The following is a 57,343-nucleotide window of genomic DNA, read 5'->3' as shown; positions in this document are numbered from 1 at the left end:
CGACATCGCCGTGTACGTCGGCGAGGGCACCCTCGACGTCGGCATCTCCGGCCGCGACCTGGTGCTCGACTCGCACGCGGACGCGGACGTGATCATGGGCCTCGGCTTCGGGTCGTCCACGTTCCGGTTCGCCGGCCGTCCCGGCGTCGCGGACTCGATCAAGGACCTCGCCGGCAAGCGGATCGCCACCTCGTACGCCGGGGTCCTCCAGGACCACCTCGCCGAGAACGGCGTCGAGGCGTCGGTCGTACGCCTGGACGGCGCGGTCGAGTCCGCCGTCCAGCTCGGTGTCGCGGACGTGATCGCGGATGTCGTCGAGACCGGTACGACGCTGCGCCAGGCGGGGCTCGAGGTGTTCGGCGAGCCGATCCTCAAGTCCGAGGCCGTACTGATCAAGCGGCACGGCGTCGAGACCGCGCCGAACGGGATGCAGCAGCTGGTCCGGCGGCTCGAAGGCGTCCTGATCGCGCGGAACTACGTGATGATGGACTACGACATCCGCGCCGAGGACGTCGACGCGGCCACCTCGGTCGCGCCGGGGCTGGAGTCGCCGACGATCTCGCCGCTGCACCGGCAGGGCTGGGTCGCCGTCCGGGTGATGGTCCAGCGGGCCGAGGCGCAGCGGCTGATGGACCAGCTCTGGGAGGTCGGCGCCCGCGCCATCCTTACCACCGACATCCACGCCTGCCGGATCTGACCGGGTGCGCTGACATGCCCGCCCGGGACCGCCTGCTGACCTTCCATCCGCGGATCGTTTCCGGGATGTCCGCGGGGATGGGGCTGTGCCTGATCGCCGTGTTCGGGGTGATCTGGTTCCGGCTGTCGCCGTCGGACCGGGCGACGTTCGACTGGTTCCAGCGGATCACGCTGCTGCTGTTCTTCGGCGCGGTGCTGTGGATCCTGTACCGGATGTCGACGCTGCGGGTGACCGCGTACGAGGACCGCTTGCGGGTGCGGAACGTGTTCCGGTCGTACACGCTGAAGTGGTCCGAGGTGACCGCGCTGCGGTTCCGGCCGGGGGACGCCTGGCTGCAGCTGTTCGATGCCGACGACAACCGGCTCGGGATTCTCGCGGTCCAGGCGTCCGAAGGAGTGCGGGCGACGCGCGCGGCCAAGGAACTGGCGGCGGTCGCCCGCGAACACGGCGCCGGGGCTAGACCGATACCTGAAAAGTAGTCGTGTGGGTGTCGCCCGGTTGCAGCACGATCAGGTCGTCGCCGGTGCGGAAGGCGTCCGGTGGGCAGGTCATCGGCTCCACCGCGAGGGCTGAGCGGCCTACTGGTTCCCCGGTGAACAGCTGCACCCACGGTGTGTCGCTCGACAACACGGAGCGGTTGCCCGTCCCCGGGTCCGTGAGTACGACCGACCATTCGCCGTCCAACCCGGTGAAGGCGTTGTCGATGACCGTCGTGCCGATGGTGCGGCCGCCGCTGAAGTCGTACGGCGACCCTGCAATCGGAACCGAACCGGTCGGGGCCATCCGCTCCGACAGTTCTAGGCGATCGGTTGCTTCGAACTGGAGTACGCATTCGTCGAGCCGGCGTCCTACGGTCAGATACGGATGCGCTCCGTAACCGTACGGCGCCGCAGTCCTACCGATGTTGGTAGCAGTTGCAGTTACCTGCAGGTGCCCCGCGGCGGGGGTTGGGGCGGCGGGCGGGTGGCCCGGGGCGGGGGTTGGGGCGGTGGGCAGGGGGGCGGAGGTCGGGGTTGGGGTGGTGGTTAGGCGGTAGTCGACGCGGAGGTCGAGTTGGTGGGGGTAGCCCGGCTCGCCGTGGAGGCGGTGGCCGACGGTGGCGGTGGTTTCGTCGGAGGCGTCATCGAGGCGTTGCCAGTTCGCCCAGCGGGTGAGGCCGTGGATCGCGTTGCGGCGGGCGGGCTCGGTCAGGCCCAGGTGTCGCTCGGTGCCCTCGAACGTGTACTGCCCGTCGGTGATGCGGTTGGGCCACGGGAACAGGTGCTGGCCGATGCCGGCGTGGGCCAGCTCGTCCTCGGCGTAACCGAGCAGCACCGGGCGCCCGTCGTACGTGAGCCCGCGCAGCCCACCGCCCACGCTCACCACCGTCGCCTCGTACCCACCACCGCGCAGGATCCACTGTTCGCCTGAAGGCAAGACACTCATGGCCTCATCCTCACCCATCGGCGTACCGAAGGACGGGTAGTGCCCACCCCTCGGCGCCCCGGCCGGCCGCCGCTCAGGCGTACGACCCAGGCGACAGCCCGACCACGACCCGTTCTTCGGTACGGCATGTCCATCGGCGGCGATCCCGTTCGTGGTGATGCTGTAGACACGGACACAGGAGGTGCGACGTGAAGTACATGCTGCTGATCAACGCCGGCGAGCTGGACCTGGACGACGTTCCGGTTGGGTGTGAGCCCGAGGACTGGATGCGGTTCGACAAGGAGATCCAGGACGCGGGCGTGGTGGTCGCGTCCGAGTCGCTGGCCGACCTGGTCACTTCGACCCGGGTCCAGGTCGCGAACGACGGCAAGCGGACCGTGGTGGACGGCCCGTTCGCGGAGACCCGGGAGGTGCTCGGCGGGTTCTACGTGATCGACGTACCGGATCTCGACGTCGCGCTGGACTGGGCCGCGAAGTGCCCGGGGTCCCGCGGCGGCGGATCGGTCGACGTCCGGCCGGTCGCCAACTTCTCGTGAAGCAGGTCGAGGAGGTCTTCCGGGAGGAGCGCGGCCGGTTGCTGGCCGCGCTCGCCCGGCGGTTCGGCGATCTCGACCTGGCCGAGGAGGTCACGTCGGAGGCGATCGAGGCGGCGCTGACCCGCTGGCCGGTCGACGGCGTACCGCCGAACCCGGGCGGCTGGCTGATGACCACCGCCCGGCGCAAGGCGGTCGACCGCCTGCGGCGGGACCAGGTGTACGCCGCGAAGCTGGCGATCCTCCAGGTCGAGGCGGACCGGTCCGCGCCGCAACCCACCGGCGACGAGCTCCCCGACGAACGCCTGCAGCTGTTCTTCACCTGCGCGCATCCCGCCCTCGCCGCCGAGGACCGCGGCGCGCTGACCCTGCGCTGCCTCGCCGGGCTGACCACGCCGGAGGTCGCGCGGGCGTTCCTGGTCCCGACCGCGACGATGGCGAAGCGGATCGTCCGCGCGAAGAAGAAGATCCGCGAGGCCCGGATCCCGTTCCGGGTCCCCGGCCCGGACGAACTGCCGGAGCGGCTGCCCGGCGTACTGCAGGTGATCTACTCCGTCTTCACCGAGGGGTACGCCGCCAGCGCCGGACCGTACCTGCAACGCCTGGACCTCGCCGAGGAAGCGATCCGCCTGGCCCGGATCCTGCACCGGCTGCTCCCGGACGCCCGCGAGGCGACCGGCCTGCTCGCGCTCATGCTCCTCGTCCACGCCCGCCGCGACGCCCGTACCGATCCGGACGGCAAACCGGTCCTGCTCGAGGACCAGGACCGGGCCCGCTGGGACCACGACCTGATCGCCGAAGGTGGCGCACTCGTCCGCACCGCCCTCACCGATGCCGGCCCGTACGCGGTCCAGGCCGCGATCAACGCCGTCCACGACGAGGCCGCCGACTTCGCGAGCACCGACTGGCCCCAGATCGTCCAGCTGTACGACGTACTCCTCGCGCTCGACCCGTCGCCGGTGATCGCGCTGAACCGGGCTGTCGCGATCGCCTTCCGCGACGGCCCTGCCGCAGGGCTGGCCATCATCGACGGGCTGGAAGGCGACCCGCGCCTGCAAGACTACTACCCGTACGCCCTGGCCCGGGCCGACCTGTTACGCCGCCTAGAGCGCTTGCCCGAGGCAATCACCGCGTACGAGCAGGCGATCGCGCGGGCCGGCTCCGAACCGGAACGCGCCCAGGCCCGTGACCAGCTCGCCGCCGTGGTGCAGACTGCCCGCATGGAGACCGTTTACGAAGCGGCGGGTGGGTCCGACGGCTTGCAGCGGCTCGCGGCCGCGTGGCACGAGCGGGTGATGGCGGACGAGGTCGTCAGCCATGCGTTCCACGGCGGGGCGAAGCCCGATCACGTCGAGCGGCTGGCGACGTACTGGGGTGAGGCGCTGGGCGGGCCGCCGGTGTACACGACGAAGTACGAGACCGAGGCGTTCGTCCAGCGGTTGCATGCCGGCAACGGCGAGCACGACGAGATGAACCGGCTCGCGATCGCGTGCTTCGACCAGGCGATGACCGACGCGGAGCTCACCGACCCGCGGTTGCGGCAGGTCCTGCACGACTACTTCGCCTGGGCCACGTTCAACACGATGTACCGGCATCGAGCCGAGGACGTCGACGACGGTCAGACCGTGACCCGGTGGTCGTGGGACGGACTTCAGGACGCCGCGGAGTCGTGAGGCGGTAGTGCCACCGAGGTGGTGACCAGCTCCAGTGCGGGGTCGTACGGCGTCGAGGGGTCGCCGTCGACGATCACGTGTGCCCGGGACCGGGTCGCCTGCTCGGCGAAGTGGTCGCGCTCCCACCGCATCCACTCGAGCCAGTGGTCGCGGAGCGCCTCGCCGTCGCGTTCGATCCCGCGGTCCAGGCGGACCTGGTTGGACGTCTCGACCCACAGCCGCAGCGACTGCCAGTGCGCCGCGTCCCGGTCGCAGGCGGTGACACCCTCGACGATCAGCAGGTCGACGGTGTTCGGTACGACGTGCAGCTCGGCGTACGCGCGCTGGTACCAGTCGTAGCGGCGGTAGCGACCCTCGCGGCCGTCGGCCAGCCGTTGCAGGACGTGGTCGCGGAGCAGGGCGAAGCCGCGCTCGGCTCCGGTCCAGCCGTCGTACAGGTCGTCCATGTGGATGACGTACGTGTTCAGGTCGCGCAGTTTCGCGCGGGCCTCGAGGCGGGCGGCGACGGTGGTCTTGCCGGAGCCGGCCGGTCCGTCGATGCCGATCAGTCTGGCCCGGCCCAGGCGCGGGGGGCCGGCCTGAACGTTGTCCAGCAGCGAGTCGATGGTCAGGGGGGAACCGTGGTCAGCGGTTTTCTCAGTTGATTCCATGGCGCTTCAGGATGTCCTCGATCTCGTCGAACTCCGACGATTCCTGCTGCTTCGCCTTCCCCTTTGACGGCCCCTTTGAGCGCGCAGCAGCTTTGGTGGTAGTGGCTGACGCCGGGGCGGGACCCGTGGCGGTCAGCTCACCCGCGGGCGAGGCGGGCTTCTTCTTCTCCGATGCCTTCGGGGTGCGCCCGCGAGCGACCCCCGAAACGACGTACAGCACGACGGAGACGCCGAACAGCGCGACCCCGGCCCAGACGGTCGGCGAGAAGATCAGGTGGGCGGCCCAGCTCACGACCGACCGTACGACCTCCCACAGCACCTTGAGCAGGCCGGTCATGTACAGCGACACCGGCAGCAGCGACCAGGCCACTCCGCGCGTCCCCGCCGCGAGCCCGCGGCGCCGCCAGGCGAACCACGAGCCGATCAGTCCGAGCAGCGTCAGGCCTGCGCAGAGCGGCAGTAGCGTCGAAGCGTCGTAAGTAGGCACATGTCCAGGCTCGCACAGATGGCCCGCGAACCAAGAGGGGAACAGCCCTGACGTACCCCTGAAAGCCCTGAAAGCACTGTCGGGGAGAATTGGCCCGTGCAACCAGAGCGGCGTTTGGCATTCACCGGGTTCGACAACGACGACGGGGCGGCCGATCCCGCGCTCGCGGCGGCGCTGGCCGCGGGGGACGATGGTGCGGTACTCGCGGCGCTGACGCGGGCGCGGCTGCTGGTCCCGGTGGTGGCGATGCTCGGCGAGGTCGAGTACGACGAGAACGGGCTCGCGCACGACAAGACGTCCGACATGGCCGTCGTACTGCTCCAGGGCCAGGACGGGCGGAACGCGCTGCTCGCGTTCACCGGCAGCGAGAGCCTGGCCCGGTGGGATCCGGCGGCGCGGCCGATGCCGCAGCACACGCAACTGGTCGCCACCGCGGCGGTCCAGGAGGGCGCGGCCGCGATCGTGCTGGACATCGCCGGCCCGGCCACGGGCGTGATCGAGACCGACGACGTACGGCGCCTGGCCGCCGGCCTCCAAGTGGTACGCCTGGAAGACGGCGGCTACGCCTGGGTCGAACCCGCGGGCTGATCGGGCCGGTTTCCGGAAAGAATTCGTCGCCTGGTGCGGAATTCTTTCCGCAAAGGTCAGCCGACCGGGGAGCTGAGGGCGTCCATCGGGTTGGCGCGCATCGCGATCCGGCCGGTGATCGCGGTCGTCGGCAGGACCAGGAGCAGTACGACGGCCACCCAGGCGAGCAGGATCCACGCCGGGCCCGACGGGATCGGCCAGCCGCGCGTGGCGAGCGCGATCGGGAACACGGTGAAGGCCGCCGTGGCCAGGCCCGCGACCAGTCCGAGCGCCGCGATCAGCAGCCCCTCCAGGCCGAGCATCCGCGACACCTCACGCCGCGTGGCCCCGGTCAGCCGCTGCAGCCCGAACTCGCGCCGCCGGTCGAGTACGGCGACCGCGATCGTGTTGATCGAGGCGATCGCCGTGTACGCGACCGCGATCGCCGCGAGCAGGTAGCCGATCCACGCGTCTACGCCGAGCCCGGTGTCCAATCCGTCGGCGAGCACACTCCGGCCGCCGATCGACGTACCGGGCCACTTGGACAGGTCGGCCTTGAGAGTGGCCTTCTTGTCGTCGGTCTTCAGCAGCAGCTGACTCGGGAGGCCGGTCGTGGTGTGGGCGGCGAGCAGCTTTCCGGGCAGCAGGAGGGATTCGTAGCCGGACGGTCCCTCGGCCAGCGCGACCACCTTGAGCGTGACCAGTGCGCCGTCGCCCAGCCGTACGCCGAGCTCCGAGCCGACGTCGACCTTCAGCTTCTTGGCCGTACCGGGCGGGATCGCGATCGTGTTGCCCGTCAGGTCGTCCAGCGAGCCCTTCTTCACCTTGCCCTTGTAGACCGGGCCGCTCAGGCCGAGGAGCGGCCACGCGTCGCTGGTGTGCGATTTGTCGTACGGCTCCTCGATCCAGCCCTTGCTGCGGACCAGCTCGGAGACCTTGGTGACACCGGGCATGGTCTGGGCTGCGGCGGTCAGGGATACCGGAATGCCGCCGGTGGTGGAGCTGATCACGACGTCGCCGGTCAGGTTCTTCGTGAACGCGTCGACGGCTGCCTGCTGCTGCGTGGTCTGCGAGTAGATGTTGCCGACGGCAATCGCTGTGGCGATCGTGATCGGTACCAGGATCGCTCCGAACTGTACGGCGCGGACGCGGAGGTTGATCACCGCGAGCGTGCCGCTGGTGCCGCGCTTCTCCACCAGGCGGGTGATCCGGGGGAGGAGTGCGCGCTGGATGACGAGCGGGGCGAGTACGGCGACCGCGATCGAACCGGTCAGACCGGCTGGACCGCCGATCGCCGCGGCGTTGGCCGGTCCCATGAACGGGGTGGAGAGTGCGATCGCCACTGTCGCGCCGGCGAACACCAGGCCGATGACGATCCGGACCCGGCCGAGGGCGACGTTCGGTACGGCGGCCTCGGCGAGCGCCTGGATCGGGCGGATCCGGGCGGCGCGGGCGGCGGCGAAACCTACGGTGACGCGGAGTACGGCGAAGGTCAGTACGGCGGCGCCGGCGAACGGGAGCGGGCCCTGGTCGAAGCGTAGTTGTGGCGGGACGATGCCGCCGTCGGCCAGTAGTCCGAAGATCCAGGTGCCGGTGATCCGCCCGCAGAGCAGACCGAGGCCGAGGCCGAGTACGCCGACCACCATGGTCTCGGCGATCACCATCTTGCCGACCTGACGCGGGGTGGCGCCGCTCGCGCGGAGCAGGGCGAGCTCGCGGCGTCGCTGGCGGACCGAGAGCCCGATGGTGGCCGATACGACGAGCGCCATCACCACCGCGACCATGCCGCCGAACACGCCCGACATGATGATCAGCGGGAGACTGGTCGCAATCCCGGAGAACTCCGCGACGCCACGCTCGTCCCCGGTGTACGCCTTCACCCCGGCCGGCAGCTCCAGCCGCTTCACGAGCTCGCGCACCGACGTACCGTCCGCCGGAAACACCCCGATCGCATCCACACCACCTGGCACGTCCACGTCCGCGAAGAACACCGCCGGCACGTCAACCCGCTGCCGAGCAACCGCAACCCCCGCGAGCACGTACGTCCGCGGCTCACCCCCAACAACAACCGTCACCCGCTCACCGGGCTTGCTCGCCCCGGCCAACCGCTCGTCCAGCACCACCTGCCCACTCCGTGGCGCATGCCCAGCGGTCAGCCGATACGGCGTCAGCTCCGCCGCCCCCCACGCATGCCCGGCAAGCACGCCCGCGCTGCCCGCGCTGCCCGCGCTGCTCGGGTCGGGCGCGCTGCCCGTCCCTCCCCTCCCGCCCGTACCGCCCGCGGGGAGCGGGAGGACTGCTGGGAAGGAGCTGTCGGAGACTGCTTTCTGCACACCGGGGGTGTTCGTGAGTTTGGTGGTGAGGGAGGGGTCTACGCGGTGGCGTTCTGGGAAGGCGGCTGAGCCGCTGCCGTCCGGTGGGTGGTAGGCCGGGTCGCCGGTGATGACGATCGGGGCGGCGGCGAGGCGTTGGGGTGGGGCGTTCAGGCGGAGGCCGGTCTCGAGCAGACCGCCGGCGGCGCTGAGCAGCGCCCCGCCGAGCAGGACCGCGACGAAGATCGCGAGGAACGCGGCAGTCCGGTACCGCAGCGTAGTAACGGCGAGGCGGAACATGAGCAGATCTCCCTCGGAGGAATGTCAGTGGGTGCGGGTGGTGCTGAGGTGGGTCAGTTCGGTGGCGATGGTTTCTGGCGTGGGGGTAGTGGATTCGGAGACGATGCGGCCGTCGACGAGGAAGAGGACGCGGTCGGCGTACGAGGCGGCGACCGGGTCGTGGGTGACCATGACGATCGTCTGACCGAGCTGGCGGGACTGGTCGCGGAGCAGCGTCAGGACCTCGAGCGCGGTACTGGTGTCGAGCGCCCCGGTCGGCTCGTCGGCGAACGTGATCGCGGTCCGGCCGGCCAGCGCCCGGGCGATCGCCACCCGTTGCTGCTGCCCGCCGGACAGCTCGCTCGGCCGGTGCCGGACCCGGTCGCCGAGGCCGACGCGCCGGATCACCTCGCTGACCCACGCGTCGTCCGGCTGCTTCCCGGCCAACGTCATCGGCAGTACGACGTTCTGCCGTACGGTCAACGCCGGCATCAGGTTGAACGACTGGAACACGAATGCGACCTGCTCCCGCCGCAACTCCGTCAACGCGGTCTCGTCCAGCCCGTCCAACGACCGCCCGGCCAGCTCAACGGACCCGGCGGAAGGCGCATCGAGCCCGGCCGCGCAGTGCAGCAACGTACTCTTCCCGGACCCCGACGGCCCCATCACCGCGGTGAACGTACCGGCGGCGAACCCGTACGTCACCCCGGCCAGCGCATCAACCGCGCCAGGCCCGGTCCCGTACGTCTTCCGAACGTCGGTCAGCTGCACCGGCGCGTTCACGCGGCGACCAGTACGTCGCTCTTGCGGTGGTACGACTCGTTGGTCCACCACAGGATCGCGACGATCGCCCCGAGGCCGAGGTCCGACCACAACCACCACGGCCCGTCGAAGTGACCGAAGACCGCCAGCGCGACCCAGACCACGAACTGGACCACGCAGGCGACCAGCCAGACACCCGTGAACGCCTGCAGCGCAATAGTCAGCCCACGCGGCGGGGCGGCGTTCGCGACACCGGACAGGATGTTCCGGAGTTCGCCGCGGGTCCGGGCGGTCAGTACGCGATCCTGCCGGTCGGCGGCCTGCGACGGGGTGAGAGCGGCCTGCCGTACGGCGCTGTCCAGCCGGGCGATCGCGGCGCTCCGGTCGGTGTCGGTGAGCGCGACCTGGTCGGGGGTCAACAGGGCTTCGAGCAAGTTGTTCATGGGACTGGTCCTTTCCAGCGGGTTCCGATGTGAAAAAGCGTAGGGGTTGAACAGTTTCATCCGCGCGGTGCTCAGGACCCGTTTCGAGGTGGTGCTAACACCCCTGTTCGGCGGCGCACGGCGTACGACAGGATGGGAACCATGACCGAGGAACCCGACGAGCTGCCGCCGGGACTCGCCCTGTCCTGGGGCGTGCAACCGGTCCAGCGGCGCGGGCCGAAGCCGGCCTTGACGGTCGAGCAGATCGTGGCCACCGGCATCGAGTTCGGCGACCGGTACGGGTTCGAGGCGATCTCGCTGCAGCGGATCGCGAGCAAGCTCGGCGTCACCACCAACGCGATGTACCGCTACGTCCGGTCCAAGGAAGAGCTGATCGTGCTCGTCCACGACAAGGCCGTCGGCCCGCCGCCCGAGCTGCCCGACGGCTGGCGGGCGGCTGCGATCGCGTGGGTCGATGCCCAGGTCAAGCAGTACGCCGAACGCCCGTGGCTGCTGGACGTACCGATCCGCGGCGCGCCGGTCACGCCGAACGTGCTGCGCTGGGTCGAGGTGATGCTTGCGGCGCTCGACCAGACCGGGCTGAGCCAGCACGACAACCTCGGTTGCCTGATGCTGCTGGACGGCTGGGCGCGCAACTACGCGGGCCTCGCCCGGCAGCTCACCAATCGCGACGATGCGCCGGTGCAGGCCGAGCACGTCGGCCGGTTCCTGGTACCGCGGCTGATGGCCGGCGACTACCCGACGGTGGCTTCGCTGTACCTCAACGCGGAGTACGAGGACGAGCTCGACGACGACCTGGAGTTCGGGCTGGCCCGCATCCTCGACGGCATCGAGGTGCTGATCGGCAAGCGGTAACGCCAGGGAAACAGCCGGCCGGATTGGATCTCAGTGGTCATCGATCACGTGAGGAGCACTCCCTTGGCACAGCAGAGCAGCAGGCGTACGTTTCTCCGCCGGTCCGGTCTGGCCGTCGTGCCGGCGGTGGTCGCGGGCGGCGCCTGGACCTATCCCAGCGCGGCTCAGCAGCCGAGAACGGTTGACGAGCTCGAGAAGTACCTCGACAAGCTCGCGGCTGACGACTCGTTCTCCGGCACGGTGTTGGTACTCAAGAACAATCGTCCCGTGCTGTCCCGCTCGATGGGGTACGCCGACCGGGAGCGGCGAATCCGCAACCGGGACGACACGATCTTCTGCCTGGCGTCGGTGACGAAGATGTTCACGGGCATTGCGATCGGGCAGCTTGTGCAGCGGCGGGCGCTCGACCTGGTCGATCCGATCGAGAAGTACCTGAGCGGGTTCAAGGCAGGGATCACGATCCACAATCTGCTCACGCACACGTCGGGCCTCGGCGACTACATGCAGCTCGACGGGTATTGGCAGGAGTCCGCGACCTGGACGACGCCGCGGCAGACCATGGACGGAATCCTGCGTTACATCCGCACCGAGTCGCTCGCGTTCGCCCCCGGCACCGCGGCGAAGTACAGCAACTCCGGTTTCCACGTCCTCGGCTGCATCGTCGAGAAGGTCGCCGGCGTCTCGTACTACGACTACATCCGCAAGAACATCTTCCGACCGGCCGGGATGGCGTCGTCCGACTTCACGCTGATCAACCAGTGGCGGACCGACCGGCGTTTCGCGCATCCGTACCCCACCGACAAGTCCGGCAAGCGGTACGACGCCCTGACCACGGACGCGTTCGGCCTGATCGGAACCCCGGCAGGCAACGCGTTCGCGAGCGCACCCGACCTGGCGAGGTTCGTCCGGGCGCTGACCGACGGCACGCTGCTGAGTCCGACGTACCGGGACGTCTTCGTGACGCCGAAGTTCGGCCTCGGCACGTTGCCGGCCAAGCCCGGGTTGCCGGAGATCGTCAACTTCTTCGGGTACGGCGTGGACAGCTCGATCCTCAACGGCGGACTCGTCACCGGCCACACCGGCGGCGCACCGGGCGTCAGTACGAGCGCCGAGTGGTACCCGGAACTCGGGTACACCGCCGTACACCTCGGCAACTACGACCCGGGACCCGGGACGAACGTCAACCAGGAACTGCGTCAGGTCCTCACGAGCTGATCCGTACCGGTCCGTCCGCGCGGGCCGCGACCCACCGCCGGTGGAATTCGCTGCCGGGGGCAACTTCCGCGCGCCGGTCGAGTTCGGTCCGCAGGTCGATCGGCGCGGCCAGCGTGGTCACCGGCGGCTGCCGCGGTACGCCGTTCAGCCGGACGTCGGCGATCAGCTCGGACAGCGCCTGCGCGGCCGGCTTGCGCTGGTGGTCGACGGTGAACAGACCGAGGTCGTACTCGCGGTCCGGGAAGTCGAGCAGCCGCCGGTCGATGTCGTGCGACGACCACCAGGTCACGCCGTACAACGCCGGATTGGTGAGCACGTTCGAGACCGTACGACGGGTGAACTCGGCCTGCAGGTCGACCGGAATGTCCGGCCCCGGTACGCCGACCTCCTGCAACCAGACGGGCCGCTCCGGCGCCAGCGACCGCGCAAGCTCGACCAGGTAGTCGGCATGCGTGAGTGTCGCCGGGCCGAGCGGACCGTCTACTCGTGAGACCCCGTTGAACACCCACGAGTGGACGGTGGTCAGATCGCCCAGGTCCACCGCATCGGCCGGGTGGAACGGGTGGTCCGGCTTGTACCAGGCGTCGTCGAAGATCGAGTGCAGCGCGAGTACGCCGGGAGCGGCCTTCTTCACCGTGGTCAGCAGCTCGTGCGCCCACGCCGTCGACGCCTCCACGGTCGTGGAGCTGTCCGGCCAGAGGTTGTTGACCTCGTTCCCGAGCGTGATCGCGAAGACGTTCGGCTTGGTCGCGACGGCGCGCGCGACGGTGTCGACGTACGCCGTGAGCCCTTCGCGGACCGTCGGGTCCTCGAACAGGCTGCTCCGGTGCCAGGTCAGCACCCACGACGGCAGGAAGTCGAAGCTCGACAGGTGCCCCTGGATCAGGTCGACCGCGACGGTCAGGCCGTGCTCCGCGGCCGCGTCGATCGTGTCCAGCAGGTCGGCGATCGCGCGCTCGCGGATGATCGCCCGGTTCGGCTGGATCCACGGCCAGACCGGGAACACCCGGACGTGGTCGAGGCCCATCCCGGCCAGGTCGGCGAAGTCCCGCCGGACCGCGTCGCGGTCGTAGTCGAGCCAGCTGTAGAACCACCCCGCCGAGGGAACGTAGTTCGCACCGAATCGCGGCGTGGTGGTCTGCGGAGCCATGGCGAGGATGCTAAATCGGTTTAGGCCGGTAGCGCAAACATTACGCCGGTGGCGCGGTGGACTCGCGGACCGTGAGGACCGGGTCGGCGGTGCGGCGGTTGATCACCGTGCCCGGGTCGGCGATCGTGTCGAGCAGCACCTCGGCGGCCTGGCGGCCGAAGTCGAAGGTGTCGCGGGACAGCGCGGTCAGCGCCGGGTGCATCAGCTGGGTCAGGATCGAGTCGTCGAACGCGACGATCGACAGCTCGCCCGGCACCGAGACGCCCATCTCCATCGCGACGCCGAGGCCGGCCACCGCCATCACGTCGCTGTCGTAGACGATCGCGGTCGGGCGGTTCGGCTGGGAGAGCAGCTTGCGGGTGATCGCGGCGCCCTCGGCGTCGCTGAAGTCCGTCGTCAGCGACGGCGCGTCGACCAGGCCGAGCCGCGGCGCCGCGTCCCGGACCGCGCGGATCCGGCGCTGGGTGTGCTGGAAGTTCGGCGTACCGGCGACGTGCGCGATCCGGCGGTGCCCGAGCGCGGCCAGGTACTCCACGATCGCGAGCATGGCGTCCCGGTCGTCGGCCCAGACCGAGGCGAGCGCGCCCTTGCCGCCGCGGCCGCCGATCACCACGGCCGGCAGCTCGAGCGCCTTGAGCTCCTCCACCCGCGGGTCCTTCACCGTCAGGTCGACCAGGATCACGCCGTCGACCCGGTGCTCCGACGCCCACCGCCGGTACACCTCGATCTCGGCGGCGGTGTCCTCGACGATCAGCAGCTGCAGCGAGATCGACTCCGCGGACAGCCCGGACTGGACGCCGGACAGCAGGTGCGCGAAGAACGGTTCGACTCCGAGCGTCCGGGCCGGCCGGGCGATCACCATCCCGACCGAGTCCACCCGGGACGCACCGAGCGCCCGCGCCGCGCTGTGCGGCCGCCAGCTCATCTGCTCGGCGATCTTCAGGATCCGCTCCCGGGTCGCGTCGCTGACCCCGGGCCGCCCGTTCAGCGCGAACGACACCGCGCCCTTGGACACCCCGGCCCTGGTCGCGATGTCCGCGATCGTGGGTCTCGCCATCGTGATACCTCCTGCCCTTGACAGCGGATTCTACGATGTGGATAGTTCGGGAGCTATACCGGTTTATCAAATCCAGGAGATCCCATGCGTAGACGCCGTCCGGCGCTGCTGGCAAGTCTTGTCGCCGCCGCCCTCACCCTCGCCGGCTGCGGCCTCGGTTCGGAGGACTCCGGCAGCAGCAGCGGGGCCAAGCCGACCGTGGACGCGAACGCCCAGGTGACCGGTGAGGTCAGCTTCCAGACCTGGGCGCTGAAGCCCAAGTTCACGTCGTACGTCGAAGGCGTGATCAAGGCGTTCGAGGCCAAGTACCCGGGGACCCACGTCACCTGGCTGGACCAGCCCGGCGACGGCTACGACAAGAAGGTGCTGAGCCAGGCGTCGGCCGGCCAGCTCCCGGACGTGACCAACCTGCCGCCGGACTTCGCGCTCAGCCTGGCCAAGCAGAACATGCTGCTCGACGTCGCCGCCGCGGACCCGAAGCTGAACGACGAGTACGTCGCGGGCGGCGTGCAGGCGTACCAGTACCAGGGGATGAGCGGCACGTACGGCTACCCGTGGTACCTGAACACCGACATCGACTACTGGAACGCGACCAAGTTCGCCGCGGCCGGCCTGGACGTGAAGAACCCGCCGAAGACCTTCGACGAGCTGCTCGCGGCCGCCAAGGTGATGCACGACAAGACCGGCGGCAAGGAATACCTGATGAGCCGGCTGCCCGGGATCGGTGACTTCACCAACGCCGGGGTCAAGATCATCTCCGACGACGGCAAGAAGTTTGTCTTCAACACCCCTGAGGCCGCCGCGCTGCTGGACAAGTACCGCGACGCCTACAAGGCCGGGTACATGCCGCGCGACATCCTGACCAACGAGTACCTGGGCAACTCGAAGCTGTTCACCCAGGGCAAGGTCGCCTGGACCACGGGCGGTGGCAACGCGATCCAGGACTTCCAGAAGGACAACCCGTCGCTGAAGGGCAAGGTCGTCCCGTCGCCGGCCCTCGACACCCCGCCGCTGTACGTGCAGGGGCTGTCGGTGTCGGCGAAGACCAAGAACCAGGCCGCCGCGATCGCGCTCGCCCGGTTCGTCACCAACGCCGAGAACCAGGCCGCGTTCGCGAAGATCGTGAACATCTTCCCGTCCACCAAGGCCTCGGCCGACGACCCGTACTTCTCCAAGTCCGACGGTACGCCGGAGAGCGACGCCAAGGTGCTCGCCTTCCAGTCGCTGGCCAAGGCGAAGAACCTGCAGCCGCCGGTGATCAGTGGCGCGACCAACGACTTCATCGGGCAGCAGATCTCGCTGGCGATCTCCGGCAAGATCTCGTCGCAGGCCGCCCTCGACGCCGCGGTGGCGAAGGCCAACCAGCTGCTGACCTCCTGATGCGATCCAACCGGTGGTTCACCCCGTGGGTGCTGGTGATCCCAGCACTCACGTGGTTGCTGGTGTTCAACCTGTGGCCGTCGATCAACACCGTCATCCTGTCGTTCACGAACGCCAGGCCGATCGGCGGCGGCCACTTCGTCGGACTGAAGAACTTCGAGACCCTGCTGCACGATGAGCAGTTGCGCTGGGCCCTGCTGAACAGCGTCATCTACATGGTGGTCTGTCTGCCGTTCCTCACGGTCCTTCCGCTGCTGCTCGCCGTACTGGTCGAGAAGAAGCTGCCCGGGATCACGTTCTTCCGGACCGCGTTCTACACCCCGGTGGTGGCGTCCGCGGTCGTGGTGGCGCTGATCTGGCAGTGGATCCTCGACGACCGCGGCCTGGTCAACGGGCTGGCGGAGAAGCTCGGGGTGATCTCCGGGCCGCTGCCGTTCCTGTCCGACCAGTGGCTGTTGTTGCTCAGCGCAATCAGCCTGACGATCTGGAAGGGCCTCGGGTACTACATGATCATCTACCTGGCCGCCCTCGGGAACGTCGGGCGTGAACTGCACGAGGCGGCCGCGGTCGACGGGGCCTCGCCGCTGCGCCGGTTCATCCACGTGACGATCCCGGGCGTACGGGGCACGATGATCCTGATCTCGATCCTGATCTCGGTGTCGGCGCTGCGGGTGTTCTCGGAGCTGTTCATCCTGAGCGGCGGCAAGGGCGGTCCGGGCGGCCGGGACAACTCGGTCGTGATGCTGATCCAGCAGTACAGCCAGGGCTTCGAGGGCAACCTCGGGTACGCGTCCGCGCTGTCGATCGTGCTGTTCTTCGTCACCGTCGTACCGATGCTGGTACTTGCTCGTCTCAACCGTCGAGGAGCCGAGGCATGACGACTGTCACCGACCGACCTGTTGATGCGCCTCCGGCCGCTGCACCTGGTCGGCGGAGCCGGGCGTTCGGGTTCAACTCGGTGTCGCCGCGGGAGAAGGTCGCGCGGTACGTCCTGCTGGTGTTCGTACTGCTGATCACGATCGGGCCGTTCCTCTGGCAGCTGTCGACGTCGCTGAAGGGCTCCGGCGAGGACATCTACACCCGGATCCCGCGGCTGCTGCCGGCGCAGCCGACGTTCAGTCACTACAAGGAGGTCACCGACACGATCCCGGTGCTCGACTACGCGCGGAACTCGCTCGTGGTCGCCGTACTGGTTGTCGGCGGCAACGTCATCGGCGCGTCGCTGGCCGGGTTCGCGATCTCGCGGCTGCAGTTCCAGGGCCGCAAGCTCGTCCTCGGGCTGTTCCTCGCGACGCTCGTACTGCCTGGCGAGGTCACGATCATCTCGCAGTACGTCACGGTCCGCGAGTTCGGGCTGGCGAACACGCTGCTCGGGGTCGCGCTGCCCGGCATGATCGGCGCTCTGAACGTACTGCTGATGTACAACGCCTTCCGGGCTTTACCGCTGGAGGTCGATCAGGCCGCGATCGTCGACGGCGCGAACGCCTGGCAGCGGTTCCTGTACATCGGCCTGCCGTCGGTGCGCGGGACGATCAGCGTGATCGCGATCTTCGCGTTCATCGGCGCATGGGACGACTTCCTCTGGCCGCTGATCGTGCTGACCGACCCGAACAAGTACACGCTGACCGTCGGCCTGCAGTACCTGTCCGGGACGTTCAGCAACAACCCGCGGCTGATCGCGGCCGGCACGATGATCGCGTTCATCCCGATCGTGATCGTGTTCGCCACCCTGCAACGCTTCTTCTTCAAGGGTGTCGAGGAAGGCGCGGTCAAGGGCTGAGGCGACCGGCTCCGGCCCTTGCGGCCGGAGCCGGTTCCCGGCTAGCGCACGAGCACGATCGAGTTGATCGGCGTGTAGTCGTGCGGCAGGTACTCGCCGGTATCGCGGTAGACCGGGCCGCAACCGGTGCCGTTGTAGCCCGTGCAGATCTGGAAGCCCGCGCCGCCGGTCTGGCTGTTGATCGTCGTCTTGTAGCCGGTGACGTTCTGCAGGTTGTGCGGCCCGTAGCTGTACCAGATGTTCTTGCTCAGGATGCTGCCGTCCGGCTCCCGCAGGCAGACGGCGCCCGACGGGCACGACGTCGCGGTGGTTGCCGCGTTCGCGGCCGGTGCCAGTGCGACACCGGAACCGATCACGGCGGCTGCGATCCCGGCGGCGGTGATTGCGATCTTGCGCATGTTCTCGTCCCTCCCGAGTGGTGATCTCTCACCTCGAAAATAGCGGCGGCAATGCTCGGCCGACAGGGTGATCGGAGGTGTTTCGGCCTGCACCGAAAAGGATTGATCAATCCATCCGGCGGGCGGCAAAATCGAGCCAGCGCGTGGTGTCGGCCGGGGTGTGGTGACGGATCGACCAGTCGACCATGCGCAGCGCCATGTGTGCCCAGTACAGCCTCAGTACGGCGGGTTCGACAACGTGGTCGAGCAGCTCGTCGAACCAGGCCAGGTCGATGGTCCGTACGTGGGCGTCGAAGCGCAAGGTGACCAGGCCGAAGTGCCGGTCGCCGCGGCCGATGCCGTCCCAGTCGACGATGCCGGTGACGGTCCCGGTGTCGTCGACGAGGACGTTCCCGGTGTGGAAGTCGAGATGTACGAGGTCGTCGCCGCTCATCCCGCCCGGCTCGCCGCGGCCGACCTCGTGGACCCAACCGAGCAGCCGGCGGGTCCGGTCGTCGCACCGTTCCAGTGATTCGTGCAGGCAGAAACCCGGGCCGCTCTCGAGCAGGTACAACGACGGCACCGGCAGCTCCGGAGCGATCCCGGCGAACCGTTCGGCCAGCGCAACCATTGCCTCCAGCAACTTCCGGTCGACGTGCACCGGCGGCTTGCCAGGCAGCCGCTCCTGCACCACACCGACGCCACCCGGCAGCTCGGCCAACAGTTCGTACCGCGGCACCGGCAGCCCACGCCCACGCGCCACGTCGAGCGCCTCCGCCGTACGCCGCAACTCACCCAGCCCACCGGCCCCGCGCGTCAACACTGCGTCGCGCCCGTCCGGCCACCGCACGAACGCGGCCCCCACCTCACCACCGACCGCCTGACTCACGTACTGCAGCCCAGCCCCAGTCGCGCGGTTGACCTCGTCGAGCAACTGCCGGACATCAAGCTTCGGAACTGGCGGCGGCAGATCGGTCACAGCGCCCGACGCTACCGGCGGCCCTGGCTGCTCGGTCAACCAAGTTTGCATGGTAGATACTGGGTATGCATACTCGGTATCCATGGTGAAGGTCATCAACGACTGGGTGGTCGCGTTGCGCCTGGCGCGGCGGGCGGCGCGGCGGACGCTGGGGCGGACTCTGCTGATCGCGGCGCTCGTCGGGTTGCCGGTGTTGGCCGGGTGTTGGTTCAGCGTCGTGCATCGCGGTACGAATCCGACCGGCGAGGTGCTCGCGCGGACCGAGCTCGGGTCGGCCGACGCGAAGCTCACGGTGCCTTCGGGGCGGACGGACGTACGGCAGGTGCTGCCTCGCGGATCGGTGTACGCGCGGGCGACCACGCTGAACGGAGACCTCGAGCTGCGGGGGAGCGGGGCCGATCTCACCGTCGGGCTGGTGACGGGGGACTTCACCGCACTGGCGACCGGTACGTATCGGCTCGATCAGGGGCGGATGCCGGCCAGGCGCGACGAGGTCGCCCTGTCGCCCGCACTGGCGGAGCACCTCGAGCTACGGCCCGGCGGGGTGCTGACCGGCGCCGACGGGACCAGGTACCGGATCGTCGGGATCGCGCGGACGCTCGACGCGCCGGGGTCGCGGCGGGTCTTCGCACTGCCGGCCGCGGACGACTTCGAGGCGCAGTACCTGGTCGACCTGCCTGCGGGGACCGACGTCGACGGGCTTGCGGACAAGCTCAGCAAGCAGCACATCACGCTGGTCTCCCGGGCTGCCGTCATCGATCCACCGCCGACTCCACGTGGTCCGGTCGGAGGCGAGGCTGCGCGGGTGCTCATCGTCGGCTTCGCCGTGCTGGAGCTGGTCCTGCTCGCCGGTACCGCCTTCGCGGTTGTCGCTCGACGGCAGACGCGAGAGCTGGGGCTGGTGACAGCTGTCGGCGGTACGACGGCCGACGTACGACGGGTGGTTCTCGCGCAGGGGTTGTACGCCGGTCTGCTCGGGGCCGGGGGTGGACTCGTGATCGGTGTGGCGACCGCGCTGCTCGGGAAGTCCTGGTGGGAGAGCGCGGCGTCGCGGCTGATCGTCGAATGGCAGATTCCGTGGCTACAGCTGCTCGGGGCTGTCGCGATCGGACTGGTCGCAGGCCTCGCGTCGGCCCTCGTACCGGCGATCGGCGCCGCGCGGCGGCCTCCGCTCGCGGCGCTCGCCGGACGCTTCGCCGGGGTCGCAGCGAAGACCAGGCTGCGCGTGGTCGCACTGGTTCTGGTCGCGGTCGGCCTGGTTCTGTCGGTGATCGGCAACGTCCAACTGGCGGCAGCGCTCGACACCGCGCGGGCGGAGCGGGCTGCAGCGGACCCGGCGCAGATCTCCCGCGTCGCCTCGGCATCCCCGACGCTTCCGGTCGCATTGGTCGTCGTCGGCATCACTCTGGTCGTAGCAGGCCTCGTCTGGACGCTCCCTGCACTGGTCGGCGTACTTGCCGGCGGTGTGCGCAACCTGCCGCTGAGCATGCGGTTGGCGCTACGGGACGCCTCCCGCCACCGCCACCGCACGGGCCCGGTCACGGCGGTCATCATGATCGCGGTCGCCGGTACGACGGCCCTGGCGTTCGCCGTGGTGAACCAGTCGGCCGCGAAGGCGCAGAACTACGAACCTGCAGGGCGGATCGGCGACGCGGTGCTGCAGTTCGACGGCGACATCCCGTACTCACCACAGCTCGTGGACCGCGTACAGAACCTGCTGCCGGTCGAGCACCGCTACGAGATCGGCACCGTAGTACTGAACGGCACCAAGGAGACCGACGGCTACTTCGTGAATGGCAGCGTCCTCGGCACGGGCTACCCGTTGACGGCGGTCGACCCCGCGTACATCGCTCGCTTCCTCGACTGGGGGCGTCGAGCCGCGGCCGCACTGCGCCAGGGCGACGTCGTCGTACCGCTGGCGAACATGGCGCACGACGGCAAGGTCAAGCTGGCCCGCGGTGACGACCTGGAAGGCCGGAGCGCCTTCGCGTATCCAGCCGCCGTCGTGGCCTCGCCACCTCGCGCAGGCGTACTGCCGAGGTCGGCTCTGATCAGTACTGATGCAGCGCGAAGGCTAGGAACTGCCGAGGTGGATTCGGTCCACTTCAGCCTGCGCGAGCAGCCCAGTGACGCCCAGCTGGCTGCGGTAGCGAAGCTGCTGGGTCACGAGGACGCCTTGAAGGTCGAGCACGGCTACCAGAGCCCAGTACGTAAAGCCTCGATCGGGCTGTTGCTCGCCGGTCTGACAGCAACGCTGCTCGGTGTCGCGATGTCAGTGGCCCTCTCGATGTCGGAGGGCCGTGCGGACTTCGCAACCCTCGCAGCGGTGGGCGCACCGCCACGCCTGCGCCGCGGACTCGCCGCGGCGCAAGGCTGGTTCCTCGGGCAGCTCGGCTGTGTGCTCGGGGTGGCTGTCGGCGCGTTGTACGGGTTCACCGCGCACACCGTGGTCGGTTCGCCGACGGTCGTGGTGCCGTGGGCCGTGATCGCCGGTGTCGCCGTACTCGTACCGCTCTTCGCCGGTGCCGTTCCTTATCTGCTCACGCGTTCCCGGCTGGAGCTGGTACGCCGCGCCGACTGATCAGCTGCTACTTGGTGGCTGCGGGGTAGACGGCGCCGGTGTACTTCTCGCCGGGGCCTTGGCCGGGGTCGTCCTGGATCGAGCTGGCCTCGCGGAATGCGAGTTGCAGCGAGCGCAGGCCGTCCCGGAGCGGGGCGGCGTGGTGGTGGCCGAGCGACGGGGCGGCGGCGTCCAGCAGGCCCGCCAGCGAGTCGATCAGCGAGCGGGCCTCGTCGAGGTCCTTGTGCTCGGGCAGGTCGGCGGCCAGGCCGAGGTTGACCGCGGCCGCGCTCATCAGGTGGAGTGCGGCGGTGGAAATGATCTCCACGGCAGGGACCTCGGCGATGTCGCGGGAGGCGGTCGCCAGGGGGTCGGGCTGCGCTGTGTCATTTAGGTGCGGAGTGGCATCTGCGTCGCTCATGCTGCTACTCTTACACGGCGACCGACCTGGTCCGATGGTGACCCCTGAGTGGAATACGAAGGGTGAGCCAGCGGTTCAAGTCTAAGCGGAGGGCCACCTCCCACCCAGTCGATGAACAGTCGGCGGGTCCCGGTCAACGTACGACGTACCTCCCGCTGCAGGGTTGGGACGTCGTACAGCTGGGAATTGGGCCTTCGTGTGATCGCACGAGGGCCTTCGTGTTTTTCAGGAGGCGCTCCGATCACGAGGTGGCATCCAGTACGAGTTCAACCCAGGAGGACCCATCACCACTGATTTGCGCGTCAACGAGCGCATCCGCGTTCCCGAGGTGCGGCTGGTCGGACCGAACGGTGAGCAGGTAGGCATCGTCCGGATCGAGGACGCACTGCGGCTGGCCCAGGAGGCCGATCTCGACCTGGTCGAGGTCGCGGCGACCGCCCGGCCTCCGGTCTGCAAGTTGATGGATTTCGGCAAGTACAAGTACGAGACCGCGCAGAAGGCGCGCGAGTCCCGCCGGAACCAGACCAACACGATCATCAAAGAGATGAAGCTGCGGCCGAAGATCGACCCGCACGACTACGAGACCAAGAAGGGTCACGTGGTGCGGTTCCTGAAGGCCGGGGACAAGGTCAAGATCACCATCATGTTCCGCGGACGTGAGCAGTCCCGGCCCGAGCTCGGGTTCCGGTTGCTGCAGCGGCTGGCCGAGGACGTCAGCGAGCTCGGCTTCGTCGAGTCCTCGCCGCGCCAGGACGGCCGGAACATGATCATGGTGCTCGGACCGCACAAGAAGAAGTCCGAAGCGCGCGTGGACGTGGAAGCCGAGAAGGCGCAGCGGAAGGCCGAACGGGAGGCCGAGGAGCAGGCGGAGCGCAAGGAACGCGCCGAGCAGGCTCAGGCCCACGAGGCAGAGCGCGCCGCCGGCGTCACCAAGAAGCCGAAGGGTCCGGCCGACAACCTCGACCCGGAGTGACGAAACGCTCCGGCCGCCAGGTCAGTCACAGCAGCCGGAGCCGTCACACCGAAGATCGAGTCAACGAAGATAATCAGGAGCAGAACAGCCATGCCGAAGATGAAGACCCACTCGGGGATGAAGAAGCGGGTCCGGGTCACCGGGTCGGGCAAGATCCGTCGTGAGCAGACCGGTGTCCGGCATCTCGCCGAGGCGAAGTCGTCGAAGCGCAAGCGCCGCCTGTCCGGCACCGTCGAGGTCGCCCCGGCGTACGTGAAGAAGGCCAAGAAGCTGCTCGGCATCTGAGCACCCCCACCCCCCAGCACATCCCCCGCCGAGTGGGCTCCGTCCCGGCTCCGGCGCAGAAATTCAAGGAGTAACACCTCATGGCACGCGTGAAGCGGGCAGTCAACGCCCACAAGAAGCGTCGTACCGTACTTGAGCAGGCCAGCGGTTACCGCGGCCAGCGCTCGCGGCTGTACCGCAAGGCCAAGGAGCAGGTCACCCACTCGCTGGTCTACGCCTACCGTGACCGCAAGGCGCGCAAGGGCGACTTCCGCAAGCTGTGGATCCAGCGCATCAACGCCGCGGTCCGCGCCGAGGACCTGACCTACAACCGCTTCATCCAGGGCCTGCGCCTGGCCGAGGTCGAGGTGGACCGCAAGATCCTCGCCGACCTCGCCGTCAACGACCCGGCGGCGTTCTCCGCGCTCGTGCAGGTGGCCAAGGCCGCCCTGCCGGCGGACGTGAACGCGCCGAAGTCCGACGCCGCGGCCTGAGCAACACCCGCAACCGAACAAGTGGCGAGCCCTGGTCTGTTGACCGCGCAGTCCGCGCGGATCAAACAGGCCCGCAGGCTCGCCACTCGTGCGTTCCGGCGCAAGGCCGGCCGGTTCCTGGTCGAGGGCCCACAGGCCGTCCGCGAGGCCCTCGAGCATCGCGAACTGGTCGTCGAGGTGTACGCCGAACCCGCCGTCGCCACCCGGCACCGTGATCTGTACGACCTGGCCGCGGCGGCCGGGGTCGCGTGGTTCGAGGTCGACCGGGCCGCGATCGACGCGCTGAGCGAGACCGTCACCTCGCAGGGCGTGGTCGCGGTCTGCACGCTCGTGAACGTTCCGCTCCGGACCGATTCGCTCCAGCTCGTCGCGGCCGGGGTCCAGGTCCGTGATCCGGGCAACGTCGGCACCTTGATCCGTACGGCGGACGCCGCCGGCGCGGATGCCGTCGTACTGTCGGCCGAGTCCGTCGACCCGCACAACCCGAAGGCAGTCCGGGCCAGCGTCGGCAGTATCTTCCACGTCCCGGTGACCACCGACGTCGACATCGTCTCCGCCGTGGGCGCGTGGCGTGCCCAGGGCCTGCAGGTGCTCGCCGCCGACGGGTACGGCGCGACCGACCTGGACACCTGCATCGACGACGGGACGCTCGCGAAGCCGACCGTCTGGCTGTTCGGGAACGAGGCGCACGGCCTGCCCGACGGCATCAACGCGCTCGTCGACCACTCGGTGAAGGTCCCGATCTACGGCCGCGCCGAATCCCTCAACCTGGCCACCGCGGCCGCCGTCTGCCTGTACGCGTCGGCCCGGGAGCAGCGCCGGTGATCTTCGACCTGCCGGGCCGGTTCTGGCGCGGGAACCTGCACACCCACTCGAACCTGTCCGACGGCGCGTTGACCCCGGCCGAGACTGCTGAGGTGTACCGCAACGCCGGGTACGACTTCGTCGCGATCACCGACCACTTCCGCCCCGAGTACGGCTACCCGGTCACCGACACGCGGGACCTGCGCACGGACACCTTCACCACGCTCGTCGGCGCCGAACTCCACGCCCCACGCACCGAAGCCGGCCAGTCCTGGCACATCGTGGCAGCCGGCCTCCCCCTGGACTTCGAGCCCCCAACTGCTTCTGAAACCGGTCCTGGGTTGGCGCGGCGGGCCCGTGCCGCCGGAGCATTCGTCGGCATGGCCCACCCGTCAGCCTCACTGCTGACGGCCACCGACGCGGAGAGCCTCGACGCCGCCCACTCGATAGAGGTCTACAACGCCCTGGCCGACCGCGAAAACCGCGCCGACAGCTGGCACCTCACCGACGTCCTCCTCAACCGCGGCCACCGCTTCACCACCTACGCCGCCGACGACGCCCACCTCCAACCCCAGGACCCACCCCCTTGCCAAGCCTGGGTCCAGGTCCGCGCCGAAGGGTTGGACCCCGATGCCCTACTGGCAGCGTTGAAGTCCGGCCACTTCTACTCCAGCACCGGCCCCGAGCTCCACGACGTACGGATCGAAGCCGACGAGATCCACGTCCACTGCTCACCCGCCACCAAACTCCTCCTCACCGGCGGCCACCCCGGCGCAGAAGTTGCCCAAGGCACCAACCTCACCCACCACAAGTTCCCCCTGACCCTCTTCACCGGCACCCACTGCCGCATCACCGTAGAAGATGCATCAGGCGCCCAAGCCTGGACCAACCCGATCCACCTCGGTTGACGACAGCCGCGCGGGCGTGTCAGCGTTGGGGTAGCGCGTGTCAGGGCGCCTCCTCTTCGCGGCAAGCACTGAGTGCACCTGGACTGTTGGATCTTGGGTCACGGCCGATTCACCCTTCGGGACGGCCTGGTCAGCGGAGCGGGCTGTCTGGAAGGACTGTCGGATGTCGGCTACACCGCTGCCTGCGAAGGCGAGTCTCAGTCAGTTGCGCGCCCGGGCGAAGGAACTGCGGAAGGCGGTCGCGAAAGAGCGGCCCGATGCGATCGAGCAGGTCCGCCGGCACCATCCGTCGTACGACGGGAACGCCGCCGGCTTCACGCTGCGGGACGCCCAGCTGACCATCGCCCGTGAGTACGGGCTGGCCAGCTGGCCGGAGCTGATGCAGAAGGTCGCCACCGAGCTCGTCGAAGGACGCGAGCTGCACCGGTACTTCGGGGTCGAGCTCAACAACGAGACCTGGGACCTGCTCGAGCAGATCGACGAGTCGAGCCCGCTGGTGGACCAGGAACGGATGCTGTACGGCGCGTACGCCGCCTGCTTGCACTGGCTCGAGGCGGGCAACGAGGCGAACCACGCCCGCGGCGAGCACCTGATCGCCCGGACCGCGCTGCGGATCGGCCGCGTCGAACTCGGCCTGCACCACGCACGCCGATGCCTCGAACTCGTCCTGGCCTACCCGGAGCAGATGTCGGACTGGGACGAGCCGTTCGCCCGCGAGGCGCTCGCCCGGGCGCTGGCGGCGACCGGAGACCCCGTCGGAGCACGGCGCGAGCTGGACCGCGTGGAGCAGCTGACGGTGGCGGTCTCCGACGAGCGGGACGCCGAGGTGCTGCGGGCGGAGCTCGCGAAGGAGCCGTGGTTCGGGCTTACTTCGTGACGCGCGTCTGGAGGCCGTCGAGCAGTGCGTCGAGGCCGTAGACGAAGCTCTCGGTGAGGGCGGCGTCGAGGCCCGTTCCGGTCCGGCGGCGCACGGACGCCTGCATGTCCGGGTAGTCGCCGGCCGCGGACTGGGCCTGTTCGAGCAGGTTCGCGACCCACTGCTCCTCGGTCTGCCCGGACTTGCGATGCATCTCGCGGGTGGCGACCTCGGCGCTGGCCGTACCGAGCACGTACGACATCACGCTGCCCATGGCCAGGTCGACCTCGGGGTCGGAGAACCCGGCCGCGCGGAACAGCACCATGCCGCGGGCGCCGAGGCCCATCGCCTTCGGCCCGATGCTCGGCCGGCTGTACATCACCTCGGGCAGCCAGGGATGGCGCAGTACGGCGGACCGCAGGCTGTGCCCGAACAGGAGTGCCCCGGCCCGCCAGCCGGCCAGCTCGGGTTCCGGTACGTCGATCTCGCCCCAGACCTCGTCGATCAGCAGATCGATCAGGTCGTCCTTGGTCGGGACGTGCCAGTACACGCTGGTGGCGCCGGCGCCGAGCTTCGCGGCCAGCTTCCGCATGCTCAGCCCGGTCAGCCCCTCGGCGTCGAGGAGTTCCATCGCGGTGGCCACGATCTGCTCCCGGCTGAGCGTCTCGCGAGCGGGGGACGCCTTGCGTTCCCGGGTCCAGATCGTGTCCTTCATGACGCCATCCTACAAAGGACTCGCACGCCGTACGAGTTTGTCGTACAGTGTGCGAGTGACTAGTACACCGTTCGAGTCTTCTGAAACCGCGACCGGACACCCCCGGCGCTGGTGGATCCTGCTGATCCTGTGCCTGAGCCTGATGGTTCTGGTCGTCGACAACACCGTCCTGAACCTGGCGATCCCGTCGCTGATGCGTGACCTGGACGCGACCCCGGCCGACATCCAGTGGGTGATCGACGCCTACATCCTGGCGTTCGCCGGGCTGTTGCTGACCGCAGGAAGCCTGTCCGACCGGTACGGGCGGCGGAAGATGCTGCTGTTCGGCCTGGTGATCTTCGGCGCCGCCTCGCTGCTCGCGACGCTCGCCGAGAACCCGTGGCAGCTGATCGCGTGCCGTGGGCTGATGGGAGTCGGCGGCTCGTTGCTGATGCCGAGCACGCTGTCGCTGCTGTTCACGGTGTTCCCGCCGGAGGAGCAGCGCAAGGCGATGGCCGGCTGGTCGATGGTCGCGATGGTCGGCGTGGTGGCCGGTCCGACGGTCGGCGGCGTCCTGCTGAACCACTTCTGGTGGGGCTCGATCTTCCTGCTGAACGTCCCGATCGCGGTGCTCGCGATCATCGGCACGCTGGCGCTGATCCCCGAGTCGAAGGGCCCGGCCCGGGATGTCGACCCGGTGGGCGCGGTGCTGACGATGGTCGGGATGGCGTCGGTCGTCTGGGCGATCGTCTCGATCCCGCTGCACGGCTGGGGTTCCGCCCGGATGCTCGGCGGGCTGGCCGTCGGGGTGGTCGCGCTGACCGCGTTCGCGCTGTGGGAAAAGCGGAGCGCGCATCCGATGGTGCCGCTCGCGTTGTTCAAGGACCGGCGGTTCAGCGGTACGAGCTTCTCGATCGTGCTGCTCTCGTTCACCGCGGGTGGTCTGCTGCTGGCGCTGACGCAGTACCTTCAGTTCGCGCTCGGGTACTCGCCGTTGAAGGCCGGGCTCGCGCTCATCCCGTACGCGCTGTCTGCCGCGCTGTTCAACGGTCTGGGCGCGACCCTCGGGAAGAAGATCGCGGACCGGACGCTGATCGCGGTCGGGCTGCTGATCATCGCGGGCAGTTTCGCGATCCTGACCCAGGTGTCGGACACCAGCGGGTACGGCCTGCTGATCCTCGGCCTGCTGGTGATGGGCGTCGGCGGCGGTCTGGCCGGTCCGGCGGCGTACACGCTGCTGATGCAGGCCGTGCCGCCGGAGCACCGGGGCGTCGGCTCCGCGATGAACGACACCGTCCAGCAGACCGGCGCCGCGCTGTCGGTTGCCGTACTGGGCAGTGTGCTCGCCGCGGCGTATTCGTCGGCGCTCCCGGACTCGGTCCCGGAGGCGGCGCGCAAGTCGATCGCCGACACGCTCGCGCTCGGCCCGGACTTCTTCGCCGCCGCCAAGCACGCCTTCGTCGACGCGATGTCGATCGCGATGACCGTCGGCGCGGCCGGCGCGGTCGCGGGTGCGCTGGTCGCCCTCGCGGTCCTCCCGAAGGGCGAGGCGAAGGTGCAGGACCCGTCAAGCGTGGACGACCCGGTGCACTGACAGCATGCGGAGTCGTGCCTGACTCCCAGCAGCTCGCGAACCTGGCATTGATGTCGATGCTGATCCTGCTCCCGCTCGCGCTCGGCACCATGCTGTACGGCCGCTCCCGCGGCACCCGCCGCGTACTCACCTGGGCCCGTGCCCTCGCCCTGGCGACGCTCGTACTGACCATCGCGTACGACGTCGCCGGGGCAGTGGTACTCCTCCTCATCGAGCCCACGCCAGGTCACCCACCGTGGACCAACCCCGCGCTCGCCACGAAGTACCCGTACTTCTACCTCCCGATAGGCGTAGGCGCCTTCCTGGCCGCCCTGGGAGTCCTCGTCGGCGTGATCCGAGCCCGCCACAAGCTGGGCTGATCCGCGCGCGGTTGTGGACAGCCGATTCACGGTCTTGGGGGTGGGGTTTCTAGACTGCAAGTCGCAGACGTACCAACCCGAGAGCGAGCCATGTCCGGTCCCAACACTGATTACGACCCGGTCGAAGTGACGCCGCTGCATGCCGAAGAGGTGGAGCGGACCCGCGACGAGGCGCTGAAGGCGTTTACCGGGGCGGCCGATCTGGCTGCCCTGCAGGACGCGAAGTCGGCCCATCTGGGCGACAAGTCGCCGATCGTGCTGGCCAACCGGGAGATCGGCGCGCTGCCGCCGCAGGCCCGCAAGGAGGCCGGGCAGCGGATCGGCGCCGCCCGGAAGGCGATCAACGAGGCGTTCGCGGCCCGGCTCGCGGTGCTCGAGGCGGAGCACGAGGAGCGGATGCTCGCCACCGAGCGCGTCGACGTGACGCTGCCGTGGCACACACCCGAGCTCGGCGCGCGGCATCCGCTGTCGCTCATCTCCGAGCAGGTCGCGGACGTGTTCACCGCGCTCGGCTGGGACGTGGCCGAGGGGCCCGAGGTCGAGGCCGAATGGCTGAACTTCGACGCGCTGAACTTCCAGCCCGACCACCCGGCGCGGCAGATGCAGGACACCTTCTTCGTGGAGCCCGCCGGTTCCGGCAAGGTGCTGCGGACGCACACGTCGCCGGTGCAGTCGCGCTCGATGCTGAGCCGCAAGCCCCCGATCTACGTGATCTGCCCGGGCCGGGTGTTCCGGACCGACGAGCTGGACGCGACGCACACGCCGGTCTTCTACCAGGTCGAGGGCCTGGTCGTGGACGAGGGCATCACGCTCGCGCACCTCAAGGGCACGCTCGACCACTTCGTCGTGTCGATGTTCGGCGAGGGCCTGGAAGCGCGGCTCCGCCCGAACTTCTTCCCGTTCACCGAGCCGTCGGCCGAGGTGGACCTGAAGTGCTTCGTCTGCCGCGGCGCCTCCGTCGGCAACCCGGACCGCCCGTGCCGGACCTGTGGCAGCGAGGGCTGGATCGAGTGGGGCGGCTGCGGCGTGGTGAACCCGCGGGTCCTGCAGGCCAACGGCATCGACACCGAGCGGTACTCGGGCTTCGCCTTCGGTATGGGCCTGGAGCGGACGCTGATGTTCCGCAACGGGGTCGAGGACATGCGGGACATGGTCGAGGGTGACGTGCGGTTCAGCCGCCAGTTCGGGATGGAGATCTGATGCGGGTCCCACTGTCATGGCTTCGTGAGTACGTCGACCTCCCGGCTGACGTGACCGGCCGGCAGGTCGCGGAGCAGCTGATCCGGGCCGGCCTCGAGGTGGAGACCGTCGAGGAGTCCGACCTGACCGGTCCGCTCGTCGTCGGCAAGGTGCTCACGTACGAGAACGAGCCGCAGAAGAACGGCAAGACGATCCGCTGGTGTTCGCTGGACATCGGCAAGGACGAGCCGCAGTGGGTCGTCTGCGGTGCGCACAACTTCGAGGTCGGCGACCTTGTGGTGGTCGTGCTGCCGGGTGCGGTGCTGCCCGGTGGGTTTGCGATCGCGGCGCGGAAGACGTACGGGCACGTGTCCAACGGGATGATCTGCTCGAGTACGGAGCTCGGTCTGGGCGACGACGGTACGCACGGCATCGTCGTACTGGAGCCCGGCGAGGCGCAGCCGGGTGACGACGCGATCGAGCTGTTGTCGCTGCGGGACGACGTGCTGGACATCGCGGTCACTCCTGACCGTGGGTACTGCCTGTCGATCCGCGGCGTCGCGCGCGAGGCGGCGACGGCGTACGGCGTACCGCTGAAGGACCCGGCCTCGTTGACGTTGAACGGGTCGGGTTCGGGTGGTTACCCGGTGCGCGTGGACGATGCCGCGGCGTGCAGCGTGTTCGTGACGCGGACGGTGACCGGGATCGACCCGAAGGCGTTGTCGCCGCGCTGGATGCAGAAGCGGTTGCTCGCGTCCGGGATGCGGCCGATCTCGATCGGGGTCGACGTCACGAACTACGTGATGCTCGAGCTCGGGCAGCCGATCCACGGGTACGACAAGGCGCGGCTGGCCGGTGAGATCGTGGTCCGGCGGGCGAACGCGGGCGAGAAGTTGATGACGCTCGACGACCAGACGCGGGAGCTCGACGCCGAGGACCTGCTGATCACCGACGACTCCGGGCCGATCGGTGTCGCCGGTGTGATGGGTGGTGCGTCGACGGAGATCTCGGACGCGACCACCGACGTCGTGATCGAGGCGGCGCACTTCGACCCGATCGTCATTGCACGCGCGTCGCGGCGGCACAAGCTGTCGTCCGAGGCGTCGCGTCGCTTCGAGCGCGAGGTCGACCCGGCGCTCCCGCGGTACGCCGCCCAGCGCGTCGCCGACCTGCTGGCCGAGTACGCCGGTGGCACGATCCTCCCCGACGAAACGGTCGTCGACACCCACCCGGCCCCCGCCCCGGTAAACCTCCGAGCCGACCACGCCGTTCGCGTCGCGGGCGCACCGATCACCCTCGAGGAAACCCTGCAGCACCTCCACTCGGTCGGCTGCACGATCGAGCGAGCCGCTGCCGGAGCAACCCCCGCCCCACTTGCGGTCGGCGTCCACGCTCCGGCTCTGGTCGTCGACGCGGCGCCGCGCGCCGCGGGTGCGGCAACCGGCGGTGTCGCGAGCGGGTCGGTCGGTGCGCCGGCGACCGGTGCGGCCCGGCCGGGGCAGCCTGCGCCCCTCGGTGCCGAGGAGCGCGGCGGCGCCGACGCGGCCGTGAGCGCGGCCTCGGCCGACGCCACCCGAGCGGGCTCGGGCTTGGCTGCTGACCTGGTTGGTGATGACTTGCTGACCGTCACGCCGCCGTCGTGGCGGCCGGATTTGCGGGATCCCAACGACTTTGCCGAGGAAGTTATTCGGCTGTTCGGGTACGACAACGTGCCTTCGGTGCTGCCTGCCGCGCCGGGTGGGCAGGGGCTGACCGTTTCGCAGAAGCGGCGGCGGAAGGTGGCGACTGCGCTGGTGGGCGCGGGGCTGACCGAGGTGGTGTCGTACCCGTTCACAGGTGCGGCCGACTTCGACGCGATGGGCATTCCGGCCGACGACTCCCGCCGTACGACGGTCAAGCTCGTCAACCCGCTCTCCGACGAAGAGCCGTCGATGCAGACGACCCTGCTCGCGACTCTGCTCCGGACCGCCGAGCGCAACGTCGGCCGGGGCGCGACGGACCTGGCGATCTTCCAGACCGGCCTGGTCTTCCTGCCCAAGGCCGAGACGAAGCCCGCGCCGCTGCCGTCGGTCGCGCAGCGGCCGAGCGACGACGAGATCCAGGCGCTGTACGACGCGCTGCCGGACCAGCCGCTGCACGTCGCCGCGGTGCTGACCGGCGCGCGGACGCCGACCGGCTGGTGGGGCAAGGGCCGTCCGGCGGGCTGGGCCGACGCGGTGCAGATCGCGCGGCTGATCGCGTCCGCGGTCGGCGTCGAGCCGGTCGTACGCAACGTCGAGCTCGCGCCGTGGCACCCAGGCCGGTGTGCCGAGTTCGTGGTCGGCGGTACGGTCATCGGCCACGCGGGCGAGCTGCATCCGAAGGTGTGTCAGGCGTTCGGGCTGCCGGCCCGGTCGAGTGCGCTCGAGCTGGACCTGGACGCGCTGATCGCGGCGGGTCCGGAGTCGATCACCGCACACCCGTTCTCGTCGTACCCGGTCGCGAAGGAGGACGTCGCGCTGATCGTGGCGGCGGACGTCCCGGCAGCCGACGTACAGGTGGCGCTGGCCGAGGGCGCGGGCGAACTGCTGGAGTCGGTGCGGCTGTTCGACGTGTACACGGGTGAGCAGATCGGCGAGGGGAAGAAGTCGCTCGCGTTCGCGCTCCGCTTCCGCGCGCCGGACCGCACGCTGAAGGAGAACGAGGTCGCCGACGCCCGTCAGGCGGCGGTCCAGGTGACGGTCGACCGCTTCAACGCCGTCCAACGGGTCGGCTGACCACCATGACCACCGGCGCCACGCGCCTACCCACCCCGCACGCAGCCGCGCGGGGTGGGGCCACGCCAGGGCGGGTCGGACGCGCCGGGGCGCTCCCGGTGGTCCGTCCGAGCGGCGGCGAACGCCGGGTGGTTCACCCGAGCGGCGGCGCGCGATGACTGCGGGGCATCCGCGGGTTGCGGTTGCTGCGCCTAACGCGGCGGCGGCGGATGCTGGGGTGCGGGTGGCGGCTGAGGGTGGGAATGCCGTGGATGCGGCGATTGCCGCCACGCTCGTCACGATGGTGAACGAGATCGGGGTGGTGTCGCCCGCGTCCGGTGGGTTCGTCACGTTGCAGGTCGCGGGCGGTGATCCGGTCACGATCGACGGCTGGGTGGAGATGCCGGGCCGCGGTCTGTCGACGGACAGTTTCGGGCGCGGCGTGTGGGACGTCACGACCGACTACGGCGGCGGTACGACCACCACCGTCGGCCACGGTTCGGTCGCCACGCCGGGCGGGATGAAGGCGCTCGACCTGGCCCATCGCCGTTCGGGCAAGGCGCCGTGGCGCGAGGTGGTCCAGCCCGCGATCGACGTCGCCCGCAACGGTTTCGCGCTGAGCCGCACCTCGGGGTACTACCTCGGCTTCACCCACGAGATCATCTTCGGCTGGCATCAACCCAGCCACGGTGTCGTGCACGACGTCGACGGCGAGGTGATCAAGGCCGGCAGTACGGTCGTGATCCCGGAGCTGGCCGAAGCCCTCGAGCTGATCGCCCGCGACGGCGCCGAGACCATGTACACGGGCCAGCTGGCCCAGCTGCTGATCCAGGACATGGCCGCGAACGAAGGCATCCTCACCGCCGAGGACCTCGCCGCGTACGAGGCCGTCGTACGTCCGGCGCTGATCGTCAAGCAGAACGGCTGGCGCCTCGCGACGAACCCGCCGCCCGCCGTCGGCGGAGTCGCGGCGGCCGCGATGCTCGCGCTGCTGGACGGCGTACCGGCCGACGGGAGCTGGCGGCAGTCCGAGCTGGAGCGCCTCGTCGACGTGCAGTACGCGGTCCTCGGTCGTCGCCTCGCCGAGCTCGACGCGGAGGACGTACGGAAGCTCGAAGGGCAGAAGCTGCTGGACCTGGCCGCGGCCGGTGACCTGCGCGCGCTGACCTCGCCGAGTACGGCGACGGTGTCGGTCGTCGACGACGAGGGCGACGCGTGTGCGATCACGGTCTCGTCGGGCTACGGCTCCGGCGTACTCACGCCGGGTACGGGCATCTGGCTGAACAACGCGCTCGGTGAGCAGGAGCTCCTGCACGGCGGCCCGCACAGCCTCGCCCCGGGCACCCGGCTGACGTCGAACATGGCGCCGAGCGTCGCGCGCCGAGACAGCGACGGCGCCGTACTCGCGATCAGCTCACCCGGTTCGGACCGGATCCCGACCGCGCTCGCCCAGGTCTACGCGCTGTACACGCACGGCGGCCTCTCGCTCCGCGAGGCTGTCGAGCATCCGCGGCTGCATGTCCGCGTCCGCGAGGACGTGGTCGTCGACTACGAGGACGACCTGCCGGTGTCGGGTTCGACCGCGCTGCCGACCCGCCCGATGCCGCCGCACTCGATGTACTTCGGCGGGGTCGCGGCCGCGTTCTGGGATCCGGCCGACGGCCTGCTCGCGGTCGGCGACCCGCGCCGTACCGGTGCGGTGGCGATCTCGCCGACGTAGCACACGCTAAGGTCAACGTCTGATCCCACCCGAAAGGCAGCCGATGCGGGAAAAACCCGAGCTCTCCGTCGTCGTACCGATGTACGACGAGGAAGAGGTGCTGCCGATCTTCTTCCAGCGGATGCACCCGCTGCTCGACGGGCTCGGGATCACGTACGAACTGCTCGTCGTCGACGACGGCAGCCGGGACAAGACCGCCGCGCTGCTGCTCGACGCCGCGAAGGACTGGCCGCAGCTGCGGGTCGTCCGGCTGCTCCGTAACAGCGGTCACCAGGCGGCACAGTCGGCAGGCTTCCGGCGGGCCCGCGGCCGGTACGTGGTCACGATCGACGCCGACCTGCAGGATCCGCCCGAGGTGATCGCCGAGTTCCTGCGCGCCGTCGAGGAGGAGGACGTCGACGTCGTGTACGGCGTCCGCTCGGACCGTTCGAGCGACTCGTGGGCGAAACGGACGACCGCCCGGCTGTACTACCGGTTGATGTGCCGCCTGGTCGGCAAGGAGATCCCGTTCGACGCGGCCGACTTCCGGCTGGTGACGCGCCGGGTGGTCGATGCGGTGAACGCGCTGCCGGACGACGGCCGGGTGTTCCGGCTGGTGATCCCGTGGCTCGGCTTCCCGAGCACCGAGGTTCGATATGTCCGCGCCGAACGGGCTGCGGGCACGACGAAGTACAACTTCTCCAAAATGCTGCGGCTCGCGTTCGACAGCGTGACCGCGTTCTCGGCGGCGCCGCTGCGGCTGGCGACCTGGCTCGGGCTGCTCGGTGGCGCGATGTCCGGGGTGTTCGTGATCGGTGCGCTGGTGATCAAGCTGACCGGCCGCAGCATCCCGGGCTGGACGTCGACGGTGCTCGCGGTCAGTGTGATCGGCGCGATCCAGCTGCTCTGCCTCGGTCTGCTCGGTGAGTACGTCGCCCGGCTGTTCCAGTCGAGCCAGCGCCGCCCGCAGTTCCTGGTCGGCTACGACAGCCTCGAGGACCACGGGCACCAAGAGCCCGTCCACGAAACGCACAGATGAAGCGTCTTCTCCCGTGGCTGCTACCGATCTTGGTAGCGGTCGGCGGGTTTGTTTCGCTGGGGGATGTCGGTGCGGGCCCGCTGCTGAAGTACGCCGGGTACTTCGCCGGGGCGATCGCGCTGCCCGGCACGTTGATCCTGCGGGCGGTCTGGCGCAGTACCGGTAACTGGGCCGAGGATCTCGGGCTGGGGTCGATCGTCGGCGCGACCTGGCAGTTGATCGGCTGGGCGATCTTCACCGCGCTCGGGTGGCAGCGATGGCTGATCGTCTGGCCGGCGCTCCTGCTGATCGGCTTCGCGGTCGCGGGACGCCGGCACTTCCGGATCGCGGAGCCGAAGCCGTTGCCGTTCGCGTGGACCGTCGGACTGGCGGTGTCGGCGGCGGTGATGGTCGGTGCGACCACGTTCGGCGTGATGGCGTACCACGCGATGCCCCCGGACGGTAAGGCGTACTACCCGGACCTGCTGTACCACCTGTCGATGGTGCACGAGCTGACTCGCTCCGTACCGCCCGAGCTCCCACAGGTTGTAGGGGAGCGCCTTGACTACCACTGGTTCGCCAACGCCGACATGGCCGCAGCCGTGGACACCACACGGCTGACACCGCTCGTCGTACTGTTCCGCCTCTGGGTCCTCCCGTGGCTGGTCGTGTCACTACTCGTCTGCGCAACCCTGGCCAGAACCGTGAGCCGCACATGGTGGACCGGCGTACTCGCCGCACTCGCCCTGGCCGCACCGCAGCTGTTCCTGTTGCTGGACACGAGTGTGAACCTCGCACCACCCGTCAGCTTGCTGAGCCCGTCGCAGACGTTCGGCATGGTCGCGGCTGTTGCCGTAGCTGTGTTCTTGATCGACCTGCTGTTCAGAAACGGCACCCGCCGACTCTGGCTGCTCATCGTGCCCGTAGCGCTAGTAGGCGGTGGCTCTAAACCCACAGTGCTCCCGCTGCTAGTGGGCGCAGTCGGTGTAGCGGCGCTCTACGTACTAGTGACCACCCGACGCCTCCCGTGGCGTCTTATCGGTACGACTGCAGTACTGCTCGTCGCCGGCGCCATCACTTTCCTGAGCGTCGCCGGCAGCACCAGTGGTTCCCGCTTGCAGTTCTTGGCCGTACTGAAGTCGCTACCCGTCTACACCGCAGCCACTGGTGACAAGACGCAGCCAGGGGACGGTGGACTGATCCTCCCGGCGCTGATGCACGGTGAGGTACTAGGAACACTCAGTCTGCTGCTAGGACTGCTCCTCACTCTCCAGGCGATGTCCTGGGCCGGCTTCGGCGTCGTCGGCCGGAAGGATCCGATCGCGTGGTTCCTGCTCGGCGCGATGATCGCGGGCTGGGCCGGCTATCTGCTCGTCGACCACCCGTCCGTCAGCGAGTCGTACTTCGTCTACACGGCCGCACCGTTCAGCCTCGCCGGCGCGGGCTGGTTCGCGGCGACCAGTGCGCGCGCATCGGGAAGGCCGATCCCGATCGCGGTCGCCGCCTTCGTCCTGTCGATCGGGTACGCCGGTCTGCTCGTCTGGGCTCGTGGTGTGCCGGCGGCCTCGACCGGTCGCCAGCTGTGGCTCAGTACGCGGATGCTACTCGTCGTTCTCGGCATCACGCTCTTCTTGCTGCTCGTGTGGCGCCTGACGTTGCGGCAGGCCGGTGGCGGCATGTTCGTCGTACTGGTGTTGCTGTCGACCGCGCCGATCAGCTCGTTCGCGCAGAGCGCCGTACGTGGTGACACCGAGATGGCGCCGACGTACCGGGCCGCGCGTTGGTGGGTGTACCCGGACGAAGCTGAGGCGGCGTTGTGGCTCGGGCAGAACTCGGCGACGACCGACGTGGTGGCGACCAACACGTGGTGCCGACCGGCGGGGTCGATCGCGCCCGGCTGCGATGCTCGCGGGTACCTGGTCAGCGGAATCGCCGGCCGCCGTACTCTCCTCGAAGGCTGGGCGTACACGAACCAGGCGATGGCCAACCAGGGTCGCGGGGGCCATCGGTACACAGAGCAGCCGTCGCCCTGGCCGGATCGCTTCGCCCTGACCGAGCAGGCTCTTACCGCACCGACCCCAGCGGTGTTGCGGGAGCTTCGCAACGAGTACGGCGTCCGCTGGCTGTACGCGGACGAGCGCAACGGGCCCGTGGCGCCCGCGCTCGACCAGCTCGCCGTCCGGCGACACAGCATCGGCAAGGTCTTGATCTACGACCTCGGACAGTGATTGTCCCGTAACATGACGTGGCAAGGTTCGCCCGCCCGCGGCCGCAGCAGTTTCTTGTGATTGCTCGGGAGGGCTGGACACATGCGGGCAACCCGACCGGGGGCCATTCTTCTTGTCACCGGCCTGCTGAGCCTCGGCACTCTTGCAGCCAACGCCTACGAGGTCCCGACCGCGCCCTTCACCGCAGCGGCGACCACGGTGATGCCGGGGAGCGGACTGCGGCAGACGATCACCGTGAGTGGGTCGACCGAGCTCGGCGATCCGACCACGGCCGGCTTTCGCGGGAGCGGGCCGACCACGTACCAGCCCGCGATCGGGACGAACACGCCCGCGCAGGACGTCGTGGTGGACACCGGCGACTGCGCGTCCACCGGAGGCTGCGGTGACCGCGGCACGCTGACGATCGCGTTCTCGCAGCCCGTACGCAACCCTGTCCTGCACGTCGGCGGGCTCGGCGGCTCGGTGACCCGGACGGTCAGCGGGCGTACGGTCGCGCAGTCCGAACTGCATTCGATCCTGAAGCTCACCACCGCGGGCGTCAGCCTGACCAAGCTCGGCCAGGGCAACAACCTCGCCGTCACCAGCGACACGATCACGGCCGCGAATCACGACACCGGCCCGAACTGCGTCAACACCAAGTCTCCTTCCGGACTGGACACCTCCGCGACGGCCGCGTGCGGTTCGGTCCGGGTGAACGGCGTCGTCACGAAGGTCAGCTTCGGCCTCTCCGCGATGTTCACGAAGCACCCGAAGTTGCCCGCGCTGAACAACGGTTCGTCCGGCGACGCGTTCTCGATCGTCGCGACGGCGCCGGAGGATTTCGGCGATGCGCCCTCGTCGTACGGCGCCGCGTGGTCGGTGCTGAGCGACGTACAACTCGGCAGGACCGTCACCGAGGACAACGCGGCCGTTGCGAACGGGACGACTGGCCCGGTGGTCCCGGATCAGGGCGATGACGGAGTCGTCTTCAAGCCGCTGCACACCGGTAAGACCTCGTACTCGGCCGATCTGCAGCACGCGGGTACGTCGAAGGCCGGACGTGCTTGTGGATGGATCGACTTCAACGTCAACGGTTCGTTCGATCCGGGCGAGCGGGCGTGTGCCTCGTTCGCGGCCGGGCAGACGATGGTGACGTTGCGGTGGGCCGAGATCGCGCCGAAGGCAGGGGCGTCGTACGCGCGGGTGCGGGTCGGGTACAACACCGCGCAGGTCGAGAAGCCGGCCGGTGCGGCCGATGCCGGCGAGGTCGAGGACTACCCGTTCGCGATCACGCCGCCGCCCCCGCCGGTGCTGACCGACGACGTCGCGACGACGGCCTTCAACACTCCGGTCGTGGTCAAGGTGCTCGCGAACGACAAGCCCGGCGATCCGGCCGCGCAGCTCGTTCCCAGCACGTTGTGCATCGTCGATGATCAGACGTGCGTACAGATGGTCAACGTCGTCGGCCAGGCGAAATACGTTGCCGGCACCGACGGCACGATCCGGGTCGAGCCGGTCCCGGGGTTCGTCGGCCCGGCGAAACCTGTCACCTACCGCGTTGCCGACAGCAACGGTGCGGCGGCGACTGCGAAGCTGACCGTAACCGTGTCGCTCCCGGATCACCCGGTCGCCGTGCCCGACACCGTGTCGATGCCGCAGAACACCAGCGTGAGCGTGAAGCCGCTCGCCAACGACCACGCGGCCGCGGGCGTGCAACTCGTCCCGGGCTCCGTCGTACTGCGTGATCCGGCGGACGCGGCGTTCAAGAAGAAGGTCGTGATCGCCGGCGAGGGCGAGTACGTCGTGAAGCCCGACGGCGGCGTGGACTTCGTACCGGTACCGCGGTTCACCGGTGTCGGTACGTCGATCGGCTACCGCGTCACCGACACCACGCACCAGACCGCGGAGTCCACGCTCACGGTCACGGTCACCCCGGTGACCCCGACGGCCAACGGTGACTCGGTCTCGACAGCGTTCGACACCGACGTGGTCGTCCCGGTGCTCGACAACGATCTGCCAGGTTCGCCGGACGCCCCGCTCGTACCGTCGACGCTGCGGCTGATCGACCCTGTCACCAAGCAGCCTGTCGACAAGCTGACGATCCCGCACCAGGGCACGTACGTCGCCGCCGCCGGCAAGGTCATCTTCGACCCCCTGCACGGCTTCACCGGTGTGGGTACGCCGATCACGTACCAAGTGCTCGACAAGAACGGCACCGCGGCGCGCGCCGAGCTCACGGTCTCCGTCGCAGCGCCCGGCCCGCCGGTCGCGAACCCGGACTCGATCACCACCCTGCAGGGACGCAGTGTGGTGGTCGCCGTCCTCGACAACGACAAGCCGGGACCAACAGGAGCTCCGTTGAAGCCCGGCAGCGTACGCCTGCTGTCCGCGACCCAGCCCGTGCTCTCGCTCGTGATCGCCGGCCAAGGCAAGTATGTGGTCAAGGACGACGGCAAGGTGCTGTTCGACCCACTGCCGACGTTCAGCGGTACGGCGACCCCGGTCGGCTACCAGGTTGCCGACGGCAACGGTGCGGTCGGTAGGTCGACCCTGACGGTTCGTGTGACGAAGGTTCAGCCGGACGCGGCCGACGACACCGCGGGCACGGCGTACGACACCGACGTCACGGTGCCCGTGCTCGCCAACGACGACGCCGGCGACCCGTCCGTCCCGTTGGTGCCGAGCACCGTACGGCTGATCGACCCGGCGACGAAACTGCCGACGGCAACGCTCGTCGTCCCCGGGCAGGCGAAGTACACGACGACCGCGGACGGCACGATCCAGGTCGCCCCGGCGCCGAAGTTCGCCGGCACCGCGGCCCCGGTCACGTACCGGGTCGCGGATGTGAACGGTACGACGACCTCCGCGAGGCTGACTGTCACCGTCGCGAAGCCCGCGCCGCCGACCGCCGAACCCGACACGGTCACCGGCAAGCAGAACCTCCCGGTCCGGCTGAGCCCGCTGGCGAATGACCTCCCCGGCGTCGGCACGGTGCTCGACCCGCGCAGCCTCACGTTGGTCGATCCGGCCGACGGAGCGCTGAAGAAGCTGGTGAAGATCCCGGGGCAGGCCGTCTACCAGGTCAACCCCGACGGCACGATCACGGTCGACCCCCTGCCGACGTTCACGGGTTCGGCGACCAAGGTCACGTACCGGATCTCCGACGAGTTCGGGCAGACCGCGCGCTCGACGATCACCGTGACGATCGCGCCGATCACTCCGGTCGCGGCCGACGACACCGCGCGGACGCCGTACGACAAGACAGTCACGGTGAGCGTGCTCGGCAACGACAAGCCGGGCGACCCGACGGCCCCGCTCGTACCGGGCAGCCTGCAGCTGATCGATCCGGCGGACGGGCTGGCGAAGGAAGCAGTACGGATCCTGAACGAGGGCACGTACGGCGTGGACGGCGGAGCGATCCGGTTCGATCCCGCCGCGACGTTCCGCGGTCCGGGCACGCCGTTGACGTACCAGGTGGCCGACACGAACGGGACCAAGACGACCGCCCGGTTGACCGTCACCGTCGGGCAGCCGCCGATCGCGGTCGCGGACACCGGCTCCACGCTGCAGAACGTGACCGTGACGATCAACGTGCTCTCCAACGACCGCCCGGGAACCGATGCGACGCTGGAGCCCGGATCGGTCGTCCTGAACGGATCCGCGAAGCAGGTGACCGTTCCGCGCGAGGGCACCTACGCGGTCCAGCCGAGCGGAGCGATCGAGTTCGACCCGCTGCCGGCCTTCCGAGGCAAGGCGCAGCCGATCACGTATCGCGTCGCCGACTCGGACGGCAACCACGCCGCGGCGACGTTGACCATGACCGTCGTGCCGGTGAACCCGGTGGCCGTCGACGACTCGGCGGTCACGCCGTACGGGCATGCGATCACCGTCAACGTGCTGGCGAACGACAAGCCCGGCGACCCGTCGGCGCCGCTCGCGCCGGGCAGTGTCGTGGTGAAGGACGCGAACGGGAAGTACGGCAAGACGCTGACGCGCGTCGGTGAGGGGACGTACGCGGTCGACGCGTACGGCGGGGTGAAGTTCACGCCGGCCAAGGGGTTCCAGGGCGTAACGACGCCGACGACGTATCGGATCGCCGATGCCAACGGCACGACCGCGGAAGGCCTGCTGCTGGTGACGGTCGGCACTGGACCGAAGGCTGTCGGGGACTCGGTCGACACCAAGCAGAACGTCACGGTGACCGTCGATCCGCTCACGAACGACCAGCCCGGGACCGGCGCGCAGCTCGACCCGGCGTCGCTGCAGGTGTACGGCGCGACGTGGGGGCCGACGGCAACCGTTCCGGGGCAGGGCACGTTCACCGTGAAGGCCGGGAAGATCACGTTCGACCCAGAACCGGCGTACCGCGGTGTCGTGTCGGTCGCGTACCGGGTGCGGGACTCGACCGGGAACCTCGCCGGCGCGTCCGTCACGGTGACAGTCGCGCCGGTCGGCCCGGTGATCAAGGACGACGTCGCGAGTACGCCGTACGAGACCGCTCTGGTAGTCGATGTACTGGCGAACGACAGCCCGGGTGATCCGAGTGCTCCGTTGACAAACGTCCAGCTGATCGACCCGGTGAACGGTGGCCCGCTGTCCGCGCTCGTCGTGCCGGGGGAGGGGACGTTCACCGTGCAGCCGGCCGGCACGATCCGGTTCGCGCCGATCGACGGGTACGCGGGCGTCGCGGTCCCGGTCGGGTACCAGGTTGCCGACCGCAACGGCACGCTCGGTTCCGGCATGCTGACCGTGACGGTGCAGGCGCGGCCGGTCGCGGTGCCGGACTCCGAGCGGACCAAGCAGCACGTCGCTGTGACGATCGATCCGCTCGCGAACGACAAGCCGGGCCCGGGCGCCAAGCTCGACCCCGACTCGCTGCTGCTCGTCGGGGCGGACGACTCGCTGATCAATCAGGTCAGCACGCCGGCCGAGGGTACGTACGTGGTTGCCAACGGCAAGGTCACTTTCACGCCGGAGCCGGCCTTCTCCGGGACGGCACGACCGGTGGCGTACGAGGTGAAGGACTCGAACCAGAACGCGGCCCGCTCGACGATCACCGTCACGGTCGACCCGGTCCGCCCGGTGATCGCCGACGACAGCGCCGAGACCCCGTTCGGAACTCCGATTACCGTCGACGTGCTGAAGAACGACAAGCCAGGCGACCCGTCGGCGCCGCTCCGCACCGATTCCGTCGTACTGCGCGATCCGGCCGACGGTCAGGAGAAGAAGTCGGTCACCGTCCCGCGCGAAGGCAGCTTCGTCGTCGGCGACGGCACCGTCACGTACACGCCGGTGAAGGGCTTCGTCGGTACGACCCGGGCGCTCGTGTACCGGGTCACCGACGGGAACGGTACGTCGGACACCGCCCTGCTCGACGTCACCGTCGCCGGTCCGCTGCTCGCGAAGGCGGCACCGGACAGCGCTACCGGCACGCCGGGCAACCCCGTCACGGTCAACCCGTTGCTGAACGACAGCGGCACGATCAAGCCGAGCTCGGTCTGCCTCCGTACGACGGACTCGTGCACGAAGCACGTCACGACCAGCGCGGGCACCTGGTCGGTCGGCACCGACGGCACGGTCACGCTCAAACCGGTCGCCGCGTTCACCGGCACCGCGACGATGACCTACGAATCCGCCGGAGCGACCGCCGCCCCCGTCAAGTTCACCGTCGGCGCCCAACCCGTCGAGCAACCCCAGACCTACAACCGCGCCGACCTACCCCCAACCGGCGGCCCACCACCGGTCGTCCTCACCCTCGGCGTCCTGCTGGCCGCGCTCGGCGCCACCCTGGTAATACTTGCTCGAACTCGACGGTGAACTACAAGTCCTTCACCAGCATGAGCTCGTCGCGGTAGTCGTTCGGGGCGACGCGGATCGCGCGCGGATGCGTGCCGACGACGCGGTAGCCGAGCGGCCCGTAGAAGTGCTCCAGGCCGAGGCCACCGCGGATCGTCAGCTGCAACTGCTCGAGGCCGAGGTCGACCGCGGACCCCCGCAGTCCCTCCATCAGCAACCGCCCGGAACCGTTGCCCTGGTACTCCGGATGAACCATCACCCGCAGCACCGTCCGCCAGTGCGCCTGCAGCGCGCTTCCACGCGACACCAGCATGCCCATCCCGACGTACCGCTCGCCGTTGTGCAGCACCCCGAGCAGATCCAGCCCGGCCGCGACCCGGCCGAGCGCGCCGTCGAGGTTCTCCGCGACCAGGTCCACCGGCGCGGGCGGCGTGTACCCGACCGCACCGCCCGCGTTGGTCGCGGCCACCCAGGTGTCCAGCAGGTCCGCCCGCAACCCCGGATCGAGTGCCTCGTCCGGGTCCGCCACCAGATACTTCACCGCGCCTCCATCTGCGACTGAGTTGCAGATAGTCTACGGCTCGACCACCGGCACGCGGCCCAGCTTGTCCGGGTTCCGGATCAGGTACAGCTCGCTGATCGCGCCGTCGCTGGTCTCCAGGAAGGCGACCGTGTCCGGCACGTCGCCGTCGTACGCGATGAACGCGACCTCGCCGTTCAGCCTGCCCATCCGGATCTCGAACGTCGGGTTGTCCGCGAGCACCGCGAACAGCCACCGGGCGATCTTCTCCGCGCCGTGGATCGGTCGCAGCGCCGCACGCTTCTTGCCGCCGCCGTCGCTGATCAGTACGGCGTCCGGCGCGAGCAACGCGACCACCTGGTCGAAGTCGCCGGTCCCGGCGGCCTGCATGAACCGCATCGTCAACTCGTCGTGCCGCGCCTTGTCCACGCGGTGCCGCGGCTGCCGCGCGTGCACGTGCTCGCGGGCGCGGTGCGCGAGCTGCCGTACGGCGGACTCGGACCGCCCGAGCGTCTCCGCGATCTCGTCGTACGGCAGCTCGAAGACCTCCCGCAGTACGAACGTGGCCCGCTCGAGCGGGGACAGCGTCTCGAGTACGACGAGCATCGCCATGCTGACGGAGTCCGCGAGTTCGACCGCCGCGGCCGGGTCGTCGTCATCGACGGCGAGCGGTTCGGGCAGCCACGGGCCGACGTACGACTCCCGCCGCGCCTTCTGTTCGCGGAGCTTGTTGAGGGCCAGCCGGGTGGTGATCCGGATCAGGTATGCGCGTACGTCACGCACCTCGTCGTGGTCGACCCCGGTCCACCGCAGCCACGCCTCCTGGACCACGTCCTCCGCGTCGCTCACGCTCCCGACCACGCGGTACGCGGCGCCGACGAGTACCTGGCGGTGCTCGGCGAACTCCGCGGCGAGCTGTTCCTCGGTCACTGCACCGGCCTCAGTTCGCAGGACTCCTTGAAGCCCTGACTGGTCAGCCCGAGCGCCGCGTTCGTCCGGGAGCGGTAGTTCTCCAGCGAAACGAGCGCAGTGAGTTCGACCAGCTGCTCGTCGGAGAGGTCCGCCCGCAAGCGCTCGACCTGCTCGTCGGTGACCTCCGGCGGGGTCGCCGTCATCGCTTCGGCGTAGTCCATCACCGCGCGCTCCAGATCCGAGTAGACGTCACTGTCCCGCCACCCTGGCACATCCCGCAGCTTGGCCTGGTCGACACCCTGGTGATGGAACTCCCAGTACCCGAAGTCGATGCACCAGCTGCACCCGATCCGGGCCGACGTCACCATCACCGCGAGCGCCTTCAGGTCCGGGGCCAGCTTGTTCCAGCGCCCGGCCGACCCCTCCATCAGCAACATCGTGGTCAGCACCCGCCGGTTGTGCAGCGCCGCCTTCCCGGGCTCCAGCGCCTGGCCGTACTTACGCCGGCTGCCCCACTCCGCCAGCCGTACGAACCAGGTCCGCCTGTGCTCCAACTCGATCCGCGCCATCCGTCCTCCAAGGTCGTCGTCCACCCCAGGACACGCGCGGCCTACTGTTTGTGACATGCGCAGTGGATGAGCAGCTGTTGGATATTCATCCGGATCATGGCATACTCATTCACATGAGCGTGAAGGTGGCGGTGGCCGGTGCCAGCGGATATGCGGGGGGCGAGCTGCTCCGGTTGCTGAGCAGCCACCCCGGGGTCGAGATCGGCGCCCTGACCGCCGGCGGGAACGCCGGTACGGCGCTCGGTGTGCACCACCCGCACCTCGTGCCGCTGGCCGGGCGCATCCTGGTCGAGACCTCGGCGGAGGCTCTCGCCGGTCACGACGTGGTGTTCCTGGCCCTGCCGCACGGACAGTCCGCCGGAATCGCCGAGCAGCTCGGCGAGGACGTCACCGTGATCGACTGCGGCGCGGACTTCCGGCTGACCGAGGCCGAGGCGTGGGTCGAGTTCTACGGCGGCCAGCATGCAGGCTCCTGGCCGTACGGGCTCCCGGAGCTGCCCGGTCAACGGGACAAGCTCCGTGGTTCGAGCCGGGTCGCCGTACCGGGTTGTTATCCGACGGTCTCCACGCTGGCGTTGCTGCCTGCCGTACAGCACGGGCTCGTCGACCCCGGCCAGCTCGTGGTCGTCGCGGTCAGCGGTACGTCGGGCGCGGGCAAGGCCCCGAAGGCGCATCTGCTCGGTGCGGAGGTGATGGGTTCGGCCTCGGCGTACGGCGTCGGCGGCGTCCACCGGCACACCCCGGAGATCGAGCAGAACCTCACGCCGTACGCCGCGCAGCCCGTGAGCGTGTCGTTCACGCCCGTACTCGCGCCGATGGCCCGCGGCATTCTGGCGACCTGCAGCGCACCGGTTGCTGACGGCGCCGACTACGCGGCGTTGCGGCAGGCGTATGAGGACGCGTACGGCGACGAGCCGTTCATCCACCTCCTGCCCGAGGGACAGTGGCCGCAGACGCAGGCCACCCTCGGGGCGAACACCGTGCAACTCCAGGTCGCCCTCGACCAGCGGACCGGCCGCGCCGTCATCGTGGCCGCGATGGACAACCTCACCAAGGGCACCGCCGGCGCCGCCGTGCAGTGCATGAACCTGGCCATCGGTCTCGACGAGACCCTGGCCCTGCCCCTCGTAGGAGTAGCCCCGTGACGACAGTTGTCACCCCGGACACTCAAGTCGATCGGAGCGCCGGGGTCACCGCGCCGGCGGGTTTCCGCGCGGCCGGAGTGATCGCCGGGATCAAACCAGCCGGCACACCGGACCTCACCGTGGTCGTGAACGACGGCCCGCACGACGTCGCCGCAGGCGTATTCACCACGAACAAGGTGAAGGCCGCACCGGTGCTGTGGTCGCAGCAGGTCCTCACCGCGGGTGCCTTGAAGGCTGTGGTGCTCAACTCCGGTGGTGCTAATGCCTGCACTGGGCCGGAAGGATTTCAGGACACTCACCAGACTGCCGAGAAACTAGCTGCGGTACTGGGCGTCGGCGCTGCGCAGATCGGCGTATGTTCCACCGGGTTGATCGGTGAGCGACTTCCTATGGATGTTCTGATTCCTGGGATCGATCAGGCTGTTGCCGCTCTGGGGGATAGTGCTGAGGCGGGGCTGGCGGCGGCGACTGCGGTGATGACGACCGACAACGTGCCGAAGCAGGCCGCGGTGAAGCACCCGGACGGGTGGAGCATCGGCGGCTTCGCGAAGGGCGCGGGCATGTGCGCGCCGAACATGGCGACGATGCTGAGCGTCCTCACCACCGACGCCGTACTGGACCAGCCGCACCTCGACCACGCGCTCCGGAACGCGGTCGGCAAGACGTTCAACCGGCTCGACGTCGACGGCGGTACGTCGACCAACGACACCGTACTGCTGCTCAGCTCCGGCGCCTCCGGGGTGAGCGTCACGCCCGAGGCGTTCGAGGCCGCGCTGACCGCACTGGCTGCTGACCTGGTGAAGCAGTTGCAGGCGGACGCGGAGGGCGTCACCAAGCATGTGAGCATCACCGTGCAGGGCGCGGCGTCCGAGGCGGAGGCACTGGCCGCCGCCAAGATCGTTGCCGAGGACAACCTGTGCAAGACCGCGTTCTTCGCCTCCGACCCGAACTGGGGCCGGATCGCGATGGCGGTCGGCAACGCTCCGACGGCGTTCGACCCCGCGCTGCTCGACATCACCCTGAACGGCGCGGCCATCTGTGTCGCCGGCGGCAAGGGCGTCGACCGCTCCGAGGCCGACCTGAGCGGACTCGAGATCGACGTGGTCATCGACCTGCACGCCGGTCCCGCGTCCGCGACGGTTCTCACCACGGACCTCTCGCACGCGTACGTCGAAGAGAACTCGGCGTACTCCTCATGATGGATGCCGTCGAGAAGGCCGCGGTCCTCACCGAGGCCCTGCCCTGGTTGAAGCAGTTCCACGGCAAGACCGTCGTGGTGAAGTACGGCGGCAACGCCATGATCGACGAGAAGCTCAAGCGTGCGTTCGCGGAGGACATCGTGTTCCTCCGGTACGCCGGGGTCCGGGTCGTCGTGGTGCACGGCGGCGGACCGCAGATCAGCGACATGCTCGGCCGGCTCGGGATCGACAGCGAGTTCCGCGGCGGGCTCCGGGTCACCACGCCCGAGGCGATGGACGTCGTCGGCATGGTCCTGGTCGGCAAGGTCGGCCGGGAACTGGTCGGCCTGCTGAACGCGCACGGCCCGTTCGCGGTCGGCATGTCCGGCGAGGACGCGGGGCTGTTCACCGCCGAGCGCCGGACCGCGCTCGTGGACGGCGAGCAGGTCGACATCGGGCTGGTCGGCGACGTGGTCGAGGTCCGGCCGGAGGCGGTGGTCGACCTGATCGACGCGGGCCGGATCCCGGTGGTGTCGACGATCGCGCCGGACGAGGACGGCCAGGCGCACAACGTGAACGCCGACACCGCGGCTGCCGCGCTGGCGTCGGCGCTCGGGGCCGAGAAGCTCGTCGTACTCACCGACGTCGCCGGGCTGTACCGGAACTGGCCGGACAGCGACGAGATCATCACCCAGATCGACACCGACGAACTCGCCGAACTGCTGCCGACGCTCGCGTCCGGCATGGTGCCGAAGATGGAGGCCTGCCTGCGCGCGGTCGAGTCGGGCGTGTCCCGGGCCACCGTGATCGACGGCCGGGTGCCGCATTCGTTGCTGCTGGAGATCTTCACCGACGCAGGAAGTGGAACCCAGGTGATCCCCTCATGACCGAACTGCTCACCGTCGACGGCACCCAAGCCGCGCTCACTTCTCGTTACTCGAACGCGCTGATGAATACGTTCGGGGAGCCGAAGCGTGTCCTCGTCCGCGGCGAGGGTGCGTACCTGTGGGATGCCGACGGCAACAAGTACCTCGACCTTCTCGGCGGGCTCGCGGTCAACTGCCTCGGCCACGCACATCCGTTCGTGGTGTCTGCGGTCACCTCGCAGCTCGCCACCCTCGGCCACGTCTCGAACTTCTTCGCGTCCGCGCCACAGATCGCGCTGGCCGAGAAGCTGCTCGGTCTGTTCGAGGTCCCGGGCAAGGTGTTCTTCACGAACTCCGGCACCGAGGCGAACGAGGCCGCGTTCAAGATCACCCGGCGCACCGGCCGTCGCAAGATCGTCTCGACGATCGGGGCGTTCCACGGACGGTCGATGGGCGCGCTCGCGATCACCTGGAAACCGGCATACCGGGAGGCGTTCGCGCCACTACCCGGCGACGTCGAGTTCGTGCCGTACGGCGACGCCGAGGCGCTGGCCGCCGCCGTCGACGATCAGACCGCGGCGGTGGTCCTCGAACCGATCCAGGGCGAGAACGGTGTCGTCGTACCACCGGCCGGATACCTGCAGGCCGCGCGGCGGATCACGTCCGAGCACGGCGCGCTGCTGTGGATCGACGAGATCCAGACCGGGATCGGGCGGACCGGGACCTGGTTCGCTTTCGAGCAGGACGGGATCACCCCGGACCTGGTGACCGTCGCGAAGGGACTCGGCGCGGGCATCCCGGTCGGTGCGTGCATCGGGCTCGGTACGGCCGCGGACCTGCTGCAGCCGGGGAACCACGGGACCACGTTCGGCGGCAACCCGGTCGCGGCGATCGCCGGGCTCGCCGTACTGACCGTGATCGAACGCGACGGCCTGCTCGACCAGGTGAATGCCGTCGGCAACCACCTCGCGTCGTCGGTGATCGGGCTCGACCACCAGTTGATCGCGGGCGTCCGCGGGCGCGGGCTGCTGCTTGCGATCCAGCTGACCAAGCCGGTGTCGGACCAGGTCGCGGCGCTCGCGCTGGAGGCCGGGTTCGTGGTGAACAACCCGATCCCGGACGCGTTGCGGCTGGCGCCGCCGTACATCCTCAGCAAGGCTGATGCGGACAGTTTCGTCGCGGCCCTCCCCGGGCTGCTCGACAAGGTGGAGATCTGATGGTGCGGCACTTCCTGCGGGACGACGACCTGTTGCCGGTCGAACAGGACGAGGTACTCACGCTGGCCGCGCAGCTGGCCGGGGACCGTCTTGCCCACCAGCCTCTGGCCGGGCCGAAGACCGTGGCCGTGATCTTCGACAAGACGTCGACCCGGACGCGGATCTCGTTCGCGGTCGGGATCGCGGAGCTCGGCGGTTCGCCGCTGATCATCGACGCGCAGACGTCGCAAATGGGCCGCGGCGAGCCGATCGCGGACACCGCGCGGGTGCTCGACCGGCAGGTCGCGGCGATCGTCTGGCGGACGTCCGGGCAGAACCGGATCGAGGAGATGGCCGGCGCGTCGTCGGTACCGGTGATCAACGCGCTGACCGACGAGTTCCACCCGTGCCAGATCCTCGCGGACCTGCAGACCGTACGGCAGCACAAGGGCGCGACGGCCGGGCTGAAGCTCGTGTACCTCGGCGACGGCGCGAACAACATGGCGCACTCGTACCTGCTCGGCGGCGCGACCGCGGGCATGCATGTCGTGATCGGATCGCCGGCCGAGTACCAGCCTGATCCGGCGGTGCTGGCGCGGGCCGCGGAGATCGCTTCCTCGACGGGTGGATCGGCGGTGTGGACCGCGGACGCGGCCGCCGCCGTGGACGGTGCCGATGTCGTTGCCACCGACACCTGGGTGTCGATGGGGCAGGAGGCCGAGGCGGCTTCGCGGGAGGCGCCGTTCGTGCCGTACGCCGTCACCGAGCAACTCCTCGGCAAGGCGAAGCCGGATGCGATCGTGTTGCACTGCCTGCCCGCCTATCGTGGCAAGGAGATCGAGGCGGCCGTGATCGACGGCCCGCAGTCGGTCGTCTGGGACGAGGCCGAGAACCGGCTGCACGCGCAGAAGGCGCTGCTGTCATGGCTGCTGGCAAGGAGTTTTGACGCATGAACGAGCGCAGCGAGTTCATCATCAAGCACAGCGTTCTTCGTGCCTCATCCGCGCCCGGAGCGAAGCGAGGACGTGGATGAGTATCGCCGTACCGACTACCAAGACCGCTCGGCAGCAGCGGATCGTAGACCTGCTCGGGCGGCAGCCCGTGCGGTCGCAGACCGAGCTGGCCGATCTGCTGGCCGCGTCCGGTCTGGTGGTCGGGCAGGCGACGCTCTCGCGGGACCTGGTCGAGATCGGTGCGGTGAAGGTCCGCGACTCGTCCGGCCAGCTCGTGTACGCCGTACCGGGTGAAGGCGGCGACCGTACGCCGCGCGCCGGCGAGGCGGCCGCCTTCGAGGCGCGGCTGGCCCGGGTCGCGTCCGAGCTCCTGGTGTCCGCGGAGGGCAGCGCCAACCTGGTGATCCTGCGAACCCCGCCGGGAGCGGCCCAGTACTTCGCGTCGGCGATCGACCACGTGGGACTGGACGACGTTCTCGGCACCATCGCCGGCGACGACACCGTCATGGTCGTCTCCCGCAACCCCACCGGCGGGCAGGCCCTGGCCGCCCGCTTCCTGTCCCTCGCCGCCCGCTCCGAACCGAAGTAGAGGAAGTTGTTGTGAGTAGTGCACAGAACGCCGCCCGGGACTCAGCTCTCTGGGGCGCCCGCTTCTCCGGTGGCCCAGCCGACGCGCTGGCGGCGCTGAGCAAGTCCACGGACTTCGACTGGCGGCTGGCGCCGTACGACATCGCCGGATCGAAGGCGCACGCGAAGGTACTGCACCGCGCCGGTCTGCTGACCGACGAGGACCTGGCCGCGATGCTGGCGGGTCTTGACGGGCTGCTGGCCGACGTACTCTCCGGGGAGTTCCTTCCGGCGCCGGAGGACGAGGACGTACACACGGCGCTCGAGCACGGCCTGTTGATGCGGCTCGGTGCCGAGCTCGGCGGCCGGCTGCGCGCCGGCCGGTCCCGCAACGACCAGGTCGCGACGCTCTACAAGGCATATCTGCGCGAGCACGCGCGGATCATCGGGCGGCTCGTGCTCGACCAGATCAACGTGCTGGCGGACCAGGCCGCACAGCACCTCGGCGTGGCCATGCCAGGTCGCACGCACCTGCAGCACGCGCAGCCCGTACTGCTCTCCCACCACCTGCTCGCGCACGCGTGGCCGTTGATCCGCGACCTCGACCGGCTCGCCGACTGGGACGCCCGCGTCGCGGCGGATTCGCCGTACGGCTCGGGTGCGCTGGCCGGCAGCTCGCTGGGGCTGGATCCGGTCTTTGTGGCTCGGGAACTCGGCTTCACGAACTCGTCGGCGAACTCGATCGACGGGACGTCGTCGCGGGACTTCGTCGCGGAGTTCGCGTTCGTGCTGGCGCAGATCGGCGTCGACCTGTCCCGGCAGGCCGAGGAGGTGATCATCTGGGCGACGAAGGAGTTCGGTTTCGTCGAGCTGGACGACGCGTTCTCGACCGGGTCGAGCATCATGCCGCAGAAGAAGAACCCGGACATCGCCGAACTCGCCCGCGGCAAGGCCGGCCGGCTGATCGGCAACCTCAGCGGCCTGCTCGCGACGCTGAAGGCGCAGCCGCTCGCGTACAACCGGGACCTGCAGGAGGACAAGGAGCCGGTCTTCGACTCCATCGACACCCTCGAGGTGCTGCTGCCCGCGTTCACCGGGATGATCCGGACGCTGCGCTTCAACTCCGCCCGCTTGGCGGAGCTGGCTCCGCAGGGCTTCTCGCTCGCCACCGACATCGCCGAGTGGCTGGTGCGTCAGAAGGTCCCGTTCCGCGTCGCCCACGAACTGGCCGGCGCCTGCGTCCAGGCCTGCGAGAAGCGCGGCATCGAACTCTGGGACCTCTCCGACGAAGACCTGGCCGCAATCTCCCCTGAACTGACCCCCGAGGTCCGCTCGGTCCTCACCGTCCAAGGTTCCCTGGCCTCCCGCAACACCCGCGGCGGCACAGCCCAACCCCAGGTCGAGTCCCAGCTGACCGAACTCCGCACCCGTGCAGAGGAACACGCCACCCGTCTCGCTTAGGGTGCTGCGCATGCGGCGTTCAGTTCTGGCTGGTCCTGTGCTCGAGGTGGCGCCGAAGCTTCTCGGGACGGTGTTGCGCAGCACCACCGACGAGGGAACTGTCGCCGTACGGCTGACCGAGGTCGAGGCGTACGACGGGCCGAACGATCCGGGGTCGCACGCCTACCGCGGGGAGACTCCGCGGAACGCGGTGATGTTCGGCCCGCCCGGGTTCCTGTACGTGTACTTCACGTACGGCATGCACTTCTGCATGAACGTTGTCGTCGGCCCCGACAGCAAACCCTCCGCCGTACTGCTCCGAGCCGGCGAGGTCATCGAAGGCCTCGAACTGGCCCGCATCCGCCGCGGCCAGCCTGCGCCCCAGAAGTCCGTCTTCAACCAGGTGCGCCCGGGTCCCACGACCAAACGCCCCGCCGCGAACCCGGACCGCGACCTCGCCCGCGGCCCGGCCCGCCTGTGTGTTGCGCTGGGCATCGGACGTGACGGCAACGGCATCGACCTGCTGTCCAAGGACTCGCCCATCCAGCTCCTGAACGGCTCCGGGTACGACGGCGTACCGGCCACCGGCCCGCGCGTCGGCCTCCGCGAAGCCGCCGACCGCCCGTGGCGCTTCTGGATCCCGAACGACCCCACGGTCTCCCCGTACCGCCCCCACGTCCCGAAGAAGCGCGCTTAGCGGTTGGTGAGCTCGAGCACGTAGTCCAGCTGCGGCAGCCCGTGCTCCACCTCCGGATCCGGGAACAACCCGACATGATCCACCCCGGCCGCCTCCAGCCCGTCGAGGTGCACGGCCGCGTCCTCGAGCGTCCCGATCGCGCCGATCGCGGTCCACCAGTCGCGCGGCATCCCGACCAGCGCGGCCTCGCCACCCGCGTCGTACAGCGCCTTCAGATCGTCGAAGAACGGCAACGCGGTCAGCTGCGGCGCCCGGTCGGCGATCCGCCAACCGAGCCACGGCGCGGTCCACTCGTACGCCGCCTTCCGGTCGTCCCGTACGCACATCGCCGTGAACGTCGCCACCACGAACCCGTCGGGCGATCCGGCGTACTCCACCGACTGCCGTACGTACAGCGCGGTGGCCGGCTCCGCGAGCACGACACCGTTCGCGACCCGGCCCGCGAGCGCCATCGACTTCGGCCCCTGCACGCCGAGCAGGATCGGCGGGACCTCGGCCGGCGGCGCGTCGAGCTTCACCTTGTCGAGGTACACCGCTTTGCCCTCGAAGCTCACCTCTTCACCTCGCAGCAACCTGGTGACGGTCGTGGTGACCTCCTCGAGCGTCGTCAGCGGCGACTTCGGCCGGACGCCCATCTGTCCCATCCAGGACTGCACCCCATGACCGATCCCGGGCAGGAACCGCCCCGGCCCGAGCGCCGCCAGCGTCGCGAACTCCATCGCGGTCACGGCAGCCGTACGCACCACCGCCGGCACGATCCCGAGCCCGACGGTCAGCCGCTCGGTCGACGTCAGCGCGGCCGACACCAGCGACGGACCGGCGGTGTAGAAGCAGTCCTCGATGATCCAGAGCCCGTCCGCGCCACCGCGGTCGAGGCGCCGCGCGACATCGGTGACGAGCGCGGCCGGATAGGTCCGTGGGAAGCACATTCCGAGAGCGGTCATGGGTAGACGGTAGGTGGTGGTTCGGACAGTTTGTGAACGCTGGGTCAAAGGTGTCCACGCACCGCGGGGGAGGACGACTAGCGGCCCGTGCTCCGGGTAGGTTTCTGGTATGGCCCGTCCGCACTACGCATCCCGTCTCGAGGACTGGTTCAACGTCGGGGTGCAGGCCGTGTTGCGGCGGCGTGGCTGGCAGGAGCGGATCATCCCGCAGGTCGGTTACGGCAACACCGAGTTCGTCCGGGTCCTCGCGCGGGTCGTGCTCGGCCGGGACCCACGCAACCAGCCGCGGTACGACGAGGACCAGGTGGTGCGTGGCTGGCGCGCGTTCGTCACGGCGCCGGCGGTGAAGGTGCCGGTGACGGTCACCGTGAGCGGGCAGACGTTCGAGGCGCTCACCGATCGCGGTGGGTTCATCGACCTCACCGTGCCGGTGGTGCTGCCGCCGGGGTGGCACGAGATTCTCCTGGGCGTACACGGCGATCGGCAGGCACGGGCCCGGATCTTCGTGCCGGACCCCGACGCGACGTTCGGTCTGGTCAGCGACATCGACGACACCGTGATCCTGACGATGCTGCCGCGGCCGATGATCGCCGCCTGGAACACGTTCGTCCGGGACGAGCAGGCGCGCCGCGTCGTACCAGGAATGGCCGGGCTGTACGAAGAGCTCCTGGCGGACCACCCTGGTGCTCCGATGTTCTACCTGTCCACCGGCGCGTGGAACACCGCTCCGACGTTGACACGCTTCTTCGCGCGGCACGGGTACCCGCCGGGACCGTTGCTGATGACGGACTGGGGGCCTACGAACACCGGGTGGTTCCGTAGCGGGCAGGAGCACAAGCGGACCGCCCTGCGCCGGCTGGCCCGCGAGTTCCCGAACGTACGGTGGGTGCTGATCGGCGACGACGGCCAGCACGACCCGCAGTTGTACGGCGACTTCGCACAGAGCCACCCGGACCATGTGCTCGCCATTGGCATCCGCCAGCTGACCCCGGCCGAGCAGGTGCTCTCGCACGGTCTACCCGTGCCGAACGCGGACCCTGGCGCCCACGACCCACACCGGCCCACCGCTGTCACAGTGCAGGGCCCTGACGGGCATGCGCTCCGTCCACAACTGCGTTCGGTGCTAGCGCGTCCTGAGACCACCTGATCGGCCAGTTCTCGCCGTACAGGACACTAGTAGTGACCGACGTACTCGAGGAGAGAACTAGTGACCGAACGCCGCACTCAGGTGCTTGACGACCTGGAGAGCCGTGGCCTGATCGCCCACTCGACCGATCCGGACGCACTCCGGGCCTCGATGGCGGCCGGGCCGATCACCTCCTATGTCGGTTTCGACCCCACCGCGCCCAGCCTGCACATGGGGAACCTGCTGCAGCTGCTGACGCTGCGGCGGCTCCAGCTGGCCGGCCACAACCCGATCGGGCTCGTCGGCGGCGCCACCGGGTTGATCGGCGATCCCAAGGAGACGTCGGAGCGGGTGCTGAACCCGAAGGACGTCGTCCACGAGTGGGTGGAGCGCGTGCGCTCCCAGGTGGAGAAGTTCGTCGACTTCGACCCGTCGCTGCCGAACCCGGCCCGGATCGTCAACAACTACGACTGGACCAAGGACCTCAACACGCTCGACTTCCTGCGGGACATCGGGAAGCACTTCCCGGTGAACCGCATGCTCGGCCGTGAGGTGGTGAAGGCGCGGCTGGAACAGGGGATCAGCTACACGGAGTTCAGCTACGTACTACTGCAGTCGCTGGACTTCCTCGAGCTGTACAGGCGGCACAACTGCACGCTGCAGACAGGCGGTAGCGACCAATGGGGCAACCTGACCGCCGGCGTGGAGCTCATCCGCCGTACTGATCAGGGCAAGGCGCACGCACTGGCGACCCCACTGGTCACCAAGGCGGACGGGACCAAGTTCGGGAAGACCGAGTCCGGCACGGTGTGGCTGGACCGCGAGCTGACGACGCCGTACGCGTTCTACCAGTTCTGGTTCAACACCGACGACCGCGACGTGATGCAGCTGGTGCGGTTCTACACGTTCCGGACCGCGGAGGAGATCGCCGCGCTGGAGCAGGCGACTGCAGAACGCCCCCAGGCGCGAGAGGCGCAACGGGTGCTCGCGGAGGACGTCACGACACTGGTGCATGGAGCCGAGGAGACCCGGCGAGTGCAGGAAGCGTCGAGGGCGTTGTTCGGTCAGGGGGAGTTGGGGTCGCTGGACGGCTCCACGCTCGTCGCCGCATTGCGCGAGGCACCGCACGTGGAGCTGGGGGCAGGTGAACAGATGCCGACGTACGGCGACCTCTTGGTGAAGTCCGGTCTGGTCGCGAGCAAGTCGGCGGCCCGGCGGACGGTGGCCGAGGGCGGCGCGTACCTGAACAACGAGAAGGTGAAGGACGCGGAGTACGTACCGGCGGCGGACGACCTGCTGCCCGGTGGCGTCCTCGTACTGAGGCGCGGGAAGCGTTCATTTGCGGGGGTTCTGGCCTCGCCGGCGCAGGGCTGACGGATCGCCGCAGCTCGCGGGTGGGAGTGGCCTCCACTCCCACATCCGGGTTGCCGAAGGCAAATTACAAGCCTGTGATTCAGCCCACCGGGAGCCGATTTGACCGGCCACCTGGGAGCCACGTAATGTTCTTCTTGTTGGAAGCGAGCGCGGGACGCGAAAGCGGCCGGACCTTCCAAAACCCCCAAAGGCTAGCTCAGCCGGAACGCGTCTTCGGACTCGGGTCGGCCAGCAAGACGCGGGTGCGGATCGAGAAAAACTGGGACTTGACCCGGTGGATCTGATCCGGTAGAGTAACGCAGGTTGCCCCGGGAGCCTGGCTGCAAGGCCAAGCTGCGGTGTGCGTCCGATTCTTGAGAACTCAACAGCGTGCCGAAAGTCAATGCCGAAAGATGCATTAACCCTGTCCACAGGCATTAGATGACGATCCTAGCCCCCCGGGTTTTCTGGGTTGGGTGTGGGATGGTTGTTGTCTGTGGGTGGATTCCTTTGAAATATTTACGGATGACAAGCCAGTGATGGTTTTGTTTCTGATGTTCAAAGGATCTACTCAAAGTAGTCTGTTATCCACAGCTCTGTTGTGGTTGACATATAGATTTCAACGGAGAGTTTGATCCTGGCTCAGGACGAACGCTGGCGGCGTGCTTAACACATGCAAGTCGAGCGGTAAGGCC

51 protein-coding genes and 1 rRNA gene (1 of these 52 cut by a window edge) are annotated in these 57,343 nt (G+C 69.2%); 36 read left to right on the top strand and 16 right to left on the bottom strand.

From position 1 onward, the window contains the following. Both hisG and ACFYRU_RS00255 read left to right on the top strand, forming a co-directional pair. A protein-coding gene (gene hisG, locus ACFYRU_RS00260) for an ATP phosphoribosyltransferase (RefSeq protein ID WP_387651169.1) crosses the window boundary here: on the top strand, positions 1-697 show its 3' portion. 152 nt of this gene lie to the left of the window's left edge; the window shows 697 of its 849 coding nt (coding positions 153-849); its start codon lies off the left edge, out of view; its stop codon occupies positions 695-697. Positions 698-711: 14 nt separating this feature from the next. Next, on the top strand, positions 712-1,176 hold the full coding sequence (locus tag ACFYRU_RS00255) for a PH domain-containing protein (RefSeq protein ID WP_387651167.1): 465 nt from the start codon (positions 712-714) through the stop codon (positions 1,174-1,176). On the opposite strand, the gene ACFYRU_RS00250 is transcribed toward ACFYRU_RS00255, so the two are convergent. Beyond that, complete coding sequence (locus ACFYRU_RS00250; protein ID WP_387651164.1) at positions 1,154-2,122, bottom strand: aldose 1-epimerase family protein; 969 nt, start codon at positions 2,120-2,122, stop codon at positions 1,154-1,156. The genes ACFYRU_RS00255 and ACFYRU_RS00250 overlap by 23 nt on opposite strands. 197 nt (positions 2,123-2,319) lie before the next feature. Between ACFYRU_RS00250 and ACFYRU_RS00245 the strand changes: the two genes are divergently transcribed. After that, positions 2,320-2,658, top strand: coding sequence for a YciI family protein (locus ACFYRU_RS00245; RefSeq protein ID WP_387657962.1), 339 nt, complete (start codon positions 2,320-2,322; stop codon positions 2,656-2,658). Next, positions 2,655-4,328, top strand: coding sequence for a DUF6596 domain-containing protein (locus ACFYRU_RS00240; RefSeq protein WP_387651162.1), 1,674 nt, complete (start codon positions 2,655-2,657; stop codon positions 4,326-4,328). Before ACFYRU_RS00245 ends, ACFYRU_RS00240 begins: the two co-directional genes overlap by 4 nt. Here the strand turns inward: ACFYRU_RS00240 and ACFYRU_RS00235 are convergent. Continuing rightward, positions 4,307-4,978: a uridine kinase gene (locus ACFYRU_RS00235; protein ID WP_387651159.1), complete on the bottom strand. Its 672-nt coding sequence runs from the start codon at positions 4,976-4,978 to the stop codon at positions 4,307-4,309. The genes ACFYRU_RS00240 and ACFYRU_RS00235 overlap by 22 nt on opposite strands. Further along, on the bottom strand, positions 4,965-5,465 hold the full coding sequence (locus ACFYRU_RS00230; RefSeq protein WP_387651156.1) for a hypothetical protein: 501 nt from the start codon (positions 5,463-5,465) through the stop codon (positions 4,965-4,967). The genes ACFYRU_RS00235 and ACFYRU_RS00230 overlap by 14 nt, the downstream gene beginning before the upstream one ends. Positions 5,466-5,561: 96 nt before the next feature. Between ACFYRU_RS00230 and ACFYRU_RS00225 the strand changes: the two genes are divergently transcribed. Then, positions 5,562-6,053, top strand: coding sequence for an SseB family protein (locus ACFYRU_RS00225; protein WP_387651154.1), 492 nt, complete (start codon positions 5,562-5,564; stop codon positions 6,051-6,053). 56 nt (positions 6,054-6,109) lie between these two features. On the opposite strand, the gene ACFYRU_RS00220 is transcribed toward ACFYRU_RS00225, so the two are convergent. From ACFYRU_RS00220 to ACFYRU_RS00210, 3 genes are read right to left on the bottom strand one after another with little or no spacing between them, the layout of a single operon-like run. Continuing rightward, positions 6,110-8,644: an FtsX-like permease family protein gene (locus ACFYRU_RS00220; RefSeq protein ID WP_387651151.1), complete on the bottom strand. Its 2,535-nt coding sequence runs from the start codon at positions 8,642-8,644 to the stop codon at positions 6,110-6,112. A gap of 24 nt (positions 8,645-8,668) precedes the next feature. Further along, positions 8,669-9,406: an ABC transporter ATP-binding protein gene (locus ACFYRU_RS00215; RefSeq protein WP_387651149.1), complete on the bottom strand. Its 738-nt coding sequence runs from the start codon at positions 9,404-9,406 to the stop codon at positions 8,669-8,671. Then, positions 9,403-9,828 (bottom strand): DUF1707 domain-containing protein, encoded by a 426-nt coding sequence (locus ACFYRU_RS00210; RefSeq protein ID WP_387651147.1) that lies wholly within the window; start codon positions 9,826-9,828, stop codon positions 9,403-9,405. Before ACFYRU_RS00210 ends, ACFYRU_RS00215 begins: the two co-directional genes overlap by 4 nt. 141 nt (positions 9,829-9,969) lie before the next feature. On the opposite strand from ACFYRU_RS00210, the gene ACFYRU_RS00205 reads away from it, so the two are divergent. Continuing rightward, complete coding sequence (locus ACFYRU_RS00205) at positions 9,970-10,683, top strand: TetR/AcrR family transcriptional regulator (protein ID WP_387651144.1); 714 nt, start codon at positions 9,970-9,972, stop codon at positions 10,681-10,683. Positions 10,684-10,746: 63 nt separating this feature from the next. Next, positions 10,747-11,898 (top strand): serine hydrolase domain-containing protein, encoded by a 1,152-nt coding sequence (locus ACFYRU_RS00200; protein WP_387651141.1) that lies wholly within the window; start codon positions 10,747-10,749, stop codon positions 11,896-11,898. Here the strand turns inward: ACFYRU_RS00200 and ACFYRU_RS00195 are convergent. Beyond that, the gene (locus ACFYRU_RS00195; protein ID WP_387651139.1) at positions 11,888-13,048 is read right to left on the bottom strand and encodes a glycosyl hydrolase; all 1,161 of its coding nucleotides are present in this window, start codon (positions 13,046-13,048) and stop codon (positions 11,888-11,890) included. The genes ACFYRU_RS00200 and ACFYRU_RS00195 overlap by 11 nt on opposite strands. 40 nt (positions 13,049-13,088) lie before the next feature. Next, positions 13,089-14,105, bottom strand: coding sequence for a LacI family DNA-binding transcriptional regulator (locus ACFYRU_RS00190; RefSeq protein ID WP_387651136.1), 1,017 nt, complete (start codon positions 14,103-14,105; stop codon positions 13,089-13,091). Positions 14,106-14,189: 84 nt separating this feature from the next. On the opposite strand from ACFYRU_RS00190, the gene ACFYRU_RS00185 reads away from it, so the two are divergent. The 3 genes from ACFYRU_RS00185 to ACFYRU_RS00175 are packed head-to-tail and all read left to right on the top strand — an operon-like array spanning position 14,190 to position 17,265. Continuing rightward, a complete protein-coding gene (locus ACFYRU_RS00185; RefSeq protein ID WP_387651133.1) occupies positions 14,190-15,485 on the top strand; it encodes an ABC transporter substrate-binding protein in 1,296 nt (431 codons plus the stop codon). After that, positions 15,485-16,363, top strand: a complete 879-nt coding sequence (locus ACFYRU_RS00180; protein ID WP_387651130.1) for a carbohydrate ABC transporter permease — start codon at positions 15,485-15,487, stop codon at positions 16,361-16,363. The genes ACFYRU_RS00185 and ACFYRU_RS00180 overlap by 1 nt, the downstream gene beginning before the upstream one ends. Beyond that, a complete protein-coding gene (locus ACFYRU_RS00175; RefSeq protein WP_387651127.1) occupies positions 16,360-17,265 on the top strand; it encodes a carbohydrate ABC transporter permease in 906 nt (301 codons plus the stop codon). Before ACFYRU_RS00180 ends, ACFYRU_RS00175 begins: the two co-directional genes overlap by 4 nt. A gap of 41 nt (positions 17,266-17,306) precedes the next feature. Here the strand turns inward: ACFYRU_RS00175 and ACFYRU_RS00170 are convergent, their stop codons facing one another. Further along, on the bottom strand, positions 17,307-17,663 hold the full coding sequence (locus tag ACFYRU_RS00170; RefSeq protein WP_387651126.1) for a hypothetical protein: 357 nt from the start codon (positions 17,661-17,663) through the stop codon (positions 17,307-17,309). Positions 17,664-17,769: 106 nt separating this feature from the next. Then, complete coding sequence (locus ACFYRU_RS00165) at positions 17,770-18,621, bottom strand: phosphotransferase (protein WP_387651123.1); 852 nt, start codon at positions 18,619-18,621, stop codon at positions 17,770-17,772. 82 nt (positions 18,622-18,703) lie between these two features. Here ACFYRU_RS00165 and ACFYRU_RS00160 point away from each other — a divergent pair, with 82 nt between their 5' ends. Next, on the top strand, positions 18,704-21,202 hold the full coding sequence (locus tag ACFYRU_RS00160; protein WP_387651121.1) for an FtsX-like permease family protein: 2,499 nt from the start codon (positions 18,704-18,706) through the stop codon (positions 21,200-21,202). 7 nt (positions 21,203-21,209) lie between these two features. Here ACFYRU_RS00160 and ACFYRU_RS00155 read toward each other — a convergent pair whose 3' ends face one another. Continuing rightward, positions 21,210-21,602, bottom strand: coding sequence for a DUF1844 domain-containing protein (locus ACFYRU_RS00155; protein WP_387651118.1), 393 nt, complete (start codon positions 21,600-21,602; stop codon positions 21,210-21,212). A 295-nt stretch (positions 21,603-21,897) separates the two neighbouring features. Between ACFYRU_RS00155 and infC the strand changes: the two genes are divergently transcribed. From infC to ACFYRU_RS00125, 6 genes are all read left to right on the top strand, one after another. Continuing rightward, positions 21,898-22,575 carry a translation initiation factor IF-3 gene (gene infC, locus ACFYRU_RS00150; protein ID WP_387651115.1) on the top strand — a complete coding sequence of 226 codons (678 nt, stop codon included), beginning with the start codon at positions 21,898-21,900 and terminating at the stop codon, positions 22,573-22,575. 90 nt (positions 22,576-22,665) lie between these two features. Next, the gene (rpmI, locus tag ACFYRU_RS00145; protein WP_130383713.1) at positions 22,666-22,860 is read left to right on the top strand and encodes a 50S ribosomal protein L35; all 195 of its coding nucleotides are present in this window, start codon (positions 22,666-22,668) and stop codon (positions 22,858-22,860) included. Between the two features lie 80 nt (positions 22,861-22,940). Beyond that, positions 22,941-23,333, top strand: a complete 393-nt coding sequence (gene rplT / locus ACFYRU_RS00140) for a 50S ribosomal protein L20 (protein ID WP_380202324.1) — start codon at positions 22,941-22,943, stop codon at positions 23,331-23,333. Between the two features lie 21 nt (positions 23,334-23,354). Further along, the gene (locus tag ACFYRU_RS00135) at positions 23,355-24,158 is read left to right on the top strand and encodes a TrmH family RNA methyltransferase (protein WP_387651111.1); all 804 of its coding nucleotides are present in this window, start codon (positions 23,355-23,357) and stop codon (positions 24,156-24,158) included. Then, on the top strand, positions 24,155-25,045 hold the full coding sequence (locus tag ACFYRU_RS00130; protein WP_387651109.1) for a CehA/McbA family metallohydrolase: 891 nt from the start codon (positions 24,155-24,157) through the stop codon (positions 25,043-25,045). Before ACFYRU_RS00135 ends, ACFYRU_RS00130 begins: the two co-directional genes overlap by 4 nt. A gap of 163 nt (positions 25,046-25,208) precedes the next feature. Beyond that, on the top strand, positions 25,209-25,922 hold the full coding sequence (locus ACFYRU_RS00125; protein ID WP_387651106.1) for a hypothetical protein: 714 nt from the start codon (positions 25,209-25,211) through the stop codon (positions 25,920-25,922). Here ACFYRU_RS00125 and ACFYRU_RS00120 read toward each other — a convergent pair. Then, a complete protein-coding gene (locus ACFYRU_RS00120) occupies positions 25,912-26,616 on the bottom strand; it encodes a TetR/AcrR family transcriptional regulator (RefSeq protein ID WP_387651103.1) in 705 nt (234 codons plus the stop codon). The two genes, ACFYRU_RS00125 and ACFYRU_RS00120, sit on opposite strands and share 11 nt — an antisense overlap. 55 nt (positions 26,617-26,671) lie before the next feature. Here ACFYRU_RS00120 and ACFYRU_RS00115 point away from each other — a divergent pair, with 55 nt between their 5' ends. The 8 genes from ACFYRU_RS00115 to ACFYRU_RS00080 all read left to right on the top strand — a co-directional run bounded on the left by ACFYRU_RS00115 (position 26,672) and on the right by ACFYRU_RS00080 (position 43,203). Continuing rightward, on the top strand, positions 26,672-28,189 hold the full coding sequence (locus ACFYRU_RS00115) for an MFS transporter (RefSeq protein ID WP_387651100.1): 1,518 nt from the start codon (positions 26,672-26,674) through the stop codon (positions 28,187-28,189). A 14-nt stretch (positions 28,190-28,203) separates the two neighbouring features. Next, complete coding sequence (locus tag ACFYRU_RS00110) at positions 28,204-28,548, top strand: hypothetical protein (protein WP_387651098.1); 345 nt, start codon at positions 28,204-28,206, stop codon at positions 28,546-28,548. 90 nt (positions 28,549-28,638) lie between these two features. Then, a complete protein-coding gene (pheS, locus tag ACFYRU_RS00105) occupies positions 28,639-29,748 on the top strand; it encodes a phenylalanine--tRNA ligase subunit alpha (RefSeq protein ID WP_387651096.1) in 1,110 nt (369 codons plus the stop codon). Next, positions 29,748-32,483, top strand: coding sequence for a phenylalanine--tRNA ligase subunit beta (locus ACFYRU_RS00100; RefSeq protein ID WP_387651094.1), 2,736 nt, complete (start codon positions 29,748-29,750; stop codon positions 32,481-32,483). Before pheS ends, ACFYRU_RS00100 begins: the two co-directional genes overlap by 1 nt. 154 nt (positions 32,484-32,637) lie before the next feature. Next, positions 32,638-34,182, top strand: coding sequence for a gamma-glutamyltransferase (locus ACFYRU_RS00095; RefSeq protein WP_387651091.1), 1,545 nt, complete (start codon positions 32,638-32,640; stop codon positions 34,180-34,182). 43 nt (positions 34,183-34,225) lie between these two features. Continuing rightward, positions 34,226-35,200 (top strand): glycosyltransferase family 2 protein, encoded by a 975-nt coding sequence (locus ACFYRU_RS00090; protein WP_387651089.1) that lies wholly within the window; start codon positions 34,226-34,228, stop codon positions 35,198-35,200. After that, positions 35,197-37,407 carry a hypothetical protein gene (locus ACFYRU_RS00085; protein WP_387651086.1) on the top strand — a complete coding sequence of 737 codons (2,211 nt, stop codon included), beginning with the start codon at positions 35,197-35,199 and terminating at the stop codon, positions 37,405-37,407. Before ACFYRU_RS00090 ends, ACFYRU_RS00085 begins: the two co-directional genes overlap by 4 nt. Positions 37,408-37,488: 81 nt before the next feature. After that, positions 37,489-43,203, top strand: coding sequence for an Ig-like domain-containing protein (locus tag ACFYRU_RS00080; RefSeq protein WP_387651084.1), 5,715 nt, complete (start codon positions 37,489-37,491; stop codon positions 43,201-43,203). 1 nt (position 43,204) lies between these two features. Here ACFYRU_RS00080 and ACFYRU_RS00075 read toward each other — a convergent pair whose 3' ends face one another. The 3 genes from ACFYRU_RS00075 to ACFYRU_RS00065 are packed head-to-tail and all read right to left on the bottom strand — an operon-like array spanning position 43,205 to position 45,183. Beyond that, a complete protein-coding gene (locus ACFYRU_RS00075) occupies positions 43,205-43,723 on the bottom strand; it encodes a GNAT family N-acetyltransferase (protein ID WP_387651081.1) in 519 nt (172 codons plus the stop codon). Between the two features lie 33 nt (positions 43,724-43,756). After that, positions 43,757-44,632 carry an RNA polymerase sigma-70 factor gene (locus ACFYRU_RS00070; RefSeq protein WP_387651079.1) on the bottom strand — a complete coding sequence of 292 codons (876 nt, stop codon included), beginning with the start codon at positions 44,630-44,632 and terminating at the stop codon, positions 43,757-43,759. Beyond that, the gene (locus tag ACFYRU_RS00065) at positions 44,629-45,183 is read right to left on the bottom strand and encodes a carboxymuconolactone decarboxylase family protein (protein WP_387651077.1); all 555 of its coding nucleotides are present in this window, start codon (positions 45,181-45,183) and stop codon (positions 44,629-44,631) included. The genes ACFYRU_RS00070 and ACFYRU_RS00065 overlap by 4 nt, the downstream gene beginning before the upstream one ends. A gap of 113 nt (positions 45,184-45,296) precedes the next feature. Between ACFYRU_RS00065 and argC the strand changes: the two genes are divergently transcribed. The 8 genes from argC to ACFYRU_RS00025 all read left to right on the top strand — a co-directional run bounded on the left by argC (position 45,297) and on the right by ACFYRU_RS00025 (position 53,225). Then, positions 45,297-46,328: an N-acetyl-gamma-glutamyl-phosphate reductase gene (argC, locus tag ACFYRU_RS00060; RefSeq protein ID WP_387651075.1), complete on the top strand. Its 1,032-nt coding sequence runs from the start codon at positions 45,297-45,299 to the stop codon at positions 46,326-46,328. Continuing rightward, positions 46,325-47,527 (top strand): bifunctional glutamate N-acetyltransferase/amino-acid acetyltransferase ArgJ, encoded by a 1,203-nt coding sequence (gene argJ / locus ACFYRU_RS00055; RefSeq protein WP_387651073.1) that lies wholly within the window; start codon positions 46,325-46,327, stop codon positions 47,525-47,527. Before argC ends, argJ begins: the two co-directional genes overlap by 4 nt. After that, positions 47,524-48,393, top strand: coding sequence for an acetylglutamate kinase (argB, locus tag ACFYRU_RS00050; protein ID WP_387651070.1), 870 nt, complete (start codon positions 47,524-47,526; stop codon positions 48,391-48,393). The genes argJ and argB overlap by 4 nt, the downstream gene beginning before the upstream one ends. Then, positions 48,390-49,589, top strand: coding sequence for an acetylornithine transaminase (locus ACFYRU_RS00045; RefSeq protein ID WP_387651068.1), 1,200 nt, complete (start codon positions 48,390-48,392; stop codon positions 49,587-49,589). Before argB ends, ACFYRU_RS00045 begins: the two co-directional genes overlap by 4 nt. Continuing rightward, on the top strand, positions 49,589-50,521 hold the full coding sequence (gene argF, locus ACFYRU_RS00040; protein ID WP_387651066.1) for an ornithine carbamoyltransferase: 933 nt from the start codon (positions 49,589-49,591) through the stop codon (positions 50,519-50,521). Before ACFYRU_RS00045 ends, argF begins: the two co-directional genes overlap by 1 nt. Positions 50,522-50,597: 76 nt before the next feature. Further along, on the top strand, positions 50,598-51,110 hold the full coding sequence (locus tag ACFYRU_RS00035; protein WP_387651063.1) for an arginine repressor: 513 nt from the start codon (positions 50,598-50,600) through the stop codon (positions 51,108-51,110). A gap of 11 nt (positions 51,111-51,121) precedes the next feature. Beyond that, positions 51,122-52,549 carry an argininosuccinate lyase gene (argH, locus tag ACFYRU_RS00030; protein WP_387651060.1) on the top strand — a complete coding sequence of 476 codons (1,428 nt, stop codon included), beginning with the start codon at positions 51,122-51,124 and terminating at the stop codon, positions 52,547-52,549. Positions 52,550-52,559: 10 nt separating this feature from the next. Further along, positions 52,560-53,225, top strand: a complete 666-nt coding sequence (locus ACFYRU_RS00025) for a DNA-3-methyladenine glycosylase (RefSeq protein ID WP_387651058.1) — start codon at positions 52,560-52,562, stop codon at positions 53,223-53,225. Here the strand turns inward: ACFYRU_RS00025 and ACFYRU_RS00020 are convergent. Continuing rightward, on the bottom strand, positions 53,222-54,169 hold the full coding sequence (locus ACFYRU_RS00020) for an LLM class flavin-dependent oxidoreductase (RefSeq protein WP_387651056.1): 948 nt from the start codon (positions 54,167-54,169) through the stop codon (positions 53,222-53,224). The two genes, ACFYRU_RS00025 and ACFYRU_RS00020, sit on opposite strands and share 4 nt — an antisense overlap. 109 nt (positions 54,170-54,278) lie before the next feature. Between ACFYRU_RS00020 and ACFYRU_RS00015 the strand changes: the two genes are divergently transcribed. From ACFYRU_RS00015 to ACFYRU_RS00005, 3 genes are all read left to right on the top strand, one after another. Further along, positions 54,279-55,316 (top strand): App1 family protein, encoded by a 1,038-nt coding sequence (locus tag ACFYRU_RS00015; protein WP_387651053.1) that lies wholly within the window; start codon positions 54,279-54,281, stop codon positions 55,314-55,316. A 60-nt stretch (positions 55,317-55,376) separates the two neighbouring features. Continuing rightward, positions 55,377-56,669, top strand: coding sequence for a tyrosine--tRNA ligase (gene tyrS / locus ACFYRU_RS00010; RefSeq protein WP_387651051.1), 1,293 nt, complete (start codon positions 55,377-55,379; stop codon positions 56,667-56,669). Between the two features lie 598 nt (positions 56,670-57,267). Beyond that, positions 57,268-57,343: ribosomal RNA gene (locus ACFYRU_RS00005) — 16S ribosomal RNA — on the top strand; the annotation flags it as partial.

Source organism: Kribbella sp. NPDC004536 (assembly GCF_042873835.1).
Classification (GTDB): Bacteria; Actinomycetota; Actinomycetes; order Propionibacteriales; family Kribbellaceae; genus Kribbella.
This window is presented reverse-complemented; position numbering and strand designations above follow the sequence as displayed.

Bases quoted from the DNA above. Each gene is read 5' to 3' on its own strand.
- ACFYRU_RS00255 (WP_387651167.1), top strand. From the start codon at position 712: ATGCCCGCCCGGGACCGCCTGCTGACCTTCCATCCGCGGATCGTTTCC.
- ACFYRU_RS00250 (WP_387651164.1), bottom strand. From the start codon at position 2,122: ATGAGTGTCTTGCCTTCAGGCGAACAGTGGATCCTGCGCGGTGGTGGG.
- ACFYRU_RS00245 (WP_387657962.1), top strand. From the start codon at position 2,320: ATGCTGCTGATCAACGCCGGCGAGCTGGACCTGGACGACGTTCCGGTT.
- ACFYRU_RS00235 (WP_387651159.1), bottom strand. From the start codon at position 4,978: ATGGAATCAACTGAGAAAACCGCTGACCACGGTTCCCCCCTGACCATC.
- ACFYRU_RS00220 (WP_387651151.1), bottom strand. From the start codon at position 8,644: ATGTTCCGCCTCGCCGTTACTACGCTGCGGTACCGGACTGCCGCGTTC.
- ACFYRU_RS00210 (WP_387651147.1), bottom strand. From the start codon at position 9,828: ATGAACAACTTGCTCGAAGCCCTGTTGACCCCCGACCAGGTCGCGCTC.
- ACFYRU_RS00205 (WP_387651144.1), top strand. From the start codon at position 9,970: ATGACCGAGGAACCCGACGAGCTGCCGCCGGGACTCGCCCTGTCCTGG.
- ACFYRU_RS00195 (WP_387651139.1), bottom strand. From the start codon at position 13,048: ATGGCTCCGCAGACCACCACGCCGCGATTCGGTGCGAACTACGTTCCC.
- ACFYRU_RS00190 (WP_387651136.1), bottom strand. From the start codon at position 14,105: ATGGCGAGACCCACGATCGCGGACATCGCGACCAGGGCCGGGGTGTCC.
- ACFYRU_RS00185 (WP_387651133.1), top strand. From the start codon at position 14,190: ATGCGTAGACGCCGTCCGGCGCTGCTGGCAAGTCTTGTCGCCGCCGCC.
- ACFYRU_RS00180 (WP_387651130.1), top strand. From the start codon at position 15,485: ATGCGATCCAACCGGTGGTTCACCCCGTGGGTGCTGGTGATCCCAGCA.
- ACFYRU_RS00175 (WP_387651127.1), top strand. From the start codon at position 16,360: ATGACGACTGTCACCGACCGACCTGTTGATGCGCCTCCGGCCGCTGCA.
- ACFYRU_RS00170 (WP_387651126.1), bottom strand. From the start codon at position 17,663: ATGCGCAAGATCGCAATCACCGCCGCCGGGATCGCAGCCGCCGTGATC.
- ACFYRU_RS00160 (WP_387651121.1), top strand. From the start codon at position 18,704: ATGGTGAAGGTCATCAACGACTGGGTGGTCGCGTTGCGCCTGGCGCGG.
- ACFYRU_RS00155 (WP_387651118.1), bottom strand. From the start codon at position 21,602: ATGAGCGACGCAGATGCCACTCCGCACCTAAATGACACAGCGCAGCCC.
- rpmI (WP_130383713.1), top strand. From the start codon at position 22,666: ATGCCGAAGATGAAGACCCACTCGGGGATGAAGAAGCGGGTCCGGGTC.
- rplT (WP_380202324.1), top strand. From the start codon at position 22,941: ATGGCACGCGTGAAGCGGGCAGTCAACGCCCACAAGAAGCGTCGTACC.
- ACFYRU_RS00125 (WP_387651106.1), top strand. From the start codon at position 25,209: ATGTCGGCTACACCGCTGCCTGCGAAGGCGAGTCTCAGTCAGTTGCGC.
- ACFYRU_RS00120 (WP_387651103.1), bottom strand. From the start codon at position 26,616: ATGAAGGACACGATCTGGACCCGGGAACGCAAGGCGTCCCCCGCTCGC.
- pheS (WP_387651096.1), top strand. From the start codon at position 28,639: ATGTCCGGTCCCAACACTGATTACGACCCGGTCGAAGTGACGCCGCTG.
- ACFYRU_RS00100 (WP_387651094.1), top strand. From the start codon at position 29,748: ATGCGGGTCCCACTGTCATGGCTTCGTGAGTACGTCGACCTCCCGGCT.
- ACFYRU_RS00095 (WP_387651091.1), top strand. From the start codon at position 32,638: ATGACTGCGGGGCATCCGCGGGTTGCGGTTGCTGCGCCTAACGCGGCG.
- ACFYRU_RS00090 (WP_387651089.1), top strand. From the start codon at position 34,226: ATGCGGGAAAAACCCGAGCTCTCCGTCGTCGTACCGATGTACGACGAG.
- ACFYRU_RS00085 (WP_387651086.1), top strand. From the start codon at position 35,197: ATGAAGCGTCTTCTCCCGTGGCTGCTACCGATCTTGGTAGCGGTCGGC.
- ACFYRU_RS00080 (WP_387651084.1), top strand. From the start codon at position 37,489: ATGCGGGCAACCCGACCGGGGGCCATTCTTCTTGTCACCGGCCTGCTG.
- ACFYRU_RS00065 (WP_387651077.1), bottom strand. From the start codon at position 45,183: ATGGCGCGGATCGAGTTGGAGCACAGGCGGACCTGGTTCGTACGGCTG.
- argC (WP_387651075.1), top strand. From the start codon at position 45,297: ATGAGCGTGAAGGTGGCGGTGGCCGGTGCCAGCGGATATGCGGGGGGC.
- argB (WP_387651070.1), top strand. From the start codon at position 47,524: ATGATGGATGCCGTCGAGAAGGCCGCGGTCCTCACCGAGGCCCTGCCC.
- ACFYRU_RS00045 (WP_387651068.1), top strand. From the start codon at position 48,390: ATGACCGAACTGCTCACCGTCGACGGCACCCAAGCCGCGCTCACTTCT.
- argF (WP_387651066.1), top strand. From the start codon at position 49,589: ATGGTGCGGCACTTCCTGCGGGACGACGACCTGTTGCCGGTCGAACAG.
- ACFYRU_RS00035 (WP_387651063.1), top strand. From the start codon at position 50,598: ATGAGTATCGCCGTACCGACTACCAAGACCGCTCGGCAGCAGCGGATC.
- ACFYRU_RS00025 (WP_387651058.1), top strand. From the start codon at position 52,560: ATGCGGCGTTCAGTTCTGGCTGGTCCTGTGCTCGAGGTGGCGCCGAAG.
- ACFYRU_RS00020 (WP_387651056.1), bottom strand. From the start codon at position 54,169: ATGACCGCTCTCGGAATGTGCTTCCCACGGACCTATCCGGCCGCGCTC.
- ACFYRU_RS00015 (WP_387651053.1), top strand. From the start codon at position 54,279: ATGGCCCGTCCGCACTACGCATCCCGTCTCGAGGACTGGTTCAACGTC.